Genomic DNA, 57671 nt, shown 5'->3' on the forward strand with positions numbered 1-57671 from the left:
AAAGTTAAAAAAGAAAAATAATTGTGTTCCATCTGTTTCAATTTTATCACGAATGGATACATTTGATGCAATATTGAATGAAGAACAAAAAAAGGCTATAGATATAATCAATTCATTAAAAGAATTTAAGGCTGTACTATTATATGGGATAACAGGTAGTGGCAAGACAGAAGTTTATCTTAGAGCAGCTCGTAATGTATTGCAGAATTCTAGCAAGCAAATACTGTTTTTAATTCCCGAGATAAATTTAACTCCACAATTAGAGAAGGTTGTAAGAAATAATCTTGTTGGTATTGTAAGTGATGAAGATATATTAGTAATGCATAGTAAACTAACTATGAGCTCTAAATTAGATGTTTGGTCTAGAGCTCAGAATTCTAAATTTAGAGTTCTTTTAGGCACAAGAATGTCTGTATTTGTGCCATTTTCTAATATAGGGTTAATAGTTGTAGATGAGGAACATGATACTTCTTATAAGCAACAAAATGGATTGAGATATTCTGCTAGAGATCTAGGTGTTTGGAGAGCTCGTTATTTAAATATTCCAATAATTTTAGGATCAGCGACCCCTGCATTGGAAACATGGAATAATGCAGAAACAGGTCATTATTTGCGTATTTATTTAAAGAGGAAGGCAATGGAGTTTAATGTTCCTGATATAAAATTAATAAATACCAAGAAATTTCGCCCAAAGAATGGTTTAACAGCTCCACTAATAGAGGCTATAGAAGATCGTTTAAAAAAGAAAGAGCAATCCTTGATATTTATTAATAGAAGGGGTTATTCACCGGTATTCTGTTGTTTTTCTTGTGACTGGGTTAGCAAGTGTCCTAGATGCACAGCTTTTACTGTTTTGCATAGTGTTTCTGATAATCAGACAGGAAAGTTGCATTGTCATCATTGTGGCTACTATATGGTAGCTCCATTATCTTGTCCTGAATGTGGAGATCAGGACTTGAGGCCTGTAGGTAGTGGCACTCAGAGAATAGAGGAAGCTTTAATAGAATTGTTTCCTAATGCTAACATTATTAGAATAGATGCTGATAGTACAAAGCGCAAGGGCAGCATAGCTTCTTTGTTGAATGATGTAAATAATGGAGTTGTTGATATATTGATAGGCACTCAGATGCTTGCAAAAGGACATGATTTTTTGAGAGTTAGTTTAGTAGGGGTTATTAATTCTGATGCTATGATTTTCTGTCAAGATTTTCGTGCCCCAGAGCATTTATTTTCTCAATTAATACAGGTTTCTGGAAGGGCTGGACGACATCTAAATGGAGGTGAGGTTCTTATACAAACGTCTTTTCCTGAGCATATGATCTATAAATTTGTTATAGACCAAGATTATGAAAGTTTTGCTAAGTATTTATTAAATCTGAGATCAATAGCCAATCTCCCACCGTATTCATATCAAGCTTTATTGAGTGTTGAGTCTAAAAACTTAAACGCAGCAATGGATTTCTTGTATAAATCTAGAGAAATAATAAAAAAGAAGGTTTCTATTGATTTTGACTATTTATCTTTCATAACTTGTTATGACCCAGTTCCTTCTAGAATAGTGCGTATAGCAGATGTTGAGCGTGCTCAGATTCTAGTAGAGAGTAAACATAGATCATTATTAATAACTTTCCTGAAAGTATGGCTAAGACATATTAGAGCTCTAGTAAGCAAAAAAAATAAAGTTAAGTGGCATATAGATGTTGATCCATTGGAAATATGATTATTATGACTAACTAATTATATGTTATGTTATTACGTATTTTGCGTGCAGAATCTGCTATTTCACTTGCAGTTAGTCCTATAGGGCCTATGTTTTCCATGGATAGTTTATCTGATGCTTTCCCATGTAACCAAACAGCTCCTAATAGGGCCTGTTCTAAACATATTTTTTGTGATATTAGACTACCTATCATTCCTGCTAAAACATCACCAGTTCCAGAGGATGCTAGCCCAGGGTTTCCAGTTTTATTGCTAAATATGACATAATCGTTAGGAGAGCATATTAGAGTATTCTTGCCTTTTAATACTATCCAGGCTTTAAAATTTTTAGATAATAGTTTAACTGCTTCTAGTCTGTTTTCTTGTATGTCTTGTGTTGAACAATTTAATAGCCTAGCAGCTTCTGCTGGATGCGGCGTCAATATTAATGTGTTGTTTTTGTAGTTTGAGCTCAAAAAATTTTTTGAGGATAGAATATTCAATGCATCAGCATCTATCACTATTATTGAGCCTTTTTTTAATATAAACATTTCATTAATTAATTTTTGTGAAAAAACTGATTGTCCTAACCCACAACCTACGACCCATGTATTAACTCTAATTTGAGATTTTAGCCAATATATAGCTGTGTTTATCATTAACTCTGGCTGTATAAAATCAACTGATATTGGGGAGTTTTTGCTAGCAAAACCAATTAGCACCTTACCTGCGCCAATTTTTAGAGCTGCTCTTCCTGCAAGCAGTACAGAGCCTATCATTCCATTGCTTCCACCGATAATTCCAACTGTTCCATGATCACCCTTATTGCTATCTAAGTTTCTTTTTTTGAATAATTCTGGTAAATTCTCGATATTAATATCGATTGGTTTTTGATTCATTATCTTTCGTGTTGTATTAGATTATATTTGTATATGAAATGTAGTATAGTGCTATTTTTCTGTATTTATTGCATCCGTAGTTCAATGGATAGAATGTGAGTTTCCGAAGCTCTTGATACAGGTTCAATTCCTGTCGGATGCGCCATCCATATTTATGGTTCTATAATGTTAGAGTTATTATTAAATTGTTTATCAACATTATCTTGTAGATAATTTACATATTCATTAAAACTCATCTCGTTTTTTTCTTCTAATGCATAACATTCATCATGAGATTTAATAGCATTTTTCTTATAGTAGTTATGGTTTGAGTCTGTCTCTTTTTTTAAGATAAAGGAATGCTGTTTACTTATTTCTAATGAATATTCTGCCAGAGATATTTTTCTATCTTTTAGATTTCTAATAATTTTTGCAGATGGAGTAAGATCTTGATTATTTACTTTTTTTAATTGATTTAATACCGAGTCGTAATGTAAATTTTCATGTGTGCCTCTATCTAGTATAGAGGCAATATCACCTATCTTAGCTATTAGTTCAGTAGCCCATTGTTTTAAAGTGATATTCAAACCAGTTTTTTTAATTGATAAGTTAGGCTCTCTACCTTTGTATGCTACATTGAAAAAATTCTCATAATGTTCCTCATATTCATTTTTTAGAAATAAAGGACTATCTTCGGTTGCACAAAATAATAGAAAAGAATCCAAAAATCTACAAGTTTCAGCATTAATCCCTATAGCAGAATCTAAGTCAATATCTAAACAACGCACCTCAATGTAATTAACCCCGTTATGTTTTAAGTTATTGATTAACCTATCATTATTATTGATAGAACATTTAGGTCTTATCATAGAATAGTATTCATTCTCTATTTGGAGGACATTAGTATTTAATTGAATCCACTCACCTTTTTCATGGGTTCCAATATCTTGATATTCTGGCCATGGTTTATTAATAGCTTCATATAAATTTGAAAGAAATTCTTCTAAACAGTTATAAGATACATTTAATGTTGATTGAACTTTGCTATAGTAGCCAATTTTACTTACTCTGAGACTTGTTGCATAAGGCATATAGACAGTCTTGTCATCCATATTAATAAGACCATTTATATCCTTTCTCATCAGATCTTTAGGCATAGCTGGTGTTGAGCCAAACAAGTATACTATCAACCAAGAGTATCTTATAAAATTACGCATTAGTTTGAAATAATATAAGTTTTTCTGGTTTTTATCTTTGTGCTGTAATTGCTCTAAAATCTCATTATTTAATGAAAAATTATAATGAAGCCCTGCTATGCACTGCATCTTTTTCCCATAACGTTTTGCTAAACCCTTTCTGTATATATATTTATACATACCTATATTAGATTTTCCAAACCATGCTATCGGTATATCATCATCTTCTTTTGAAGATAGTTCTGGTATGGAGTTGTGCCATAGCAATTCATTATTTAATGAATTGCAAACAAAATTATGTATACTAGAAAGTTCTTTTATTAAGGACTCAACAGAATTATTAGTTCCTGTAATTATCTCTAATAATGCCTCTGAGTAATCTGTCGTTATATTCGTATTTGTTAGAGAAGATCCTAATTCATATGGATGAGGTAGATTGGAAATATTTCCTGAATAATTTACCCTTAAAGCTTCTCTTTCTATTCCTCTGAGTATTTTTGAGGATAAATTTTCAATACCTTCAAGTTGATTCAGATTATTACTTATCAGCCAAGGTGTGTTATGTATATTTGAGTTTTTCATTATTGGGATTTCATTTATGTTGATAAATTATGCTGATTAAATTAATTGAGTTATATTTCACAAAAAAATATTCATCAGTTCACAAAAATCACACGTTAACTAATAGTAATAAAATTATTTACTATTTATCATTATAGCTTATATAGATTTTTTTATAGTGGCATTTTATCAAAAGAGTATAGAATACTCACTGTGCATGAATTTTAACTTTTTTAAAAGGATAATCAGTTTTCTGAATATTAGAATGATTTAGTTTATTGATAATAATTATATGAAAGATAATATCAATGAAGGTTTTTTTAAAAATGTAGATTCTACACATTTTGGTTATAAGTCTGTCGAAGTCTCTGAAAAGAAAATGCTAGTGTCAAAAGTTTTCCATTCTGTATCAGATAGATATGATTTGATGAACGATATAATGTCTTTAGGACTGCATCGTTTGTGGAAAAAATTCTTAGTTAGCAAGTCAAATATAAGATCCGGGATGAGAATTCTTGATATAGCTGGAGGTACTGGTGATTTAGCCAGAATGTTTATGGATAAACATAGAAATAATATTGAGGTTTGGCTCACTGATATTAATATTGACATGTTGAAAGTTGGTTGCGATAGATTAGTGAATTGTGGTTATATATTACCTATTATTGTTTGTGATGCAGAATCATTACCTTTTCCTTCTTCCTATTTTGATAGAGTTAGTGTTTCGTTTGGTTTGCGTAACATGACAGATAAAATACAAGCTATGACAGAAATGAGAAGAGTTCTTAAACCTGGTGGCAAGTTATTGATATTAGAGTTCTCTCACATTGTAGAGCCTTTAAAATCTTTGTATGATTATTACTCATTTAAATTTTTGCCTTGGGTTGGTAAAAAGGTAACAGGAGATGAAGATAGTTATAAGTATTTAGTAGAATCTATAAGAATGCATCCTAAGCAGGATGTATTGGCACAGATGATGATTGATTCTGGTTTTAGTAGGGTAAAATTTTCTAATCTAAGTGCTGGGATAGTAGCATTGCATGAAGGCATGAAGATAGCTTAGTAAGAATTAATCTGTTAATAGAAGAGGTGTTCATGTTTGTTTTATTGAAGAGTAAGTTTTTTTTATTATCATTAGCGCCTATAATGCTTACATCTATGTTTCTATCTTGCAATGTTGAGGCTCATCGTATTGGAGGAAGACATAGTATCGGAAAATGTTATAAAGCCCCATACAAGAAAAATTATTCTAGCGTTAATAATAATTTTCGTAAGAATGAAACAAATAAATCTATAAATAACAGCAAGAAAGTTAGTTTGTTTTCTAATATAATAGGCCCAATAATGGCTAGTTTTGGTTTGGCGGCAATATTATCATATTTTGGTCTGAATAGCCTCTTCGTGAATTTTTTCTCTATAATGATATTTTCTCTCTTGATTTTGTCCATAGTATATTTTATTTCCAGTTATCTTTTTATGAAGAGCCGGAGATTTGTGTATTGTAAGGAACAAGGGAATTTTTATTTAAACAATGACAATTCCTTTATTGATAATATAGAAATAAATAACCCTAGTGATATTTGTTTGATTGGGGATTTTAATTCAGAAGAATTCTCAGAGCAAGCGAGAAGATGTTTCATGCATATGCAAGAATTATGGAAAAATGGTGACATGGGCTCATTAAAGATTTACTTAACAGATGAAATGATTAGTGCTATAGAGAATGATCTTAAATATAAAAATTATGATAGAGAAGTTCAGATGTTGTCGTTACATTCTGAATTTTTAAATATTAATAAGGATAAGATAGGGAACTGCTTACTTGCAAATATTCGTTTCTTTGGAGTTATCAAAGATAATAATAATTTAGGAGCTAATAGCTTTGATGAAATATGGATTTTTCAAAAAAAATATTATTCTGGATGGCTTTTAGCTGGGATCCAAAAAAACCTTAATGATTAATTTTGAGCATTATTATGAATTCTTCTAATATGCTTAATGCCTTCATGAATAGGTTGGTTTTTATTGCTAATTACTTGGTTAATAGCAGTGATAATTTATCGAGTCTTCTAAATAGACATGTGGGTAAGATCTTAGAGATTAATTTTAATAATTTTTTATTAAGATTAATAATTAAAAAAAATGGCATATTTGAAGTGATTGATTATAGTCATAATAATTCGGATATTGTTGTAACTTTTAATGAATCTATTTTTGAAGTTTTTAAATCTGTTAATTATTATGGTATTTCTTCGTTGTCTAAATTCATGTATGTATCTGGTGATTTGTATTTTATGAATGATATGTCAATCTTATTACAGGGTATTGAGATGGCTTCAAAAGATAAATTTCATAAAGCTATCGAGAGTTTTATGAGTAATATTTCATGGATTAATAATAATATATGTTGTTTTGGTTTTAGATTATTAAAAAGTCTTAATGGATCGTTCTATAATGAAATAGATTTCTTAGCAAGTAGAACTTTATATCAAGATTTTGAGGATAATATGCAATCCCTATATATGGATATAAAAAAAGCACATATTCGTGTAAATAATTTACTTAATAATATTAATAATCTTATAGATTTTGATCTTTGATAAAATGTATTCAATTGCGCGTTTAATTTACATTATATTTATAGCAATAAGACATGGGCTTCCGCAATTATTAATCAGCAGTGGTAGTTCTAGGATCTCTAATTTTTTTATAAAAATGATATCTAGTTTTTCTAGAGATGAGATTGATAGAGCAAAGTCATTTAGATTGGCTCTAGAAAAACTCGGTCCTTTATTTGTTAAGCTGGGTCAGTCTTTATCAGGTAGGAATGACTTATTGCCAGATGATATTACACTTGAACTCGCTGTTTTATATGATAAGGTATCACCTTTTTCTTCTAATGAAGTTATTAGTTGCATAGAAAATTCATTTGGTAAGCCAATAGATATTCTATTCTTGAGTTTTAATGAAATTCCAGCAGCTGCAGCTTCTGTTGCCCAAGTGCATTTTGCAACGATACACGATGGACGTGAGGTTGCGGTAAAAGTTCTAAGGCCTGGTATTTTAGAATTAATTGATAGGGATCTAGCTTTGCTTAGATTTTTATCTAAGATAATTAATTTTTTTTGGTCAGATTCTAATAGATTAAAACTTAAAGAGGTAATTGATGAGTTTGATAAGTATTTACATAAAGAAATAGATCTAAAATGTGAAGCTGCAAATTGTAGTCAAATCAGGTCAAATTTTAATAGTGACCCTCAGAGAAAAGAAATGTTAATTGTTCCTAATATTATATGGGATCTAACGAATTCTTCAGTATTGACAATGGAAAGAATGTATGGAATTCCTATAAATCAGATAGATAACTTACGAAATGTTGGTTTAAACACATCTGATCTAGCATATAGAGGCATTCATATTTTTCTTCTACAGGTTTTTGAAGATGGTTTTTTTCATGCTGATATGCATCCTGGTAATATATATATATCTTATGACAGGAATACTTTTGGTAGTTACATTGCTTTAGATTTTGGTATAGTTGGTTGTTTGTCAGATTCAGATAAGAATTATCTTGCGCAAAATTTAGTAGCTTTTTTTCATAAAGATTATAAAAGTGTTGCTAAGTTACATATTGAGTCTGGATGGGTATCTAGGGATACTATAGTTGAAGACTTAGAAAGTTCTATTCGTACTGTTTGCGAGCCTTATTTTGGAAAGCCGCTCTCAGAATTATCGATTGGCAAATTGTTATTAAAACTTTTTCAAGTATCTAGATCTTTTAATATGGAGGTTCAGTCACAGTTGGTTCTACTTCAGAAGACTTTATTGAATGTTGAGTCATTAGGAATTCAATTGGATCCAACATTAAATTTATGGGAGACGGCTAAGCCATATCTTGAGAAATGGTTGCGAAGCAAGGTCGGATTCTATGCTTTTTCTAGCTCATTAAAAAATGAAGCGCTAAAATTATCTACTATACTACCAGTCATGCCTCGTTTATTACATGATTCTCTATTATATAAAGGTCTCGATATAAGAATATTGGAAGAGTTAGCAAGAAATGTAAGAAACAATAAATCCATCATTGTATTATCTATAATTACAAACATACTTATAATTAGTTTAATCTTATTATATTTATACTAGATTTTTGGTTATAGTTTAGTTATAGGTATTTATATAATGACACCTCTATTTTGATCAATCTTATTTAGTTAAGACAGTTAATTAATTTAAAGAGTTGTGACTATTTTGATAAGAGTTTCATGTCTCGTGCATGCTTGCTATGGTTTTTTAAACAATTTAATATAATGCTGCTAGGTTTATTTAGTAGCAATAACGACAAATATGTTAAAAATTGGTTTAACTGGTGGTATAGGATCAGGAAAGACTCTCGTTTCTTGTTTGTTAAGAGATTTTGGTGCTTACATAATAGATACTGATGAGATTGCAAAATCACTCACAAATATTGGTGGTGAGGCATTACCAAAGATAGTAAAAGTTTTTGGTAAAAGGGTCATTGGTAGTAATGGGTTGTTAGACAGATCATGGTTACGTGAACAAATTTTTTATGATAACAGTGCACGTGCCAGTTTAGAATCAATAATGCATCCATTGATTAGTTATTATTCTGATATGATGCTTAGACAGTACGTAGGATTATATGTTGTGTTTGTTGTTCCGTTATTAGTTGAGACTACCATATGGTTAGATAAAGTTAATCGAGTATGTGTTGTTGATTGTGATAAGGAGACTCAGATAAGAAGGCTAAGTGAACGCAACTTAAGTTTAGATATGATAAAGAGAATTATATCTATACAATCTGATCGTTATGCACGTTTGAAATTTGCTGACGATATTATAATGAATGATAGTGGTATTTCTAAGCATGAGGTATTTAAACAGGTTAAAATGAAGCATAATTTCTGGTATATGTTATCTAAGAAATTTTTAGTATAGTTTATTTTATTTAATTGAATCCAATAGGTTTTGGAAGATAGTGATTTTTTTTGAATATCCATTTAATGAGAGAGTAAGAACTTACTTGCGATTAGAATATCTTTTCGATAGGTTATTCTTTACTATCCAAAGCAGTGATACTAGGTTGCATCAGATTGCAATCTCAACATTATTTGATATTATTGATGCTATTGATAGGTCTGATATTAAAGGTTCTATGCTACAAGATTTAGAAAAACAACGATTGTTTCTCTTAAATTTGCGCAAATATAAAAACGTTAATCATAGAATGCTAGAATTAGCTATTTCCGAGTTAGGTGATGTTAGCTCTAATCTAGTATCTTCTGGTAGACCTGGTCATGCTCTTAGAGACAATGAATGGCTAAATAGTCTTAGAGGTAAATTATTATTTTCTGGATGTGCAGCACAAGCTGATATGCCTTCTTATTATTTTTGGCAAAATAAAAGTGAATCGAATAGAAGGGAAGATTTAAATAATTGGACATCACATATTAATCCATTATTTGAATCTTTGAAAATGGTATTGAGCTTGCTAAGAGAATCTGGTAATTTTGTGGAGTGCGTATCAAATAATGGTGAGTATCAAAGAATGCTGGGAGGTAAGGAATATCAGTTATTGAGATTATGTTTACATGAAGAACAGGGAATATTCCCTGAAATCAGTGCAAATAAACATATGATATCAATAAGATTTTCAAGCCAAGATAGCAATCTCAAATCTTTAGTTGTTAAATGTGATGTTGCTTTTAAGATTGCCTTCTGCAGATAATTATTTAATCTTATCTAATTGTTATAATTTTTTTGAAACCCAGTAACGAGCGAATTGTTGTGCTATGCGACCAGATCTAGAACCTCTTTCTATTGCCCAACTTATAGCTTCATTTTGAAAATCTTTTTTATCTATGTTCTTGTCAGATCTATCACTAATCTCATTAATCCAGTATTTTACTATATCTAGGTAAAAATCCTGATTAAATGGGTGAAAAGATACCCATAATCCAAATCTTTCAGATAGAGAATTTTTTTCCTCAGTTGTTTCTCCAGGATGTATTTCTCCATCCATGTCTTTTGTTAACTGTAGATTCTCATAAAAATACTCGGGTACTAAATGTCGTCTATTTGAAGTGGCATAGATTAGAATATTATCACTTTTTGCTGAAACAGATCCATCTAAAACAGATTTTAGTGCTTTATAACCTATTTCGCCATCTTCAAAAGATAGATCATCACAGAATAGAATATACTTCTCTGTACGATTGTTAATTATATCTACGATAATTGGTAGGTCTACTAGATCTGATTTGTCTATTTCAATGAGGCGTAGTCCACTATCATAATATTTCCCAAGCATAGATCTAACTAATGAGCTCTTTCCAGTTCCTCTAGCGCCTGTCATTAGCACGTTATTAGCAGGCTTGCCTTCTATGAATTGTTTTGTATTACTGTCGATTATTGTTTTTTGTCTTTCTATATGTTTCAAATCATCTAAATTAATCCTTGAGATGTTATTGACAGATAGTAGATATCCTTGGGATCCTTGTTTCCTCCATCTGTAGGCCAAAGCGCTCCAATCTGTTTCAGAAGGTGCTGGCGGTAGCCAAGCACTAATTTGTTTTAAAACTTTTTTTGCTAATTGATAAAATTCTTTCATCTCTTAATATTTCATCTTGTATTTGAGCTAAACTTATCAGGAACGGTAATCTGCATTTATAGTAATGTAGTCATGAGATAGATCACAGGTGTATACTTTTTCTGAAAAATAACCATTATTTAAAGATATTTTTATTGTAATCTCTTGCTGCTCCATTATTTTTTTTCCAGATTCTTCTGTATAGCTTTCACTAAGCTCCCCATTTTCTACAATTAATAAATCATTTAGCCATATTTTTATTTTATTTATTGGTATATTTGTATTCGAATACCCTATTGCCACTAGAATTCTTCCTATATTTGGATCAGATGCGTAGAATGCTGTTTTTACTAGTGGCGATTTAGCAACAGAGTATGCTATAGATAAGGCTTCTTCTTTGCTTGCGGCTTGTTCTACTTGTAACGTTATGAATTTTGTTGCTCCCTCAGCATCTCTAACTATTTTTTGAGATAAATCTGAAGCTGCTTTTGATAATGCGTCTAATACTGTATTGTAATTACTATCATTTTCTGAGTTTATTTGAATATTTGATTTACCTGTTGCCATTATGATGAAAGAATCATTTGTTGAGGTGTCGCCATCTATTGTAATCCTGTTGAATGATTGGTCTGCTATATCCTTAATTATTTTGTCTAGTAATTGCTGTTTAATACCAAGATCAGTTCCAATAAAACCAAGCATAGTAGCCATATTAGGATGGATCATTCCAGCTCCTTTACTAATTCCAGTAATAGTAAAAGTTCTCTCGCCAATAATAAATTGTTCTGAGAAGATTTTAGGAGTCGTATCAGTAGTCATAATTCCATAAGCAGCATCCATCCAATTATTCTTATCTATTTTTAATATGGCTTTATCTAGATTGTTGACTATTTTTTCAACTGGCAGTGGCTCTAATACAACTCCCGTAGAAAATGGTAGCACCTGGCAATCTTCTATTTTTAATAAACTACCTAAGCAATTACATATTTTTTGAGCATCTTTTAATCCTTTTTGTCCTGTGCCTGCATTAGCATTTCCTGTGTTTATTACTAAGCTTCGTACAGGTTTTCCAGATAGCAAGTGTTTTTTTGCAATTTGAACAGGGGCGGCACAGAATAGATTTTTTGTAAAAACGCCACTCAAAGTAGTTCCTTCATCTAGTTTAAATATCGTCAGATCTTTTCTATTCTCTTTCTTTATTCCTGCTTCTGTTACCCCTATTCCTATACCTTCTATTGCAAACACTTTTTTAGGTATCTTTAGATTGACTGCCATATTAAAATATTCCGATAGTTAACAGATGATGATTATTAGACTAGTAGTTTTTATGGTTTCCATATTATTATTATGACCAAAGATATTAATATGTTTTGATATTTAACATATTAATAAATAATTAATGGAGTTTAATTTTGATTAATTGTTGATAGCGATGATGGTGGCCCGAGGCGGAATTGAACCACCGACACAAGGATTTTCAGTCCTCTGCTCTACCGACTGAGCTATCGGGCCATCACAACTACTAACTATATATAAAAAAAAGACATATAACAATAAGGTAATTGTTGATAGTTATTAATTAATACTGGAGAATGTACTATAATTTATCATTTTGTTAGGTTTAATGTTGTTTTTTTACACTAAAGTGCTCTTATGTCTTATGTTATAAGCGTTATTGGATTGAACCATACATCTGCTCCCTTGATGATTAGAGAGCGCATGTCTATGCCAAATGATACTGTTGGCTTTTTGTTGTCTAGTATTTTGTCTGAATTTAGGAACATTGTATCTGAAGCTGTAATATTGTCTACATGTAATCGTACTGAGTTGTATTGTTATTGTGATGAAAAATATGTACAGGAATTAGTGATATGGTTTTCTGGATATGGAAAAGTAGACCCATCTTATTTTTATAATTATGTTAATGACATAGCCGTTAAACATATTTTTTCTGTTTCTTGTGGATTAGACTCTATAATAATTGGAGAGCCTCAGATTTTGAGTCAAATGAAAAAATCGGTTTTTCTTGCTAATGAAGCCAGATCATTAGGGACATATCTATACAAATTATTTCAGTGTTCTTTTTCAGCTTCGAAAGAAGTGCGTACACACACAGATTTGTGTAGGAATCACATCTCTATTTCTTCAGCATCAATCGATCTAGTAAAAACTGTTTTTCAAGAATTAGAAGACCTAAGTGTGCTATTTATAGGGGCTGGGGAGATTATTGAGCTATCTATTAAGTCGTTTGTTAAACATAAACATAATAAAATCGTAGTGACAAATAGAACTTCGGAGAGGTCAGATAATTTATCAAAAAAATTCTCTATAGAATCAATTCCATTTAATAGTCTTAAAGACAGATTGTATGATTTTGATGTTATTGTTTCTTGCACATCTAGTGATAATCAAATTATTCAATCAAGTGATGTAGCTAATTCTTTTAATGGTAAGAAAATAAAACCTATGGTTATGATTGATCTGGCTGTGCCCAGAGATATAGATATAGAAGTATCAAGTTTTAAAAATATTACCCTGTATTCTATAGATGACCTGCAAAAAGTTATAAAAAAAGGTTTTGCTAGTCGTAGCGCAACTATACCGTACGCAAATGAGATTATTGAAAAGAAGACAAAGAATTTTATGAGATGGATTAAGTCTCGTGATAACATTCCTTCAATATTAGAATTAATAAACAAGGCTAACAATATAAGTTCCAATGAGGTAGAATTGGCGAAGAGGGCACTAATGGTTGGTGGTTCACCTGATATTGTTATTGAGCGTATGGCACGTAGAATTACAAAGAAATTTTTGCATGGTCCTATATCATTTATTAACAGTAATGTAGATCTCAATCAAGATATTTTATCGTGCATTTTAGATATCTTTTCTAAGTGTAATATTAATAAATAGTAATACATAATTTCCTAATAATAAGTTTTTTAGTTTTATGACATCAATTTTAGAAAAAAAATGAAATTATCAATGCGTACGCGTTTAGAGGAGATCTCTAATCGATTATTGGAAATAGATATATTGCTTGCTGATCATGACGTAACATCTGACATTGATTATCTTAGAAAATTATCTTGTGAGCGTTCAGAAATAGAGCCTGTTGTAACTTTATTTAATTCATTTTTACAATACGAATCTGACCTGAAAGCAGCTAATGAAATGATGTCGGATCCTGAGTTAAAGGAAATGGCAGAAGAAGAGATTAAGATCGCTAGAAGCTGTATAGAAAAATTAGAAAACGATTTGCAAGTATCATTATTACCTAAGGATACTAATGATGATCGTGGTTTTTTTGTTGAGATTAGAGCTGGTGCTGGAGGAGATGAAAGTGCGCTCTTCTCTGCGGACTTGTTGAGAATGTATATACGTTATGCAGAAAGAATGGGTTGGTTTGTTGAGATAATATCTGCTAATTCATCTGATTTGGGTGGATATAAAGAGGTTATCATACGTATTGAAGGTAATGGGGCATACGGTAGATTAAAGTTTGAATCAGGTGGACATAGAGTACAGAGAATCCCAGAAACTGAAAATCAGGGTAGGATTCATACCTCTGCTTGCACAGTAGCTGTCATGTTGGAGGCTGATGAAGTTAATGAAATTACTATAGATGCTGTTGATATAAGAGTAGATACTTTTAGAGCAAGTGGAGCTGGCGGTCAGCATATAAATAAAACAGATTCTGCTGTTCGTATAACGCATTTACCAAGTGGGCTCGTGGTAGAGTGTCAGGATGATAGATCTCAGCATCGTAATAAAGAAAAGGCTATGAAGGTGCTATCTGCTCGTCTTAAAGATTTAGAAATCAGAGAGCAACAAAAGAAGGAGGCTTCTGAGCGTAAAAGTCTAATTGGCTCAGGAGACAGGTCTGAGCGTATAAGGACTTATAATTACCCACAGAGTCGTATTACTGATCATCGTATAAATTTGACTTTATATAAATTATCGCAAGTTTTAGATGGAGATTTAGATGATATTGTTGATGCATTGTTAGCTGAGTATAAGGCAGAACAATTAGCTTCTCTAGATTCTGGTTATTAGTTTTTTTAATATGGAATTTAGCATAAGAAACTTGATGCGAGACACAAGTTTACCGAATACTGAAATACTTATTCTTCTGGAGAAGGTTTTACAAAAACCTAAGACTTGGATTATTGCCAATGATCTGAATGTTATTTCTAATGTCTTATTTTATAAGTATATCGATTTAAGAAATAGAAGAATAGATGGAGAGCCTATAGCCTATTTAGTTGGTTATAAAGAATTCATGAATAATAAATTTTTGGTTAATAGGTCTGTCTTGATCCCTAGGCCAGAGACAGAATTATTGGTAGATGTTGCAATTAATAGTTTAAAACCATCTAATGGATGTAGAGTGTTAGATTTAGGTACTGGTTGTGGAGCTATTGCAATATCCATTTATTTAATGAAGTCTAACATTGAAGTTGTAGGTAGTGATATTGACTTGTATGCATTATCTGTAGCTGAGATGAATTCTAGAAAGCTATGTGCCAATATTGATTTAATTCATAGCAATTGGTTTGATTGTTTTGATTCGAAGATGGGCAAGTTTGATATAATAGTATCGAATCCTCCTTATATCCATTCATTGGATAAGCACCTAGAGTCGGGTGATTTGAGGTTTGAGCCAAGAATAGCACTAACAGATGAATTAGATGGATTGTCTCATATTTCTAATATTATTTATAATGCTAGAAATTATATGAATAAAGGGGCCTACTTATGGCTGGAGCATGGTTGGGATCAGTCGTCTATGGTCAAGTATTTATTAAAAATGGCAGGATTTAGCAATGTAAATAGTTTTTTAGATTTATCAGGAATTGTCAGAGTGACTGGTGGCAGTATATAGTCATAAGTTGTGTTAAACAAATAAATTACCATTGTATACTTAGTATTATGAAAGATATAAAAAAATATATAGATTCTGTAATTAGAGAGAATAAAATAGTTTTATTCATGAAAGGATCTCTAAGTTTCCCCATGTGTGGTTTCTCTGGCAAGGTTGTTAGAATCCTTAAAGAATGTAGTTTGAATAATAATAATATTCTATCTGTAAATGTTCTGGAAGATGATAATATTCGCCAAGGAATAAAGGATTATTCAGATTGGCCTACTATTCCTCAGTTATATATTGATGGATGTTTTATCGGAGGAGCGGATATTGTTTCAGAACTATATCTTAACGGAGAGCTGAAAAAGATGCTTGAGCACATTAACTTTTCTTAGTAAATACAGATCATGATACGTAGAATCGTTGTTGGTATAACAGGTGCTACTGGGTCTATATATGCTTTGAGATTATTAAAGATATTAAGTACATTGTCTGATATAGAAGTGCATTTGATTGTGTCATCATCCGGAATTTTGACATTAAATAATGAGTTGAGTATTAAAATTAACGATCTACACTCCTTGGTTAGCATCGTTCATAATGTCAAAAATATTGGTGATGTTCTGGCCAGTGGCTCATTTAGAATAGATGGCATGTTAATTGTCCCTTGCTCGATTAGAACTCTTTCTGCGATAGCAAATGGTTTATCTGATAATTTAATAGTTAGAGCAGCAGATGTCTCTCTGAAGGAAAGAAGGCGTATAGTACTTATGGTCAGGGAGTCGCCTTTTAATTTGATTCATTTGCGAAACATGATTTCTGTTACTGAGATGGGTGGGATTATATTTCCTCCTATGCCAGCATTTTACCATCAGCCATCTTCTATAGAGGAGATGGTAGATCATACTGTTATACATGCAATGAGATTGTTAAATTTAGATGTTTCTGGTCCTGTATGGAAAGGTATCTAGTTATTTTGTTAGTGAAACGAAATCCAGCCCTTTTTTTATAAATAAAGTTCCAGTAGATATTAAGAAATAGGCTCCGTGTATATGCAATTTCCTCTCGTTAACCCTAGTTCTTACTGAAGGAAAACTTAATAAGTTATTTATACTGTGATTTATCACCCCAAACTCTAGTCTTTTTGTATCTTCATGATTGTGATTGCCAACGCTTATATTAAGCTTTTCAGCAACTGGTGTAATTTGTGACATCCATTTCCCTATAAAATCCATTTTACTAAGAGGATGTCTATCCTCTATGAATGATTTAATCCCGCCGCATGAAGCATGTCCTAGTACAACTATATGTTCTATATTAAGACCATTTACTGCAAACTCTATGGCTGCACTTGTTCCATGGTAAGATGTTCCATATTCATCTTCGAAGGGAGGTACTAGATTGGCAACGTTCCTAACTACAAATATTTCACCCGGTCTAGTGTCAAATATAACTTCTGGAGATACCCTTGAATCACAGCAACCTATAACCATTATTTCTGGATTCTGTCCAGATACAGCCAATCTCTCATATTTTTTTTGTTCAGTATGAAATTTGCCAGACAGAAAGCTAAAGTATCCATCGGATAATTTTTCGGGGAATGTATTCATAAAATAATCCAGATAAATTATTATTTATATAGTATCAACCGGAATTTCTAAGTCCAGCAGCAATTCCGTTAATAGTTATATGTATATCTCTTTTTATCATTTCTTTAGAGCTTTGAGATATTGAACTATGACCATAACGATGTCTACGAAGAAGTTCAACCTGGAGGTAATTTAGTGGATCTATGTATGTAAAACGCTCTTTTAAGGCATTTAGTAACGTAGGGTTATCCTCTAGAAGATCTCTTTTAGTTAGTAATCTTAGCATTCCTATGGTTTTACGGTGTTCCAAGCTTATTGCATTAAACACATTATTTCTTAGTGTTTGATTAGGCACTAATTTTGAGTAACAAGAAGCAATACTGAGATCAGATTTTATGAGGACCATTTCCATATTTGATACCAAGGTTTTAAAAGCTGGCCATTCTTTTATCATTATTCTTAATAATTCTAATCTATCATTTTTGGATTTTGAAATTACGCTAGTCCCATTTTCTATAAAATGTTCAATTGCAGATCCCACGCCATACCAACTCGTTAGCATTAACCGGCATTGAGACCAAGAGAAGCTCCAGGGTATAGCTCGCAAATCTTCAATATTTTGGAGGTTTTTGCGTGATGATGGTCTAGATCCTATATTTAATTCCGCTATTTCATTAATTGGTGTAGATGTGAAAAAATATTCTGTGAATCCTGGTTTCTCATAGACTAAATTGCGATATATGTTTTCTGCATAACTAGACATAAATGACATTGCTTCTCCGTACTTATCTAGATAAGTACTATCCACATTTTTCTTATTTGATCTAGGACTTAAACTAGACTCAAGGGTTGCCGCTACTAATAGTTCAAGATGCCACTTACCTACTTCTGCATTGTTATATTTGCCATGAACTATCTCTCCTTGTTCAGTAAGTCTTATTTGTCCTGATACTGCTCCAGGTGGTTGAGATAGTATTGCTTCAAAACTTGGACCTCCGCCCCTACCAACAGAGCCTCCTCTTCCATGGAATAGTCTTAGCCTAATATTTCTAGATCTAAATACGTTTACTAGGTTTCTTTCTGCTTGGTAAAGTTCCCAATTAGAAGTTAAAAAACCGCCATCTTTATTGCTATCGGAATATCCAAGCATAACTTCTTGAGTATTATTATGTGAGTTTCTAATAATAGAATTAACTTCCGGTAGATCCATCCATTTAGACATAATATCTGAACTATTTTGAAGATCAGTTATTGTTTCAAACAAAGGCACTACCATCAGTCCTTCATGCTCCTTATGAGGATAGTATGTTGGCTTTATCAGTCCAGTTTCTTTTTGTAGAACTAGAACTTCCAGAAGATCGCTTAATGTTTCTGTATGTGAAACTATAGATTGTAATATTGCGGCTTCTCCGTAATCTTTTCTAATTTTAGCGGCCGCTCTAAAAATCTTCAGCTCTTTAGTAGTTTCTGCGCTATATTCAAACCATGGCGATACTAGTTGTCGGCCTTGCATTAATTCAAATCTAAGAATTTTCACTTTATCTTCTTCATTCAAATCAGAATACCTATTTTTTTTATCATCTAGAGTTATATTTGCCTGTAGAAAGAGTTCAGTTAGTACTCTTTCATGAACATCTGAGTTTTGCCTTAAATCTAATGTAGTTAGATGGAATCCGAAGACTTTTACAGATTGCTGTAAATTTTTTAATCTTAGTGAGTTTATTAAATCTCCATGATGTTTTTCTAGGGAGCTAGATATTGTATTTAAGTCTTTGTAGAACTCTTCAGATGATTTATAAGGTAGAGCAGGGAGGATTACTCTTCTAGCAAGATTTTTTCCAGCTAGTTTCTCTGATGTCGCCGCTAACCTAGCATATATACCTATCAATGCTTTTCTATAAGGCTCATCTTTCAAATGAGGAGACATGTCATTGCTCTTTTCTGCTAGTGATAACAGATCTTCATCTACTTCTACTAATAGGTTGCTAAGAGATAATTCAGTTTTTAATGCAAATACTTCTTTTAAGTAGTGTTCCAATATAACAGAAGACTGCCTAGCCATAGCTTGTTCTAGAGTTAATTCATCTACATTTGGATTGCCATCACGATCTCCGCCAATCCAGCTACCCATCCTTAGAAAAGGCTTTAACGGCATACTAGTACAATTTTCACTAGTATTTAGTAAATTAGAAAGATCTCTGTATAATTTTGGAATTGTTGGCAAGAATGTACTACGATAATATGATAGAGCATTTTCTATCTCATCGGTTACTGTAAGACTAGAATATCGCAGTATTCTTGTTTGCCATAGTATTGCGATGTGTCCTAATAGCTCTAAGTCAATTTCTTTTAAATCTTCTTTATTAGATCTATTATTTCTTTCTATAAGCTTTCTTGAAATATTTCTGTGGGCATCTAATGTGCTTTTCCTTTGTATTTCTGTTGGATGGGCTGTTAGCACTGGAGACATACAAGACTCATTTAATAATTCACTAATCTCATGTGTGGTAACACCATTATATTGCAGTTTACTAATTACATCTTTTAAGCTGCCTCGTATTGGGTAGTCGAGCTCTGAAAGATGTGCTTTATGTCTACGGTTTTGATCATTATCTTCGGCGATATTAACTAGATGCATGAAATAGCTAAATGCTCTTGCTACTGTGTTAGGATCATTATTTTCTAACTTGCTAATATAGACTTCTAATGATTCATCATCAGGATCTTTACTATTTTGTCGAAGTCTTATAGCAGATCGTCTAATTGATTCTATTATGTCAAATAAACGTTTTCCTTCACAGCTATAGATTGTTTCTCCTAGCATCTTTCCTAATAAACGAATTTCTTGACGTAGAGTTGATATTTGCATTTTGTATATTTAATAGTATTGGCATAAACGCTTATTTTTATGGATATAAATATAAAGTGATTGTATAGTAATTGGTTCTAGCTTCTCAAGCAAATTTTAATTAACATTGGAATGTTTATTAAATAGCTTAGTGAGTCTCATGAGAGTTAAGATCTTGCTTAGTTAGTATATATTTTTACAAGGTTTATAAATAAGATAAATAAGAAAATAAAATGATTAATAGTATTGGTAAAAAAAAAGAAAAAGCTTTGGTCCTTTTCTCTGGTGGGCAAGATTCAACCACATGTTTATTTTGGGCATTAAATAATTATAAAAGAGTAGATACTGTGGGTTTTAAATATGGTCAAAGACATTCCGTAGAGTTAGATTGCAGGTTGTCTATTTTAAAGATTATTAATTCTCGAAAAATGGCTTATTGTAATGGAGATTTAGGTGATGATCATATAATAGATCTAGGATTCATTAATCAGCTCACAGAGAATGCTCTTACAAGTAGTTTAGATATTGAGTATTCTGATGGAGTTCCAAATACATTTGTTCCTGGCCGGAATTTATTATTTCTAACTACAGCCGCAATTTTATGCTATAACATGAATATAGATGCCATAGTAGGGGGCATGAGTGAAGTAGATTTCTCTGGTTATCCTGATTGCCGAGATAGTACTATCAAATCACAACAAGCTACCATCAGTCTTGGATTAGAAAGATTTATAAGTATAGAAACTCCTTTGATGTGGAAGGATAAATCTGAGATATGGCAGATGGCAGTGGATATTGGAGGCCATGATCTTATTAGAATTATTATAGAGCAAACTCATACTTGTTATTTGGGTCATAGAGATCATCTTCATGATTGGGGTTATGGTTGTGGGGTTTGCCCTGCCTGCATATTGCGTAAAGCTGGATGGGATACATGGATTAATGTAGAATCGCAATAATAGCAGTTTAGTTTTTTCTGATATTTATATGTTGTTATGTAATATATCAGTCTTAATATCAATCTATTTTGAGAGTAAAAATAATATCATGCCACATTATCGTTCGCGTACTTCTACTTATGGTCGAAACATGGCTGGAGCTCGTGCTTTATGGCGGGCTACTGGCATGAAAGATGGTGATTTCGGTAAACCGATTATAGCTGTAGTTAATTCATTTTCTCAATTTGTTCCAGGACATGTACATTTACGTAATCTGGGTGCGTTGGTAGCTAAGGAGATTGCATCTAGTGGAGGAGTAGCAAAAGAATTCAATACTATTGCTATTGATGATGGAATTGCAATGGGGCATGATGGAATGCTTTATTCATTGCCATCAAGAGAGCTCATAGCAGATTCTGTAGAATATGTTGTGAATGCACATTGCGCTGATGCTATGGTATGTATTTCAAATTGCGACAAAATTACTCCAGGAATGTTGATGGCAGCAATGCGTCTGAATATTCCAGTGGTATTCGTATCAGGAGGGCCAATGGAAGCTGGGAAGATCATATCAAAAGATAAGGTTTTTAAGATTGATCTAGTTGATGCGATGATAGTTGCTGGTGATCCTAATGTTAGTGATGCTCAGGTTGATTTGACAGAGCACAATGCTTGTCAGACTTGCGGTTCTTGTTCTGGAATGTTTACTGCAAACTCTATGAATTGCTTAACTGAAGCTATAGGGTTAGCCTTGCCAGGTAATGGTACTTTGTTAGCAACACATGCAAATAGGCGTTCTTTGTTTGAGCAAGCAGGGAGGTTAATAGTAGACTTGTGTTATCGTTATTATGATAAAGATGATTCATCTGTATTACCGAGAAGTATAGCAACTAAGGCATCATTCCAAAACGCAATGGTTCTTGATGTAGCAATGGGAGGGTCGACAAATACTGTTCTTCATCTATTGGCAGCAGCACAGGAAGCCAAGGTTAATTTCACAATGGAAGATATAGATAAGATCTCAAGAGGGGTTCCTTGCCTATGTAAGGCAGCGCCTGCAACTGATAAATATCATATAGAGGATGTCCACAGAGCTGGTGGCGTAATGGGTATTCTTGGAGAGCTAGGAAGGGCAAATCTTTTAGATATGTCAGCAGGCAATATATATGGAGGAACTATTGGTAAAACGATTGAGCAATGGGACATCATTGAGAATAGCTCTGAACTAGTAACTAATTTCTATAAATCAGCACCAGGTGGTATTAGTACAACTGAAGCTTTTAGTCAGAATTCATTTTTTGATTCTCTAGATTTAGATAGAGTTTCTGGGTGTATAAGGAATTTCGAAAATTCTTATTCAAAAGATGGAGGATTAGCTGTTTTATATGGAAATATAGCTATTAATGGTTGTATAGTTAAAACAGCAGGGGTAGATGATTCTCAATTGATTTTTAATGGTAAGGCTCGTGTCTTTGAGAGTCAAGATTCTGCAGTAAAAGCTATTTTGGAAGATGAAATATTTCCTGGTGATATAGTAATTATTAGATATGAAGGGCCTAAAGGAGGTCCAGGAATGCAAGAGATGCTATATCCAACATCTTATTTAAAGTCTAAAGGTCTTGGTAAGAGTTGTGCTTTATTTACAGATGGGAGATTTTCAGGAGGTTCTTCAGGACTGGTTATTGGTCATGCTTCCCCTGAGGCAGCAGAGGGTGGAGCAATAGGTCTTATAGAAGATGGGGATAAGGTCTTCATAGATATTCCAAATAGAATAATAAGTCTTGTTATATCTGATAGCGAATTGAATGATAGACGTATTTTAATGGGGCAAAAAGGAGACAAGGCCTGGAAGCCTATCAATAGAGATAGAAAAATTTCTACCGCATTAAAAGCTTATGCATTATTAGCTACTTCAGCCGACCGTGGTGCTGTACGCGATATATCAAAACTTGATAAGTAGAGGTCTTTGTATAATGTATCCAGTATGTTTTTATTCTGGATACATTTTCTTATATTAGATGTTTTTATCATTTTTATTTATATTTGAGAATAAAATGATTGTTTTTATTTTTTTGTAGAGTTCTATTATGAGGCCAGTATTGCCACTTTTTTTAATAGCTCGTTGGTTGTTATTGATTGTTATAGTAATAGGTGTTTATTTTATTAAAGGTTTTTTAGTGCCTTCTCTAACTGCTTTAGTTATAGGGATAGCTAGTTGGCCAATTTTTCACCGTATAAGAATATTATTTTATGATCGCACTATATTGTCAGCTTCTATCTTATTAATATTGGTTATTTTACTACTAGTAATACCAATTACTATTGCGCTCTCTTATGCAATACAAGAGGCAGGTAATTTTATTGCATGGGCTATAGCTGTCAACAAAAATGGTATAGAGGCTCCGAGTTGGATATTATCTATGCCATTATTTGGTGATCGTTTTTCAGAATTTTGGCGTTTATATTTGGGTGAGCCTCATGCATTAGGGAGATTAGTGCAGCTAGTAAGTGGGGAACATTTAGGGAATATATATAGGATGATTTTATCAGCAACTGGAAATGTTTTTCATTTGCTTCTAACTTTGTTATTTATGCTTATTACTCTATTTTTTGTATATAAAGATGGAGAGAGCATGCTTAAACAATTAGATATATTAGGTGAGAGTATTATTCCCAATAAGTGGATGCGTCTATCTAGAGTAGTCCCTGCTATGATCAGTGCTACCGTAACAGGCATGGTACTTATTGCAATGGGAGAAGGAGTTGTCTTAGGTTTTGCTTATTGGATAGCTGATGTGCCTTCTCCTGTATTGCTTGGTGTTTTAACTTGTTTTATGGCATTAGTTCCTGGTGGTGCTCCGGTAGTTTTTACACTGGTATCTTTATATCTTATTGGGTCTGATAAAACAATGTCAGGAGTTTGTCTATTCTTTTGGGGAATAATAGAGTTATTTATTGTGGATAAGACGATTAGGCCAAAACTTATTGGTGGTCCAGTGAAATTACCTTTTTTGCCGACTTTTTTTGGGCTTATAGGTGGTATACAGACTATGGGAATAATAGGTCTATTCATCGGACCTGTTTTCATAGCACTTATGGTTGCTATATGGAGAGAGTGGGTTCACAGCACAAATATACACACTTATAAGTGAATATCAATAATATAAAGCAACTTGGTGCCCGAGGCCGGAATCGAACCGGCACGCCTCTCGGCGGGAGATTTTGAGTCTCCTGCGTCTACCTATTTCACCACCCGGGCCATAAGATAAATAACATGAGCGATTATATATGTTTTAGAGAGAGTTGTATACTACCTTGAAAAATAACATAAAGTCTCCATGCTAATATTACTTGCAGTTTTTTATTATCCATGTGTTCATTAAAAATTTCTATAAATTAATTTATATATCCTATTATGAGTAAAGTTAAGAATCAAGAACCAGAAACAATGAGTTTTCAAGCAGAAGTAAAGCAGTTATTACATCTGATGATACATTCCCTTTATAGCAACAAGGAAATATTTCTTCGAGAATTAATATCTAATGCATCTGATGCTTGTGATAAATTAAGATTTGAAGCTATAGATAAGCCTTATTTATTGGGAGATACTCCTGATTTGTCCATAAAGGTGTTTTATGATAGCGATCTACGTACTATTTCAATTATTGATAATGGCATAGGAATGTCATCTAAAGAAGTAGTAGATAATTTAGGTACTATAGCTAAATCAGGAACTAAAGATTTTATTAAGAATTTAAGTGGAGATCAGCAGAAAGATGCGTGCCTTATTGGTCAATTTGGAGTTGGTTTTTATTCTGCTTTTATAGTTTCAGACAAGGTCAAAGTTATTAGTAGGCGTGCTGATCTTCCTATTGATCAGGCTGTTTGTTGGACCTCAGATGGCCTAGGAGAATTTACTGTAGTTAACTTAGAGAGAGAAGATAGAGGAACTGAAATAATATTACATATAAGGAATGATTTTAGTGATCTTTTAAGCGGCTGGAAACTAAGAGAAATTATAAGAAAGTATTCTGATCACATTTCCTTACCGATTCTTATGTGTAAGGAAGAATGGGATGAAAAGGTTGGAAAGCAAATCAAAACGAATGATCTTGAATCTGTTAATCAATCTAATGCTTTATGGACTCGTCAAAAGTCAGAAATTACTGAAGAGCAGTACAAGGAATTTTATAAACTGGTTTTTCATGATTTTGAAGATCCTTTAATATGGACTCATAATAAGATAGAAGGTTCTAACGAATATACTCAACTTTTTTATATCCCAAAACATTCACAATTTGATATTTGGGATCGTGAAAAATCTAACAGCATAAAATTGTATGTTCGTAGAGTTTTCATAATGGATGATTCTGATCAGCTTCTACCAAGATATTTGAGATTTATTCGTGGAATTATAGATTCTGCTGATATTGATCTAAATGTTTCTCGTGAGATTTTACAAGAAAGTCGTGAAGTTAATAGTATCCGTGATTCCTCAGTAAAGCGGATACTAAATCTCTTAGATGATATATCAAGTAAAGATAATGATAAATATTTAATATTCTGGAATCAGTTTGGTCAGATTCTAAAGGAGGGTATTGGTGAGGATTTTTCAAACCAGGAACGTATAGCAAAATTGTTAAGATTTTCATCTACTCATAACAATGATAAAGATCAAAAGATTTCGCTTAATGATTACATTTCTAGATTAAAACCCAACCAAAATAATATTTATTATATAACATCTGATTCTTTTGAGAATGCTATAAGTAGTCCTCATTTGGAGATTTTCAGAAAAAAAGGAATAGAGGTTTTATTATTATCAGATAGAATAGATGAATGGATGTTGTCTAGTCTTAGATCCTTTGAAAACAAATCACTGGTATCTATAGCAAAAGATAATTTAAATTCTGAAGACATAACAGATGTAGAGGAAAGGAAAGATTTAACTAGCTCTTCAGAGTCATTAAAACCTATGATTGATAGACTTTATAAGAGCCTCTCAAAAAGAGTTAAGGAGGTTAGAGTTTCTTCAAGATTAGTTGATTCTCCTGCTTGTCTAGTAGTAAATCAGAATGAGTTGAGCCCTCACTTGGTTCGTATGCTGCGGGCAGCAGGGCAGAATTCACCTGATTCAAAACCAATTCTTGAAGTTAATGCTAATCACAAATTTCTAAAAAAACTGGAAGATATGGGAGATAATGATTTTGATAGCTGGGCGAATTTATTGTTAGATCAAGCAATCCTAACCAGTGGTGGCCAGTTACCAGAACCAAATATATTTGTTAATAGATTGAATAATATATTGTTAGACAATTAATAATATGTTTTGGAATAGTTATATAATTAGCTATTCCACTAGTATTTTGTTGTTTTTAATATAGGGTTTTTATGTTTGATAGCTTAACAAGTAAAATGTCTCATGTGCTAAAAAGAATACGTGGGGAGGCTCGTTTAACTGAATCTAATACTAAGGAAATGTTTAGGGAGATTAGGATTGCTCTTCTGGAGGCCGATGTTCCCTTACAGTTAGTAAAAATTTTTATAGATAATCTTAAATCTAAATCATTTGGTAGTGATGTGCTGGACAGCTTGAATCCAGGACAAACCTTGGTTGGTATTGTTCATAAAGAGTTAACTTCTATTATGGGCGGTGATCTTGGTGAATATTCTAATGAACTATCATTATCGACAACGCCACCAGCTGTTATTATGTTTGTAGGGTTACAAGGTGTTGGTAAAACTACAACTGTTGGTAAGATGGCATACTGGTTGTCTAAAGACAATCATACTAGATTTGGGAAAAAGACTGGTAAAAAGAAGATTTTAACTGTTAGTGTAGATACATGCCGCCCTTCTGCTATTGATCAATTGAGAATATTATCAGAGCAGATAGACATTGATTTTTTTCATAGTAATGTGAATAACAGTTCAATAGATATTACTAAGGATGTTTTGTCTTATGCTAAAAAGCATTACTATGACATTGTACTGATTGATACTGCTGGTAGATTAGCTGTTGACGAAGTAATGATGAACGAAATAGAAGCATTGAGTGCGATTGCTAAACCTATAGAAACATTATTTGTAGTTGATGCTATGCAAGGGCAAGATTCAATAAATACGGCTAAATCTTTTTCTAACAAATTGCCGTTAACGGGTGTTGTTCTAACAAAACTAGATGGCGATGTTCGCGGTGGAGCTGCTCTATCAGCAAGACAAATTACAAATGTGCCATTAAAATTTATAGGTATTTCTGAGAAACTAGATGGTTTAGAGGTTTTCTCACCAGATAGAATGGCTAGAAGAATACTTGGCATGGGTGATATATTGTCCTTAGTTGAGAAGGCAAAAAATAGTGACCTATCTGATATTAGCGGAATGATAGGTAAAATTAAGGCCAGTGATAAATTTAACCTAAATGATTTTCGTCTACAGATACTGCAAATGAAAAAGTTAGGTGGAATAGAAGGTATATTAGAAAGTATACCTAGTAGTTTTCGTTCTAATAGAATGCTTAGTTTCGATCAATCTGATGATTTTGTTAGAAAAGCAGAAGCTATAATAAATTCCATGACAGTTGAAGAAAGAGTTAAATCTGACATAATAAAATCATCTAGAAAGCGAAGAATAGCTAATGGAGCTGGTGTCTCTATTCAAGATATAAATAGACTTCTGAGTCAATTTGATAAGACTAACATTATGATGAAGAAAATTAAGAAAGGAGGGCTAGCTAAGATGATTAGATCAATTAAGAGTATGAGCAGCTTATTTTAATTTATATCTGATATAATATCTAACTATCTAATCTTGATTAGAAGATGCATTTGTTAAGTAACAGAATCTTTCCATATCGATATTGCTTCCTGTCAATATCACTCCGATATTTTTATTGTTAAGAGCTCCATGATTATTTATAGCAGCAGCTAATCCTAAACATCCAGTTGGCTCAACTATTAATTTTAAATAATTAGCAGCTATCTTCATTCCTTCTATTATCTGATCATCAGTGACTGTTACTATGTCATCAACATACTTTTTTATTATATTAAAAGTTTTTTTGCCCAGACATTGTGTTTGAGCTCCGTCAGCAATAGTTTTTGGTGTTTCTATTTTTACCAGCTTCCCTGAATTGAATGATTGTTGACCATCATTTGCAAACTGTGGCTCTACTCCATAGATCTTGCAATTACTAGCTAATTTGCGTCCGATTAAAGATGATCCGGCTAGTAATCCCCCTCCTCCCAAACCTATAAATATAGCATCTAAATTTTTTATTTCCTCGAAAAACTCTTTGCAAACTGTTCCGGCTCCTAATATGACATTATAATCATCGTAAGATGAAATAGGAATTGCACCATATGTTTCCACGATATTTTTAAGCAGTTTTTCTCTCTTATCAACATATCTATCGTATAAAATTACTTTGTTAGCATATTTGCGTGTAGATTCTAATTTCGCTAATGGGGCATCAAGTGGCATTAATATTATAGACTTTACATTAAGTATCTTTGATGACATAGCCATAGCTTTAGCATGATTTCCAGAAGAAAATGTAGCTACTACAGTACTGCAATGATCACTATTTAGTTGTTTTAGTGCATTAATTGCTCCTCGAAATTTGAATGATCCTGTTCTTTGTAAATTTTCGCATTTAAAAAAGAAATTTGCTCCAAATTTTTCATTAATTTCATGTGATACTAGGATAGGAGTTTTGTATATATAATTAGATATACGTTCAGCTGATTTTGCAATATCTTCAAAATTTGCGGCTAAAAGATCATTCATTTTTCATCTTAATGACAATTACTATATTTTATTTATCGAGTATTTTTTAACTTATTCGTGTCCCAGGTTTAGCAGAGTTAGGAGGTTCTATTAAGTAAATTTTACTTGACGATCCATCTGTACTGCTGGCGGCTAATACCATTCCTTCTGATATGCCGAACCTCATCTTGCGAGGTTTTAGATTAGAAACTAGAATCACTAATTTTCCGATAATATCATTTGGTTTGTAGTGTCCTTTAATTCCAGAAAAAACGTTCCTATAATTTTTTTCTCCGCAATCCAATGTCAATCTTAGCAACTTATCAGATTGATCTACATTTTCACAATCTATAATCTTAGCTACTATAAGTTCTAGTTTGATAAAATCTTCTATGTTTATGAATTCCTTGTTAGTTGCAATCGGCATATTTTCTTTTTTTTCGGGATTTTGATCAAACAATTTAGAAAATATATCTTCATCAACCCTGCTCATCATGTGTTTAAATGACTCTATTTTTTCAGGCAATATTAGTGCATCTTGCCATTTTGCTGGGTATTCGATCTTAAAAAAATCTAGAAATATTGATCTTGCTGTTTTCGGTAATATAGGAGATAGCATTACAGATAGTGCTTTAAATCTAGCTATTGTAGCTGAGCAAATTTCATGGAGGTTTTTTGTAGCTAAAGGATCAATATTTTTTGCTTTCTTTAAAATATCCCAAGGTCTTGAGTTGTCAAATATTTGGTTTGTATAATTAGCATAGCCCATGATCTCTCTTATAGCTTTATTATATTCACGTTCCTCAAATAAATTACTTACTAAGTCCACCTTAAGTTCTATTTCATTTATAAGCTCTTCGGTATTCTCATCAAATTTTAGTTTGCCATCAAAAAATTTAGTAATAAATGGAGCTGCTCGGCTGGCAATATTTATATATTTCCCAACGAGATCGCTATTTACCTTAACTATAAAATCATTTTTATTTATATCTATATCTTCTACTTTAGAATTAAGTTTTGATGCAAAATAATACCTTAGCCACTCTGGATTTAATCCAAGATCTAGGTAGCGCAATGGAGATATCCCAGTCCCACGGCTTTTTGACATTTTTTCTCCATCTATAGTTACAAAGCCATGCACATACACAGAGTCTGGTGTTTTTCTTTCTGAGAAATTTAGCATTACAGGCCAGAACAATGTGTGAAAATAAATGATATCTTTACCTATAAAATGGACTTGTTCTATGGAATTATTTTTATTTAGTAATTTTTCGAAGTCTATTCCTTGTAAGGCACAGTAAGATTTTAAAGATGATAAATAACCTATAGGAGCATCAAGCCAGACATAAAAATACTTTCCTTTAAAATCTGGTATTTCTATACCAAAGTACGGTTCGTCTCTAGATATATCCCAATCTTCTAATTTAGAATTTTCTTCATCTTTTCCTAGCCATTCCCTTATTTTTGCTACAACCTCATCCTGTAGTTTATTTTTATTGTTAATGTTTTTAGTTCTGATCCATTCTCTTAAGAAATTCACACATCTACTGTCAGATAATTTAAAGAATAAATGTTCAGAAGATCTTAATAATGGAGTCGCTCCCGTTAATGTAGAATATGGATTAATAAGCTCATTAGGGTTATAAGTGCTACCGCATTCTTCGCAGGAGTCACCGTACTGGTTGTCAGATTTGCACCTTGGGCATGTCCCTTTTATATAGCGATCAGCAAGGAACATATTCTTTATTGGATCATATAATTGTTGAATTGTTCTTCTTTCTATAAGGTTTTTTTCTTTAAGTTTTTTATATATCTCATGTGATAGTGATATGTTTTCTTTTGAATCAGTTGAATGCCAGTGATCAAATTTTATATTAAAACCATTTAGATATGTAGGTCTTTCTTTGTTGTATAGGTCAGTTAGTTCTTTGGGGGTTATTCCCATTGCTTCAGCTTTAAGCATTATGGGAGCTCCGTGAGCATCATCAGCACTAACAAAATACACTTTATGGCCATGCATTCTCATTGACCTAACCCAAATATCAGCCTGTATATACTCCATAATATGTCCAATATGAAATGATCCATTAGAGTACGGGAGTGCTGTAGTGACAAATATAGTTCGCTGCATAATAGAAATTTTAATCCTGATAAATATTTATATTATATTTTATATCTATTTGGATGTTTATTGAAATATATAATTCAATATGTATATATGAGAATTAATTAGAATATTTTAACTATATAGAAACATATATTTGTTATTCTGTATAAGTTTCTCATAATACTTAGAATGCGTAAGATTTTGTATTTTTGTGTATCATGATTATTATCTATTGTTTAAGGTAAATATGAGTACATATATGAGTATAGTTTTAGAAAAGATCAAATTTTTATTAGACAAGATAAAAGAACAAAAAAGTTGCGATATCAGCTATGATAGTTATATTATAAGAATGGAAAACTCAAGAGTTTTTGTGTTATTAGAGTTGAGTTATCCGGTTAATAATGAGTTGATTTATAAGATTAAATCTAACTTAAAATCTCGAATCTTATCTTCTATTAACTGTAATCATTTAGAGATACTTATTGATATTAATTTTAATATCCCTACACACATTCCTTGTGGTGATATTAAACCCATATCTGGTGTTAAGAATATTATCACAGTTTCCTCTGGCAAAGGAGGAGTAGGTAAAAGCACTTTGTCTGTCAATATAGCGCTATCTTTAAGTAACTTAGGTGCAAATGTAGGCATTTTAGATGCGGATATATATGGGCCAAGTATTCCTATTATGCTAGGAATATTTGATAAGCCAGTTATATTAGAGAATGGTAATATAGCTCCTTTAGTTGGTCATGGTTTGCAAGCTAATTCTATAGGTTTCATGTTCGATTATAATTCTCCTGCTATTTGGCGAGGACCAATCATGTCCAAATTTATTGAACAACTAGTGAATAAAACAGAATGGCACAACTTGGATTATCTTATAATAGATATGCCCCCAGGTACTGGTGATGTAGCTATTACCATGGCAAGCAAAGTTCCTATTGTTGGTTCTATAGTTGTCACAACCCCACAGGATGTATCTTTGATTGATGTAAGAAGATGTTTAAGCATGTTAAAAAAGCTTAATATTACTGTATTAGGTATTATAGAAAATATGTCCTTCCATATTTGTTCAAAATGCAACCATAAGGAATATATATTCGGATTAGATGGTGGACATCGTTTAGCTAAACAAAATGACATGCCATTGCTTGGGAAGGTTCCTATTGATTATAGAATAAGTAAGCAATCTGATGTTGGACTACCTATAGTTGCACATGATCCTTATGGTGATATTGCTAAGTATTATTTAGATATAGCATTAAATGTATCTATTTCATTGGCATCATTACCAAAAAAGAGCAGTGTAAGATTCCCTAAAATAATGTTAAAAAAAATTTAGTATCTATAAAATGAATCGTTTTAATGCTTTCTTAATGATTTTGATCCTCAATATTTTTTTTGCCGCATCTTTAGCGATAGCATCTTCTCAAAAGATCTTAATTAAAAGCGATGATATACAATCAGACTTATTAATACCTATAACAAAATCAATTGAATCAGTGCTTAAGAGCGCAGATGAGAATGATACTATTGAAATTGATAGATATCACAGGAGAGTAATTGATTCTGTAGTATCTTTGCTGTCTGCTGATGGATATTTTTCCCCACATGTTGAGGTAAATGTAGAATATGGGTTACATGAGCAAAAAATATGGAATGTTTTTATAATAGCTGGCAGAAGGACTACTGTTGCTAAATTAGACATATCATTTGCGGGTAGCATTACAGATAAAGAGTTTGATGAAAGAGTTCAATTCCTAATCAAGAATTGTTTGCTTCAGAATGGTATGGGTTTTACTAATCGAGAATGGAATAATACAAAAAGTAAACTCTTGAATGCTCTTTTGTCACATGACTTTTTTTTTGCAAAGATTGTTAAATCTGAAGCAACAATAGACCAGGAAAATGCTCTGGCTTATTTATCTATTGTTATAGATAGTGGCCCTAGGATTCTTATGGGCGCTCTTAATGTTAGTGGCCTAAATAAAGTTCCTGAGAGTTTGCTAAAAAGATATATTAGATACAATGAGGGTGACGCATTTGACCAAGATAAATTGAATGATTGGCAGCAACATTTATATTCAACAACATTTTTTCATGGAGTGTTTGTGACTATTGATCCAGCTATAACTGACAATTTTATAAAAAGAATGACAAAAGAAAATATTTCATCACTTCCATCTTCTAGCGATAATCATAAATATATTCTTCCAGTAAATATTGTTGTAGCTGAGGCGCCATCAAAAAAGATAGCTTCTTCTATTGGGATAGATGATAATGCAGGCATTAAAATAGAAGGTCTTTATAATAAAAATGTTCCATTTAGCCTTCCTATCATTTTTTCTACAGGAATAGGAGTAGATAGGGTTAGACAAAAGATTTTTGCAGATGTTAATTTGCCACATGATGTTTATGGAAAACAAAATTCTATAGGCGCTTCATTAGACAATTCTGATTTGCATGGTTTAAACATAACTCGTTTCGCTATAGGTTTTGCTCGCTCTAGTAATGGGTACAGTAGTGCTGCACAGAATATAAATATAACAGGGGCTAGGTATGAGGCTAATTACGGAGCTTTATTAGCGTATGACCATATAAAGATAAGAGAATATTCTGATTTTATATTGCCTTCTGCTACTGGGACAGTAGAGATAGTTAGAAGAGACTTAAATAATAACGTAGATCCACATGATGGGAATTTATTAATAATAGGTTTAGGAGCCGGCATATCATTAGATAATATTAGCCCATATGCTCGTACTAGAATAAAATTCCAGAAGTGGTTGCCTGTTAGATCTAAAGATGTATTTACATTTCGTAGCGAATTAGGAAAAGTTTGGTCTAGTGAAAATTTAAAAATACCAGATGATTTTGGTTTTCGTGCCGGAGGAGCAAATTCTATTCGAGGATATAATTATCAAAGTATTGGAGTACATAGAGGTTCAGCCGTAGTTGGAGCCTCATCAGTGGTTATATTCAGTTTTGAATATAACCACTATATTGATGATAGACTTGGTGTTAGTGCTTTCGTAGATGTAGGAGATGCATTTAATCTATTTAAAGATATAAGTTTCGCTATTGGTTATGGTATCGGTTTGCGAATTAAAACCCCAGCTGGCCCTTTATCTTTTGATATTGCTTATGGGCAAAAATATGAAAATCTACGGTTACATCTTTCTTTAGGAATTGCGTTTTGATTAAGTTAAAGAATAATTTTAGATATATATTAGGGGTGCTATTACCAGCCATATCTATTTTAATAGCTATAATTTGTGGATTGACATTTTGGTGTGCTGCATCTCAACAAGGAACATGCTTTGTAATAAAATTAGTAGCTGGTAGGTTTGGTAGTAGTGCAACAAGTGTTCAAGGAACAATAATTAATGGATTAAAAATTGGTAATTTGAATATCAGTAATAAAGGAATGGATTGCAATCTTACTGATTTATATTTACATATAAAATGGGAATCGTTGCTTAGAGGTTTTTTTCGTGCTAGCGAATTATCTATTAAATCAGCTATCTTTAACCTTAAGGCTAGCGAAAAAAATACAAGCAGTAATGATATAGGTTTTAATTTTCCATCATGTGTAAAGGCTGATTTGTTTAGTATTGATTCTATTGCTATATATAATAAAAATGATGAGCTTGTTATTGAAGCATGTAATTTATTAGCTAGTATTAACCCTGATAAAAATTTATCAGGGTTTGTCTTAGAGAAATTGAATATACAATCTAATTCTGTTAATGCAAGTATAAATGGAATATTTAAGGTTACATCATCAAATGATAATATGTTTTCTGCATGTGCTGATGTTATTGTTAGAAATAATTCTTCCATGAGCAAAATATTGAGAACAGATTCAATGAACTTTTTGTTAAATGTAAGAGCTAATGGTAATTTAGATAGAGTTGATATTGATTTTAATGCTGCTAATGAAGATTTTATTATAGAAGGTTCTTCAATCCTCGCTATATGTGGCAAGCCGTCTGTTGTATCATGCACCTTAGATATTAACAGCAGAAATAATGGTGGACGGGCTTATTTTTCCATTTCAAGACAAAATAAATCATCTTGTAAGTTTTTTTCTTTAGATTGTCATGTAGATAGTTTAGATTCTAGCTTGATATTTAATAATAAAGTTCCTTCATTGTTTTTAAATTTAGTATCAAATGCTAATTTCGAGATTTTAGATAACGATGGCTGTAATATAAATGTAGATGCTAAAATTTTAGACGATAGCAAGTGGAATAATAATAAATTGTCTGGCTCGCTTAAAACTGACCTGAGTTTTATTAGTAAAGATAGTTATCTAGATGATCTACAATATATAGATTATTTATCAAATATTTTTATTAGATTCTTGGAATTTGATATAAGTATAAATAATAACAAAGTTCTTATAAGCAATATTTTTAATGAATTACAACATTATTTATCGATTAATGCTGAACTTCCAAATCTTTCTGATATCTGGCCTAATATATCTGGCTCTGTTAACTTAGATATTGGATCTAAGGGCTTGTTAAAAAATCACTCTGTCGGACTTAATGCTTCATTGGATAAAGTAAAAGTTGGTAATTTTGCCAGATGGAAACATGTTGCATTATCGTCATGTTTTTCTGTCGCGCTCAATCAAAATCCTGATAGATTATGGCTTTTTAGACTATGTGAAATTAGTGCTAATTTCGATGATCTTCTAATTTATTTAAACAAATCCTCAGATGTTAATTTAAGCTTAGGAGTTGATTTATCAAATTTGACATGGACTTTGGGGAAGTTTTGTATCGTTTTTAAATCATATAAGCATGGGGAATTGGTATTAGAGCACTTCTTATCTAGTGGCTGTCGAAATACTTTAGAGACAAAAGGAAAGTTTAAAAATTTATTGTCAGATAGTTTGATTTTCTCGGACATCTCCAAGTTATTAGGGGTAAAGTTTGATATCCCTTGTATTAACGATGATTTACTGGGAATGTCAAGCCCATTTCCAATGCTTGGTGAATGGGATGTGTCTTTCTCTGAAAATCTACAAGGATATATTGAAATAAAAGCTTATGATAAATTTATCGGGGATTCTATTATATCTAGATCTACTCCAATATTTACTATGTTACTGGAAGCAAAGGCTAAGTCTAGTAGATTCAGCGATCTAAATGTATATATAAAACTAAAAGATCCTTATATCGGTTTTGTAGATACAAATGCGGCGTTGATCTTATGTTTTGATGATAATTTTATCGGTCTCGTAATAAATAAGAATTGCTTCATGGATATCAACATGAAGATAAATGATCTTTCTATAGTTAATAGATTTCTAAGAGATGATCTAGAGATTGGTGGATCACTACATTCTATAATAAATTTTATTGGTTCCGATGATGGAAGATGGAATATAAATGGATCTATTTCTATAGAAGAATTGAGATTATTTATGCTGGATAAAGGTATTTATTTAGCTAATGGTTGTTTATTATCGCATTTAGAAGGAAGAAAGTTTATTGTTGACAAATTGAATTTTCCATCGACAAGCAGCATAAAGCATAAGGAAATTCATGGCAACAATCCTACTTTGTCCAATAAAAATCTTGGGGATGGTTATATACTTTGTAATGGTTATTTTAATCTAGAAGACCTAAATGGTAAATTTTTTTCCAGAATACAAAAATTTCCAATTTTGCAGAGTTCAGATTGCTATGCATTAGTTTCTGGAAATGTCGATATGGATATCTCATTTCCTACTTTTTCCCTTACTGGAAAATTAATAGCAGATGATGGTTTAGTCAACTTAGATCACATGTTTCGTGCTTCTACTTTAGATGATGATGTTATAGTGCAGCATTTTGGAGCATTAAAAAACAAGTCAGGTAATTTCTTTCTGCTTCCAAATATTGATCTTTTATTTGATTTGGGTGATAAGTTTCGTATATCAGTATTTGGATTAAATACAGGATTATTTGGCTCTATCAGAACTTCTTTGAAAGATAATGGTCGTTTAGTTGGCATAGGAACTTTAAAAGCTAATGATGGAATTATTGATGCATATGGAAAAAGACTAAAAATAAAACATGGGAGCTTGACTTTTCAGGGGCAATTTAATAATCCTTTAATAGATATCGAGGCTCTAAAATCGGGAGAATTGATTGAATCTGGCATAAGAGTTTCTGGTACTTTACAGAAACCTGTTGTTACACTTATTTCTTATCCTGATGTTAGTGATGTGGAGAAACTTTCATGGTTAATTTTAGGTAGAGGTCCTGAAGACAATGCCAGTGATATTTCTTTATTATATTCTGTTGGAACAGCATTACTAGGAAGAGGACAGTCACTTTATCGTCAATTGGGTCTAAGTGATGTGAGCATAAAGAACGGTTCCGTAGGGAGTTTTGATAGTCTCTTCCCTGGCCAAACAGTCGTTGGTAGTTTAATCCATGATGAATATGATAGTATGTCTACACAATTTGTTGTTGCTAGTAAAAGGTTCTCGAACGGTGTAGATTTGAGTATAGAGCAATCTTTAGCTAGAACTGAGACGGTTGGAAGAATCAGTTATAGATTATCTCATTCTTGGTCGTTTGATATAAAAGTTGGATCTGTTAATGGGGCTGCTTTTATTTGTCGTGCATTTTTCGAATAATTGGATATGCAGATAATTTTTATGATAGTCTTTTAACATGAAGATATAACAAAATTTTACTGTGAAATTATTATGAGTATTAAAAGTGATAGTTGGATTCGTTCTGCCGCAAGTAGTGGAATGATTGAGCCATTCGAGCCTTACCAAGTTAATGTGGTAAATAATAATCGCATTGTAAGCTATGGCACTAGTAGTTATGGGTATGATGTTCGTTGTGCGAAGGAATTTAAGATTTTTACTAATATTAATCATGCCATTGTAGATCCTAAGAATTTTGATGAAAAATCATTTGTTGATTTCTATGGTGACATTTGTATTATTCCTCCTAATTCTTTTGCTTTGGCTCGCACAGTAGAATATTTTAGAATACCTCGCAATATACTTACAATATGTTTAGGAAAGAGCACTTATGCTAGATGCGGAATCATAGTCAATGTTACTCCGTTAGAGCCAGAATGGGAGGGACATGTTACACTGGAATTTTCTAATACTACACCGTTGCCAGCTAGGATATATGCTGGAGAGGGTTGTGCGCAGATGGTTTTTTTGGAATCTTCTGAGATATGTGAGATGTCTTATGCGGACAGGGATGGCAAATATCAGTTCCAGAAGGGTATTACAGTTCCTTGTATTTAGTTTGTTTTTTATAGTGATTTTGTTATTGGATGGCTAGACATGAGATTTTTATTTCCTATTTTTATAATTGATGAAGATTATCGTTCTGAAAATGTTTCTGGTCTTGGTATTAGGGCGCTGGCCGATGCTATAGAAGCCCAGGGAGTGAAAGTTATAGGCGTTACAGGCTACGGAGACATAAGTTCATTTGCTCAACAGCAAAGTCGCGCTAGTGCATTTATTTTATCTATCGATGATGAGGAGTTCGATGTTGATTCCCCTGAAGATGTGGCAAGTATTATAAAAAAACTACGTGCTTTTATTGGAGAATTAAGATTTCGTAATGCTGATATTCCGATATATCTATATGGGGAAACTAGAACATCTGAACATATTCCAAATGATATTCTTAGAGAATTGCATGGTTTTATACATATGTTTGAAGACACTCCAGAGTTTGTTGCTAGACATATAATAAGAGAAGCTAATAGCTATGTGGCTTCTTTAGCGCCACCTTTCTTTAGGGAATTAGTTAAATATGCCCAAGATGGGTCGTATTCTTGGCATTGCCCAGGTCATTCTGGTGGAGTTGCATTTCTAAAGAGCCCAGTTGGACAAATGTTTCATCAATTTTTTGGCGAAAACATGCTTCGTGCAGACGTATGTAATGCTGTTGATGAATTGGGGCAATTATTGGATCATACAGGTCCTGTTGCTGAATCTGAGCTTAATGCGGCACGTATCTTTCATGCTGATCGTTGTTATTTCGTTACTAACGGAACATCAACATCTAATAAAATTGTTTGGCATGCAAATGTTGCTAATGACGATATAGTATTAGTTGATCGTAATTGTCATAAGTCTATTTTACATGCTATAACTATGACAGGAGCGATTCCTGTTTTTCTAAGACCTACACGCAATAATTTTGGAATAATAGGTCCAATTCCTTTGGATGAATTTGATCCTGAAAATATTAATAAGAAGATATTGTCAAATCCATTAGCAAAAAAAATAACAAATAAAAAACCAAGAATATTAACACTTACTCAAAGCACATATGATGGTGTTATTTATAATGTTGAAATGATAAAAAATCATCTAGATGGTTATGTTGATACTCTTCATTTTGATGAGGCTTGGTTACCGCATGCATCATTCCATGATTTCTATAAAGATATGCATGCCATTGGAGAAAATAGACCTAGAGGTAGTACCTCTATGATTTTTGCTACTCACTCTACACATAAGTTATTAGCTGGAATATCCCAAGCATCTCAAATAATTGTTCAGGAGCCGACCAATAGAAAGTTTGATCACTCAGCTTTTAATGAGGCTTATTTAATGCATACTTCCACATCGCCGCAGTATGCCATTATAGCTTCTTGTGATGTTGCTGCTGCGATGATGGAGCCTCCAGGTGGTACAGCATTAGTTGAGGAAAGTATAAGAGAGGCAATGGATTTTAGACGAGCTATGCGCAAGGTGGAGTCTGAATTTGGTAAAAATGATTGGTGGTTTAAGGTTTGGGGACCTAACCGTATGGCTCATGAAGGCATAGGTAATCGTGAGGATTGGATGTTAGATTCTGATGATCAATGGCATGGCTTTGGAGATCTAGCATGTAGTTTTAATATGTTAGATCCTATAAAGACTACAATCGTAACTCCAGGACTTAGTATTTCTGGTAGTTTTGGGGAATCAGGTATTCCAGCTTCATTAGTATCTAAGTATTTAGCAGAACATGGAGTTGTTGTAGAAAAAACAGGTCTTTATTCTTTTTTCATTCTATTTACAATTGGTATTACTAAGGGACGATGGAATAGTTTATTGACTGCTTTACAGCAGTTTAAAGATGATTATGATCGCAATCAGCCGATGTGGCGCATATTACCAGACTTCTGTAAGTTACATAGGAAATATGAGCGGTTAGGCATTAGAGATTTATGTTATAAAATTCATAATACATATCGAGAATACGATATAGCTCGTCTTACAACTGAGATGTATTTAAGTGAAATGATTCCGGCAATGAAGCCATCAGAAGCTTTTGCTAAGATGGCTCATCGCGAAGTGGAGAGAGTTAAGATATCCGATCTAGAAGGGCGCATTACAGGAGTGTTGCTAACACCATATCCGCCTGGAATACCATTGCTAATCCCAGGAGAACGTTTCAACAAGATAATTGTTAATTATTTGGAGTTTGTTCGGGATTTCAATGATGAGTATCCAGGATTTGAGAATTATATGCATGGATTAACTATAGATATTAATGAGGAAGGCCATAAAAATTATTATGTTGATTGCTTAGCTTAATTATAGTCGCATAAGGTTTTTGGGTTTTTTTATATAGGTAACAAAATCATAGTTATAATTATTCTCAGAAAATTGAGGTTTGCGATCAATTTCTAACCAAATTTCTGATTGTATTTTTGGAAAAAACGAATCTCCTTCCAATAATGAGTGTATTTCTGTTGCTAATATGCGTGATGATATTGGTAGAAATTGTTCGTATATTGATGATCCGCCTATGATAAAAATTTTTTTATTTGGCTTACATAAGCTGATAGCCTCACTAGGAGATTTTGCTAGGACAGCTCCGTTAGTCAATATATTGTTTCGTGTTATAACTATGTTCTCTCTGTTAGGCAATGGTTTTATGGGCAATGAATCCCAAGTTTTTCTGCCCATAATAACTGTATTGTTTACAGTATGTTCCTTGAATGATTTTAAATCAGAAGATATTCTCCACGGTAGTGTATTTTTATTTCCTATGACTCTGTTGTCAGAGTAGGCTACTATAATTGTTATTTCCATGACTTTATTAATGATTATTATATAGCTACATCGCCTTTTATATGGGGATGACTATTATAGTTATTTATAGTGAAATCTTCATATCTATAATCGAATATGGATTTCGGTTTCCTGTTTATAATTAGAGAAGGCAAAGGTAGCACATCTCGTGAAAGTTGTAAGTTTACTTGCGCTAGATGATTTTTATATACATGACAATCTCCTCCTGTCCATATTAATTCACCTATATCTAATCCACATTGTTGAGCTATCATGTTTGTAAGTAATGCATAGCTTGCAATATTAAAAGGAACACCTAAAAATATATCGGCACTTCTTTGATATACTTGACAAGATAGTTTATTGTTAGCTATATAGAATTGGAATAATATATGGCAAGGTGGTAACGCCATTCTATTTATTTCTGATACATTCCACGCTGAAACTATTAATCGGCGAGAATTCTGGTCTTTCTTTATTTCGCTTATGATATTAGCTATTTGATCTATAGGTTTATTCCCATCTGTAGATGGCCATGATCGCCATTGAGCACCATATATTGGACCTAAATCACCTTGGCTGTTGGCCCATTCATTCCAAATATTTACCCCGTTTTCTTTAAGCCACTTTATATTGCTTTCCCCTCTTAGGAACCATAACAATTCCACAATAATGCTCTTAATATGTAATTTTTTGGTTGTTATCAATGGGAATCCATCAGAAAGATTGAATCTCATTTGATATCCAAATACTGATATAGTTCCAGTATTTGTACGATCTGTTCTATCTATGCCATTACTAATAACATGTTTTAGAAATTCTTTGTATTGTTGCATTTATATGCTCTAAATTGATTAATGTCTGGTTTATTTTTTGATTATAAACTCATTATATTAATTTTTTATTATAGAGTTGTAATTGTTTTTTGTTCATTAATTAATATTATTTTTTTATCATTTTACTAATACATGTTACAAAATATGATAAAAATGCTTATTCTAAATAATTAGAAATGTTTACTAAAAAAGGATTCATATGCAAACTTTTTCTAATAACTATGGCGATAATATAAATTTTCGTAAAATTAGCATTTTTGACAGAATTATTTCTGAAATAGAGTCTTCTTTAAGTATATTGTCTGGAAAAGTCGAGTCCAATAGAAGTAATCCTTCAATAAATATTAGCGATAAATATTTATTGTCTGATGAGGAGAAGCTATTTATTTCTAAGCTTATGAGAATAAATCATGTTGGTGAGATATGTGCTCAGGCTTTATACAGAGGACAGGCTTTTGCATGCAAGGACAAAGTTATTAGAGATTTATTTATAGAGGCTTCTATAGAAGAAATTGACCATTTAGTATGGTGCTCACAGAGAATAATGGAATTAGACGGCCGTACTAGTGTACTAAGTCCATTTTGGTATGTGGGATCTTTCTTCTTAGGTCTTATGGCTAATTTCCAGGGGCCTTCTATAAATTTGGGTTTTATGTCGGAGACAGAGAAACAGGTAGAGATTCATCTTGAAGAACATTTAAATTTAATCCCGTACACTGATTCTAAGTCTAGGGCTATTATCATGCAAATGCAAAAAGATGAGATGCATCACAAGGAAGTAGCTGATAGAGCTGGAGCAGATGAGTTATCAAATGTTTCCAAGGCTATCATGAGAATAATGGCTAGATTTATGAAGGAGATAACTTATTGGTTATGAATATTATATTCACTCAAAGATATAAATGCTTGTAGTCATTTATATAAATGTGTAGTTTGTTTCGATGCCTATTTAAGATGAATAAATTTCTTATAGTTTTGATGCGACAATGATCCTTAGAATCATTCATATCTATAGTAATTTTTCAACATTAGAGCTATGATAAACCTACATTTTCCTATTTTATATTTATTTTTATTCACTCAAAAAAAGTATTAATTGATTTATGAAATTCTTAAAAGATATTGAATCATTACTAGGTAATGAATATGTTCTTACTGGTGATTCAATGCAAAAATTTTTGACAGATTGGCGTAAGCGATATATAGGGAATGCTCTGGCGGTAATATTGCCTAGGACATCTAGCGATGTGGCTGCAATAGTTAATTTATGTATATCATATAATGTATCAATTGTACCTCAGGGTGGGAATACTGGATTATGTGGGGGAGCAACACCAGATACTTCTGGCAAGTCTATAGTTATATCAACTATAAGAATGAATTCTATTACAAATATTGATATTATTAATAACTCTATAACGGTTGAAGCTGGTTGTATTTTAAAAAATGTTCAGAATGCTGCTCTAGATTGCAATAGATTATTTCCTTTAAGTCTTGCCTCTGAAGGTAGCTGTACTATAGGAGGCAATCTAGCTACTAATGCTGGTGGTACTCAGGTTTTGAGGTACGGGAATATTAGAGAACTCACGTTAGGAATTGAGTTTGTTAATGCAGAAGGAAACATAGTTAATGCATTGAGAGGTTTACGGAAAGATAATTCAGGGTATAGCTTACGTGATCTTTATATTGGAAGCGAAGGAACATTGGGGATAATAACAGCAGCCTCTCTAAAATTATTTCCTAAGCCTTTAGATAGAAAGGTCATTTTAGTATCAATAGGTTCTTTAGAGCAAGCAGTTAGTTTTTTTTCATATTCCCGTAGTTTTTTTTATGAAAAAATAACAGCTTTCGAGTTGATGAGTGGTTTATGTATAGATATGGTTAAGAAATTACTTGATTTGCCGAAGAATTTCATCAATAAGTCTTCATGGTTTGTGCTGATAGAGATATCTTATAGTGATAATCATGATGAAACTGCTGATGTGATAAGTAGTTTTTTAGAAAATTCTATAAATAAAGATCTAATTTTCGATGCCATGGTTTCTAATAATGTAAAACAAAATGAAGAAATTTGGTTGATGAGGGAGAGTATTCCTATTGCAGAGAGAGACTTTGGAAAAGCAATTAAACATGATATATCTGTTCCTATATCTAGCATTGCTTCTTTTGTTAAGGAAACAAATAGTTTAATACAAGCTTCATTTCCAGGGGTGCAGCATATAATTTTTGGTCATATTGGGGATGGAAATTTACACTATAATATAGCAAGGGCTAGCTGGCAAAGTGAATGTCAGTTGCTATCTTTGCAAGATGATATTTATAGGATAGTGCACAGCATGGTAGTTGATTTTGGAGGTTCTATTAGTGCAGAGCATGGAGTAGGGATGCTTAAAGTAGGTGAATTATCTAAATATAAGAGTGTTTCAGAACTGCACATGATGAAACTTATAAAATTAGCTATAGATCCATATAATATAATGAATCCAGGCAAGATTTTAATGATTTGATTTATGTGATTTTTTTATCTACATTCTGACAATTAGGACAATAATAAGTAGAACGTCCGCTCTGTTTTATTTTTATTATTTTAAATCCGCATACATTGCAAGGAAGTTCGTTTCTTCCGTAAACAGAAGCATGATTTTTGATATAATTACCGCTTTGCCCACTAGTGCTTACATAATTTCTTATAGTGCTTCCTCCAGATTTAATAGAATTGCATAGTGTTTCACGTATACATAATATTAGTTTAGCGCAGTCACTTATGGAAAGTTTTGATGCTGATATTAATGGGTTTATTTTTGATTTAAATAGGCTCTCTGAGGAATATATATTACCAATTCCTACTACGATATTTCCATCCAAAAGAATTTGCTTTATAGATTTTTTTTTATTGGAAAGCTTATTATAGAGGTATTGTTCTGTTAGTTTTCTTGAAAATGGTTCTAAGCCAAGGTTTTTAAAAATTTTATTATCGTACAATGTGCCATCATTTTTTATATCATGCCATAGTATTGCCCCAAATCTTCTTGGATCATTCATTCTTAGTATTGTTGAATCATTAAAAGTCCACTCTATGTGATCATGTTTTCCAGGCGGCTCATTAGTTATAAACTGCAGTGATCCAGACATTCCCAAGTGTATTATTTGCACACCATGTTCAAAATGAAACAATAAATATTTCCCTCTACGAGAGCAGTTTATAACATTCTTATCTGTTATAATTTTTGGAAGGGAAGCTAGTATAGGCCATCTTAGCTTATGATTTCTAATTTTGAATTTTAAAATAGTTTTATTTTGTATCCTTGGTCCTATCTCTCTTTTAAGTAATTCTATTTCCGGTAGTTCTGGCATTTAAATTCCTAATAGCTATGTTATTTTCAATTATACTGTTCTTATTAAATAACATAGTATTTCATGTGTATCTTAAATTCAAATGTAAATAAATCTAATTTAACGTTTTATAATGTTATTATGATTGTGCGTTTAATTGCTATATGCCAAATAGTTTAAAATGAGATTATTATGTTATCCAGATTATTTTATGCTTCAAATTTTGTTTTTCTTATTGCTTTATGTTTATTATCAAATTCTTGTATTCACAAGAATTTGATAAATGATAGGATCTTTGAAAGAACAGGTAGTTTTTATATAGTGGAGAAGGATGATTCGAGAATATTAAGAGCATTCCAAGGTACATTTTTTTGGAATGATTACGGTGAATATTATGAGCTTGGTCTATCAAATTTCTTTGGCAAGAGAGAAGTTTATCTAAAGGTATCACCTGATAATGCTTTGCTTAGAACTGCAGATGGTTTCTATTTGCAATCTCTAGATGCCGATGATCTTGCATCCCAATTCTTGGGTTATAAAATTCCTATGAATAGTTTGAGGATATGGTTGAAAGGTTCATTTATTTGCAATGATATTCCTGAGAAATTATTAACTGATAAGTTTAATAAACCAAGTTCTTTTATCTTATCTGACTGGGATGTTAAATTATCTAGTTACGATATATTTGGCCCTAGAAAAATAATTATGCAAAAAACACAAGAAAATAACTCTATTACTATAAAATTAATAGTTAAAAATTAATTTATTGCCGGCAATTAATGTGGATCATTTATATGATGTGAAGGCTCCAGCAAAAATAAATATATTTTTGCATGTAAATGAACGCCGTACTGATGGTTATCATTTATTACAAACTGTTTTTAGATTAATAGATTTGCAAGATAGTCTAAATTTTAGCTTACGTAATGATGGAATCATAAGTTTTGAGATGCCTAATAATAATATCCCTAATGAAACAAATTTGGTTATTAAGGCAGCAAAATTACTCAAAATGTACACAAGAGGTAGCAAAGGAGCACATATTTTCCTGGAGAAAAATATTCCAATAGGGGGGGGTCTTGGCGGAGGATCTAGTGATGCAGCAAGCACTTTAATTGCATTGAATAAATTATGGTCATCTAGTCTTAATAGATATGATTTAATGAAGTTAGCTAATTATTTAGGTGCAGATGTACCATTTTTTATATTTGGATGCAATGCTTTTGCTAGTGGAATAGGAAATGTATTAGTTGAGATTGATCTGCCTGTAAGATCATATCTCATTATTCAGCCTGATATTAGTATAAGTACTGCAGATATATTTTCAGATTCTATTTTGAAAAGAGATACTAAGCATGTTACAATACAGCAGTTTATGTCTAGTCCCAGCTATTTGTTTGGAAAAAACGATTTGGAAGATGTTGTTTTTGATAGATATCCTGATGTTTGTGGCACCGTTGTTTTTTTAAAACAACATGGATTTGCATTTAAAATGTCTGGCTCTGGTTCTTGTTTTTTCGTAGAGTATGATAATATTTCAGAATCTATTTTGGCATTGAGTAAAATAGGTAATATAATAAAAAAAGTATATGGAAGCTTTAAGTCTATCAGGTTCCGTTTTGCTGGAGCTTACATGGGTCTTATAGATCATCCATTGAAGTATTGGGTCACGAAGTAAAAATTGGGAAGTCGCCAAGTTGGTTAAGGCACCGGATTTTGATTCCGGCATTCGAAGGTTCGAATCCTTCCTTCCCAGCCATCTTTTGTTGGTGTTTATTTTGTTACATTGTTAAAACGATTACTGTATACTTATCATGACAAAACGTAACTTTATGGTTTTTACTGGCACTGCCAATGACAAATTAGCTTTAGACGTAGTTAGCCATTTAGGTTGTTCCTTAGGAAAGATGACAATAGGTCGTTTTTCAGATGGGGAGGTTATGGTTGAGATTAATGAAAATGTTAGAGGTAGAGATATTTTTCTTATTCAATCAACTTGTGCTCCAACTAATGACAATCTTATGGAGCTAATGGTAATAGTAGATGCATTGAGACGATCTTCTGCCTCTCGTATTAGTGCAGTTCTTCCATATTTTGGATATGCTAGGCAAGATCGAAGATCTCGACTATCAAGAGTTTCTATATCAGCTAAGGTGGTTGCTGACATGATACAGGTAGTCGGCGTAGATCATGTTCTAACTATGGATTTGCATTCAGAGCAAATTCAAGGTTTTTTTGATATTCCAGTTGATAATATACATGCTAGTCCTATCCTGATTAATGACATTAGAAGCAAGAATTTAATGGATTTAGTAATTGTTTCTCCAGATATAGGAGGAGTCGTTAGAGCTAGAGCCTTAGCAAAACATCTAGATGTAGAGCTAGCTATAATAGATAAGCGCCGTCCTTTTCCTAATGTATCTGAAGTGATGAATATAATAGGAGAGGTGAAAGGTAGATCCTGTATATTGGTTGATGATATAGTTGATACAGCAGGGACATTATGCAAAGCAGCTCAGGCGCTAAAAGAACATGATGCAAAGTCTGTATATGCTTATTGTACTCATCCAGTTCTATCGGGTAATGCTATTCAATCTATAGATAATTCATTATTAGATGAGATAGTGGTTACAGATACTATACCTTTATCTGCAGATGACTTATCCTCGAAGAAGATACGACAGTTATCATGTGCCTCTCTCTTAGGAGATACTATTTCTAGAATTTCTAAGGCAGAGTCTTTAGCTTCTTTATTTTTAATTTAGTTTTACATTTTTCTTAAATATGCCAAGTATTGTGTTGGTCGCGGCATGATGCTTTATTTTATTGATAATAATCTTATTGGAGTTTTTTGTGGAAATTAATGCTGTATTGCGAGACAAGCATGGTACGAGCGCGAGCCGCCGCCTGCGTCATGAAGGTAGAGTCCCTGCTATAATTTATGGTGGAAATTCTTTGCCAATGACTATGGAATTAGATCATAACGAGGTATATCATGCTTTGAGGAAGGAAAAATTTCATTCTTCGATATTAAAAATTATTATAAATGGTAAAGGTACTGAGCAGGTAATTTTGAGATCTGTCCAATGGCACCCATATAAACAGCAAGTTTTGCATATTGATTTTCAACGTATTGATTCCAACCAAGAAATAAGCACAAGAGTCCCATTACATTTTTTAAATGAAGAGATCTCTCCAGCGGTTAAGGTTGGAGGAGCTATTATTAGACATGTTATAACAGAGCTTGATATTACTTGTATGCCTGATCTTCTACCTCAATTTATAGATGTAGATTTATCTTATGTTAATTTAGGAGATTCTGTTCACTTATTGGATATTAAGCTACCTAGTGGAATTAGCTATAATTCTCATGGAATGGATATTAATCCATTACTTGCTTCTGCTTCAAGTAGTGATGATGCTTTATCAGAGTTAGAGACTTCATCTGAGGATAATATTTCTGATGAGTGATGATATTTTTTATTTATATCAGTTATAAATGATTAATAGCAAGGTGTTTTTGCTAGTTGGTTTGGGTAATCCTGGAGAAAGGTATATTGGCACTCGTCACAACATCGGATTTCACACTATTGATTATGTAGCAGAAGTTTTTCAAGTTGGTTTTAGATATAAGGATTCTTTCTCCGGGGCAATAGCCCAAGTAAAAACATCATCTTGTGATTTGTTCCTATTAAAGCCTACTACTTATATGAATAACTCTGGAATTTCAGTGGCATCTGTACTAAATTTTTATAAATTAGCGCCAGAACAACTAATAGTTATTCACGATGAACTAGATATTTTACCTGGTGATATTCGTCTTAAACAAGGTGGAGGGTTTGCTGGACATAATGGGTTGAGGTCTATACAGCATTCAATAACAACCAGTAGTTTTTGGAGAATACGCGTTGGTATTGGTCATCCTAGATTATTGAATTCAAGACAAAATGTTTCTGATTTTGTGCTTAATAAGCCAACTTGTGACGAATTTTGTTCTATTAGCTCTGCTATAGAACGGTTTAGAAGTTCAATTGATAGCCTGGTAAAAGGTGATTTTGAGTTTTTGCAAAAATCTTTAAAAATATAGTTAAGAAACAATAATGAATATTATTTGTAATTCAGAGTTGCGTAGCTTATTTTATTTCATAAGAAATCCTAGTATAGTCTTACTTGAATGTACTAATTGCTCATATAGAGCAAATTTCTCTATAAGTAGTCTCTTGAAATGGGCATGTTTATTATGGCTTTTAAATATAATTATACTAGGCCCAATAGCCTGTGGCGTTGCTAGTGTTGTAGGAGCCAAGCATAAAGTGGAGTTTAATGTTCCATTATTTTCTGTTGCTATCTGGGCTCCCATAGTCGAGGAAATGTTATTTAGATACTGGATGGTCGCTTCTGTTCATTTTTTATTGATAATGCCACTGTTTATTTTAATATTTATCACAGGTCCTAGTTTCGTTACAGTATTATTATTGATGGGTTTATTAGCAACTTGTTTTTTAATAAACAATATTTCTTTATTGTATAAATACCCAGTTATGTATAGATACTCTTATTTCCTATTTTTGTTTCATGCTGCTAATTTAACATTTGCTGGTTTGCATATACATAATTTTAATTTTGATACATTTAATAATTTTTATTTAGTTCCTTTGTTAGTGTTGCCTCAATGGTGTACTGGTCTTATATTGGGTTGGATTAGATTGACTAAGGGGATAATATCTTCCATAGCATTACATTCTATATTTAATGCTGTTCCATATATCGCTATACTTCTGGTTTTAAAAAACCACAATTAAAAGTTTATTCGTTAAAAACATTTGAATTTGTTATTTTAATAATCTCATAGGAGTTTAAATGGCCTTGCAATGCGGTATTGTCGGTTTGCCAAATGTCGGTAAATCTACTTTGTTTAATGCTTTAACGAGAGCAGGAATAGCTGCTGAAAATTATCCTTTTTGTACAATTGAACCAAATGTTGGCATTGTTGAAGTGCCAGATGTCCGTTTGATTAATTTGGCCAGTATAGCAAAACCAGAAAAAATAATACATGCAACTGCAGAATTTGTTGATATAGCTGGATTAGTGTCAGGTGCTAGTAAGGGCGAGGGTCTTGGAAATCAATTTTTGTCTCATATTAGAGAGACTGATGCTATATTAAATGTAGTTCGTTGTTTTGATGATTCAAATATTATTAATTGTAACGGAAAAATTGATCCAGTAAATGAAGTAGAGGTAATAGAAACAGAATTAATTCTTGCTGATTTAACTACTATAGAAAGAATTTTATCTAAGAATCAAAAAAAATCTTCTAATATATCAATAGATCTTTTGAATAGATGCTTGAATCATTTGAATGAGAATAAATCACTTAGAGATTTAGATTTATCAATCGATGATTCTTCGTTGCTAAAAAATTATTCTTTTCTGAGTATTAAGCCTATTATGTATATAGGAAATGTTAGTGAAGATGGTTTTATTAATAATCCGTTACTAGAAAAACTAAAAAACTTCTCTTTAAAACGTAATATTCCTATGGTTACGATATGCGCATCAGTAGAGCAAGATATAGCTGATATGTTTGATGAAGATCGAAAGATTTTTTTAGAGGATATGGGTCTTAAAGAACCAGGACTGGATAGATTAATCAGAGCTGCTTTTTCTCTACTTGGTCTTCAAACTTATTTTACAGTTGGGGTCAAAGAGGTTCGTGCATGGACTATACCGGTAGGTTCTACTGCTAGCAAAGCAGCTGGCGTTATACATACTGATTTCGAGAAAGGATTTATAAGAGCGCAAACCATCTCTTACGAGGATTTTATAAAATATGCTGGAGAATCAAGAGCCAGAGAGGCCGGTAAAGTTCGGTCTGAGGGCAAGGATTATATTGTAAAAGATGGAGATATAATGAATTTTCTATTTAATGTTTAGTAGATTTATTTGATTTTCCGTGTCTGAAAACAATTCTCAACGTAAGGACAAACGAATTTGCTGATATCTCCACCAAGTTTGGCTATTTCTCTTACTATGCTTCCGGAAATATATTGATATTCAGGAGAGGTGATCATAAAAAATGTTTCTATATCAGGCATTAATTGACGGTTCATGCCAGCCATTTGAAATTCGTATTCAAAGTCTGAAGTAGTTCTTAACCCTCTTAAGATTAATTTTGCATTTTTTTTGTGTACAAAGTCTTTTAATAATCCATCAAAACTTTCAACCTCAACATTTGAGTATTTTTTCAAAATAATACTAGCAATATTTACTCGTTCCTCTATTTTAAAAAAAGGATACTTTTTTTTGCTATGGGCTATGCCTACTATTATTTTATCAAACAATTTAGAGGCTCTAAGAATTATATTCTCATGGCCTAGTGTTAAAGGATCGAAGGTTCCAGGATATATTGCAGTAATCATTTTTCTAATTTAATTATGACAGAGCCATGAAAAATGATGCAGTCCTTTAAAAATAAAAGACTGCATCATAAAAAGCATGTTTAAATTAAGATAGTATTATCTAGTAATTAGAAATCCATACCACCCATACCACCCATGCCGCCCATGCCACCCATGCCACCTGGCATAGAAGGTGCTGCTACTGGTTTGTCCTCAACTAATTCAGCAACGGCAGCTTCTGCAGTTAATAATAAGCTGGCAACTGAGGCTGCATTTTGTAAAGCTGTTCTGGTTACTTTAGTTGGATCTAAGACCCCTTGTGCAACCAAGTCAGTGTATTCTCCAGTAGCGGCATTATAACCATAATTACCTTTACCATTTAATACATTATTTACTACAACACTTGCTTCTTCTCCTGCATTATTAACTATAGTACGCAAAGGTTCCTCTACAGCTCTTAGAATGAGTTTAATTCCTGCATTTTGATCAGGAGTATCTCCTTTTAGATTAGCAATAGCTTGTTTTGCTCTGAGTAAGGCTACACCACCGCCTGCAACAACTCCTTCTTCTACGGCAGCACGCGTAGCATGTAGAGCATCATCTACTCTTGCTTTCTTTTCTTTCATCTCTACTTCAGTAGCAGCCCCTACTCTTATAACGGCAACTCCGCCAGCTAGCTTGGCCACTCTTTCTTGTAGTTTTTCACGGTCATAGTCAGATGTAGATTCTTCTATCTGTACTCTTATTTGCTTAACTCTATTTTCTATTGATTTGCTATCCCCAGCTCCATCTATTATTATGGTGTTTTCTTTGCCGATTTCTATACGTTTTGCTTGCCCTAGATCGTCTAAAGATGCTTTTTCTAAGGTCATGCCAGTTTCTTCTGAAATAACTACACCGCCGGTAAGTATAGCAATATCTTCTAGCATAGCTTTTCTTCTGTCACCAAAGCCAGGAGCTTTAACAGCAGTAGTTTTTAATATTCCACGAATATTATTTACTACTAAAGTAGCTAAAGCTTCACCTTCTACATCTTCAGCTATGATTAATAGTGGTCTGCTAGATTTCGCAACATGTTCCAATATTGGCAAAAGATCACGAATATTGCTGATTTTTTTGTCATATATCAAAACATAAGGGTTTTCTAAGGCTGCAACTTGCTTGTCAGCATTATTAATGAAGTAAGGAGAGAGGTAGCCACGATCAAATTGCATTCCTTCCACTACGTCAAGTTCATTTTCTAAAGACTTACCATCTTCGACAGTTATAACGCCTTCTTTCCCAACTTTATCCATTGCTTTTGCAATTATCTCGCCTATTGACGCATCGCTATTTGCAGAGATGGAACCCACTTGAGCTATTTCTTTGCTTGTGGTTATTTGTTTAGATTGTTTTTTAAGCTCTTCAACAGCTGCTATAACCGCTTTATCTATGCCTCTTTTTAAGTCTATAGGATTATATCCAGAAGCAACATACTTTAATCCTTCTTGTACTATTGATTGAGCTAGTACTGTTGCTGTTGTTGTGCCATCACCAGCGCTATCAGATGTTTTAGAGGCTACATCTTTAACTAATTGCGCTCCAATATTTTCAAACTTATCTTTTAACTCTATTTCTTTTGCAACTGATACTCCATCTTTTGTAACAATGGGAGCACCAAAAGACCTTTCAATAACTACGTTTCTACCCTTTGGTCCTAGGGTTGTTTTTACAGCATTAGCCAGTGTGTTCACACCACGCACTATGCGAACACGTGCGTCATCTCCAAATAAAACTTGTTTGGCAGCCATGTTAGCTTCCTCGGAAATAAATTTATTAAACAAATATGGTTTAGTTGATTACAGCAAGAATCTCATCTTCTTTTATTACTAGCAACTCTTCACCATCTACCTTAACTGATTGTCCAGAATATTTACCGAACAATACTTTGTCTCCAACCCTTAAGTCTACTGGTAAAATTTTGCCATCCTCAGTTTTTTTACCTGGGCCGACAGCAAGTACCTCTCCTTGATCAGGTTTTTCTGCTGCGCTTTCTGGGATAACTATACCAGAAGCAGTTTTTCTTTCATTATCTAAACGTTTGACGATCACTCGATCGTGTAGAGGACGTAGAGCCATAAGAAACTCCTGTTTAAAATTTTATATTAATTAAAAATTACTGGTTATTTGTTATATACCAGCTATATGGACTATGTATGGCCTATATTTTTTTATTCAAGAGGTGAAAATTATTTTTTTTTATAAGATTTAATTTTCCTATTTCAATGATTCCATTTAAAAATTATTGAAACTATTTTATTAATTAGGTAAAATAAAGAGCTTAGTTTAAGATTGGGCTGTTAGCTCAGCTGGTAGAGCAGCGGACTCTTAATCCGTAGGTCGAGTGTTCGAGCCACTCACAGCCCACCATATAGTTTTTGCATTTAGTAAAGTGCATGATGCATTGACTATCCATTGTTATTATTTAAATTGTCCATATTTTTAATATACTCAGCCACGTGCGTTTTTTTACAAGTCTAGCTTCTATTGTTTTGTGTTTGCTAACTTTTTTTAGTTCAGCTCATTCATCCGATATTTTATCAAAAGATTCGCAACAAACTAGTCAATTATATATTGATGAGATCGATAGATTACAAACTTCCTCGACCATTAGCAAATTTGATTTGCCATCTGAAGACTTGCCATTATTTTTAATTTCCGATCAGATTAATAATAATGATGATGGCTCATTTAGTTTTATTGGTAATGCTCAATTTCGTAGAATGGATTCTGTTATAAAGGGAAATCATATTAAATTTTATCGTGACAACGGTAATATATACGTTGATGGTGATGTCTACATTAGATTGGGTAATAGCGTATTGATTGGATCAAATGCATTTTTAAATTTAGATAATGTTAATGGGTACGTAAAGGATGTTAAATTTTGGCCAGGTTATAAAGAAGTTTATGGTGAGGCAGAAAGAGCTGACATAATTAGCCAATCAACTATTAAATTAGTTAATGTTATCTATTCAGGATCTGAAATCTACGATGAATCATGGCATACAAAGTCTAGTTCTGTAATACTAGATTTTGACAGAAATATAGGAAAACTTATTAATAGTCGTCTGTACTTATGTAATATACCAATTCTGTATATTCCATATATGAGCTTTCCTATAAAAGATGAGCCTAAATCTGGATTTTTAATGCCAGCTTATAGCCTGTCATATGGAAATGGTTATGATGTAGTTCTTCCATATTACGTGAATATTTCTAGTTATTGTGATGCTACAATCTATAGTAGGTTTTTAAGTCAAAGAGGACTAATACTTTCCAGTGATTTCAGATATGTTAATGATAGTTGCTACGGCATAATTAATGGTAGTTATATGCATAAAGACAAAATAACTAATTGTGATCGTTGGCACTATAAGTTTAGAAATTGCTTTTATATAAGAGATAACCTATTGCTAGATTTTGATATTTCAAGAGCATCGGATAACTATTATTTTAGGGACTTATTTTATAGGTATACAGACGTTGATGAGAAGAAGTATTTGCCTAAAATTGGTAAATTGAGTTGGACAGGAAAATATTTTGATGGACATATAACGTTATCTGCCTACCAAGTATTAGCAGATGATATAGAAACTAGTTTCTATTACCATAGGCTTCCTGAGATTCATATTAGATATCGCGATTGCTTTTGGAGTAAACTAGGTCTTGATTTAGATTTTAATATGGTAAAGTTTGTAAGATCTCGTTATCATAGGAATTTATTGTATGATGGTGGAGATCGTCTAAGTTTTTATCCAAGCATCAATTATAAGATGGTGAGTGATTATTTTTATATGACGCCAAAGCTTGGAATTCATCTGTCAGAATATCACATAAAAAATAATAATAGTACCTATTACAAGTCAAGATTTACTCCAATATGTTCTTTAGACGGTAGTGTCTCTCGCAGCGATAGTGTTGATATATTTAAAAAATCTTTTAAACAGACTTTAGAGTCAAAGTTTTTCTATTTGTATATTCCTTACTCTAATCAGGAAGATTTGCCTTGTTATGATACAAATTTAGTTGATTTTAATTATCAAAGTCTTTTTGATGAGAATGCTTATTCAGGTGGATGGGACAGGATTGCTGATGCTAATCATATAACACTTCTTTTGAGAGCTAAATATAACGATGTTAATTCGGAGTTTGAGAGAGTATCTATTTCTGCTGCAAATAGAATATACTTAGACAACAGGAAAGTATGTATGCCTGGTGAAACATTATGTAATAATAACAGCTCTATTTTATTGCTATCTGTTAAAGCTTCTACGGAGAGTGATAAGGTGTTTGAGATGTCTTTTGATTACGATTTTTATAAGAAAAATCTATGTAAATATTCTACAAGTATTAAATGGAATCCTCAAGGGTTAACAAGCATTTATATAGCATATAAATATCAAAATGATATACAAGATCTATTGAATACAATCAGTATATCTTTTCAGTGGCCATTATCAGAAAAATTGTATGGAGTAGGTAGATTGGATTTTTTGCATAGTTGCAATATAGAAGGCAATAAAAAAATTAGCATTCCAAAATTTCTTATGGGTTTTGAATATAAGAGAGATAAGTCATGGACTAATAGATTAGTCTTTCACCGTTATAGCTCATTTAATGGGAATATTAATAATGCGCTATTATTTCAGTTAGAGCTTAGAGGTTTAGGTTCTATAGGTACAGATATGGCAAATTTGTTAGAAAATAATATACAGAGTTATCGTCAGTTAGATGATGTTAATTTTTCAAATTCAATTTTTGATACTTATGAATGATGCAATTTAATAAAATTATATTAATAGTTAGTTACGTTCTAATCATAATGATATCTCCGTTTATAGCCTTTGCAGATGAATTGATATATGAGGATAAAATAATAGCTATAGTAAATAAAGATATAATAAAACTAAGCGATTTAGTTAAAGTTGAGAATTGTTTTATTAATAACTTATTAAAAAGTAGCGTCCATATACCAGATAAGTTTGTCTTACGAGCGCAATTGCTAAATCAAATGATTGATTGTGAATTGATACGACAGGAATCTAATAAGATAGGAATTTTTGTTGATGATAATAAATTAAATACCGTTATATCAGATATGGCCTCTGATTGTAAATTGTCTCTGGATTTATTTAGGTCAAAAATTGAAAAAGATGATTCTATACCATGGGATGTATATTTATATAATATTAGAAATGCAATCTATTTTAATACTATAAAACAGCATCTTGTTGAAGAAAAGATGAAAATTACAGATCTGGACGTAGAAAATTTCTTATCTGATTTGAATAAAGGAAATAAATGCCATGAAAGTTTCCTGCAAAACAGAAAAAGCTATAAGAATTTATATTCTTTATCACAGGTTTTATTAAAGCCACCACAAAATTTCTCAGGTGAGATGATTGATGACTCATGTGAGATATTGAAAGAGATTCAGGCCAAATTAAGAGCTGGAGAAAAATTTGATGATTTGCGTGATAAGTTGTATAACAATCCTTATTTATCATTTACAGATTTTTTGGGAACTAAGCCTTTAAATTGTTGGCCTGAAGTGTTTATTAATGCTATAGAGAATTTATCTGTAGGAGAGGTCAGTGAGATATTTAGAAGCCCTAGTGGTTTTCATATTATAAAAGTACTAGATATAATCCACTGTAATAATGAAGATGATGATGTGTTATCTAAGAAGTTTCATGAAATATTAATTAGGAAAAAAGGTGATTCAGTAATTCAAAGAGAAATACAGCATATCTTGATTAAACCTCATCAAATTATTAATGAAGAGGAGATCATTAATAATTTGGAGAAGATTCGATTAGATATGCTCTCCGGCAATATAAGTTTTGAAGATATGGCACGTAAGTATTCTGAAGATATAACAGCTTCTCAAGGTGGTAGCATGGGATGGGTGGCCCCAGGACATCTTGTTAGAGAGCTAGATAATGT

Annotated in this window: 47 protein-coding genes and 5 tRNA genes (2 of these 52 running past the window's edge); 36 read left to right on the top strand and 16 right to left on the bottom strand. The window is 32.4% G+C overall.

Annotation, left to right across the window (positions count from 1 at the left end):
* Positions 1-1720, top strand: the 3' portion of a protein-coding gene (gene priA, locus CKBE_RS01180; RefSeq protein ID WP_015237783.1) for a replication restart helicase PriA. 383 nt of this gene lie to the left of the window's left edge; only the last 1720 of its 2103 coding nucleotides appear in the window; its start codon lies off the left edge, out of view; its stop codon occupies positions 1718-1720.
* 13 nt (positions 1721-1733) lie between these two features.
* Here the strand turns inward: priA and CKBE_RS01185 are convergent, their stop codons facing one another.
* Positions 1734-2597, bottom strand: a complete 864-nt coding sequence (locus CKBE_RS01185) for an NAD(P)H-hydrate dehydratase (protein WP_015237784.1) — start codon at positions 2595-2597, stop codon at positions 1734-1736.
* A 70-nt stretch (positions 2598-2667) separates the two neighbouring features.
* Here CKBE_RS01185 and CKBE_RS01190 point away from each other — a divergent pair.
* Positions 2668-2742, top strand: a tRNA-Arg gene (locus tag CKBE_RS01190).
* Between the two features lie 7 nt (positions 2743-2749).
* Here CKBE_RS01190 and gshA read toward each other — a convergent pair.
* Positions 2750-4354 carry a glutamate--cysteine ligase gene (gene gshA, locus CKBE_RS01195; protein ID WP_015237785.1) on the bottom strand — a complete coding sequence of 535 codons (1605 nt, stop codon included), beginning with the start codon at positions 4352-4354 and terminating at the stop codon, positions 2750-2752.
* Positions 4355-4625: 271 nt separating this feature from the next.
* On the opposite strand from gshA, the gene CKBE_RS01200 reads away from it, so the two are divergent.
* From CKBE_RS01200 to zapD, 6 genes are all read left to right on the top strand, one after another.
* Positions 4626-5396, top strand: a complete 771-nt coding sequence (locus CKBE_RS01200) for a class I SAM-dependent methyltransferase (protein ID WP_015237786.1) — start codon at positions 4626-4628, stop codon at positions 5394-5396.
* Between the two features lie 32 nt (positions 5397-5428).
* The gene (locus tag CKBE_RS01205) at positions 5429-6295 is read left to right on the top strand and encodes a Tim44 domain-containing protein (protein ID WP_015237787.1); all 867 of its coding nucleotides are present in this window, start codon (positions 5429-5431) and stop codon (positions 6293-6295) included.
* A gap of 14 nt (positions 6296-6309) precedes the next feature.
* On the top strand, positions 6310-6933 hold the full coding sequence (locus CKBE_RS01210; protein WP_015237788.1) for a hypothetical protein: 624 nt from the start codon (positions 6310-6312) through the stop codon (positions 6931-6933).
* A gap of 4 nt (positions 6934-6937) precedes the next feature.
* Positions 6938-8479, top strand: coding sequence for a 2-polyprenylphenol 6-hydroxylase (gene ubiB / locus CKBE_RS01215; RefSeq protein WP_015389952.1), 1542 nt, complete (start codon positions 6938-6940; stop codon positions 8477-8479).
* Positions 8480-8680: 201 nt separating this feature from the next.
* Positions 8681-9292 (top strand): dephospho-CoA kinase, encoded by a 612-nt coding sequence (coaE, locus tag CKBE_RS01220; protein ID WP_015237790.1) that lies wholly within the window; start codon positions 8681-8683, stop codon positions 9290-9292.
* A gap of 40 nt (positions 9293-9332) precedes the next feature.
* Positions 9333-10082, top strand: a complete 750-nt coding sequence (zapD, locus tag CKBE_RS01225; protein WP_015389953.1) for a cell division protein ZapD — start codon at positions 9333-9335, stop codon at positions 10080-10082.
* A gap of 21 nt (positions 10083-10103) precedes the next feature.
* Here the strand turns inward: zapD and CKBE_RS01230 are convergent, their stop codons facing one another.
* The 3 genes from CKBE_RS01230 to CKBE_RS01240 all read right to left on the bottom strand — a co-directional run bounded on the left by CKBE_RS01230 (position 10104) and on the right by CKBE_RS01240 (position 12455).
* A complete protein-coding gene (locus CKBE_RS01230) occupies positions 10104-10964 on the bottom strand; it encodes an ATP-binding protein (RefSeq protein WP_015237792.1) in 861 nt (286 codons plus the stop codon).
* A gap of 36 nt (positions 10965-11000) precedes the next feature.
* Positions 11001-12218: a bifunctional glutamate N-acetyltransferase/amino-acid acetyltransferase ArgJ gene (gene argJ / locus CKBE_RS01235; RefSeq protein ID WP_015237793.1), complete on the bottom strand. Its 1218-nt coding sequence runs from the start codon at positions 12216-12218 to the stop codon at positions 11001-11003.
* Between the two features lie 161 nt (positions 12219-12379).
* Positions 12380-12455: transfer RNA gene (locus tag CKBE_RS01240), tRNA-Phe, on the bottom strand.
* Between the two features lie 141 nt (positions 12456-12596).
* Between CKBE_RS01240 and hemA the strand changes: the two genes are divergently transcribed.
* From hemA to CKBE_RS01265, 5 genes are read left to right on the top strand one after another with little or no spacing between them, the layout of a single operon-like run.
* On the top strand, positions 12597-13856 hold the full coding sequence (gene hemA / locus CKBE_RS01245) for a glutamyl-tRNA reductase (RefSeq protein WP_015237794.1): 1260 nt from the start codon (positions 12597-12599) through the stop codon (positions 13854-13856).
* 60 nt (positions 13857-13916) lie between these two features.
* Entirely contained in the window at positions 13917-14999 is a 1083-nt protein-coding gene (gene prfA / locus CKBE_RS01250) for a peptide chain release factor 1 (protein ID WP_015389954.1), read from the top strand.
* A gap of 10 nt (positions 15000-15009) precedes the next feature.
* Positions 15010-15828 carry a peptide chain release factor N(5)-glutamine methyltransferase gene (gene prmC / locus CKBE_RS01255; protein ID WP_015237796.1) on the top strand — a complete coding sequence of 273 codons (819 nt, stop codon included), beginning with the start codon at positions 15010-15012 and terminating at the stop codon, positions 15826-15828.
* A 47-nt stretch (positions 15829-15875) separates the two neighbouring features.
* Positions 15876-16205: a Grx4 family monothiol glutaredoxin gene (gene grxD, locus CKBE_RS01260; protein WP_015237797.1), complete on the top strand. Its 330-nt coding sequence runs from the start codon at positions 15876-15878 to the stop codon at positions 16203-16205.
* A 15-nt stretch (positions 16206-16220) separates the two neighbouring features.
* Positions 16221-16781 carry a UbiX family flavin prenyltransferase gene (locus CKBE_RS01265; protein WP_192811410.1) on the top strand — a complete coding sequence of 187 codons (561 nt, stop codon included), beginning with the start codon at positions 16221-16223 and terminating at the stop codon, positions 16779-16781.
* Here CKBE_RS01265 and CKBE_RS01270 read toward each other — a convergent pair whose 3' ends face one another.
* A complete protein-coding gene (locus CKBE_RS01270) occupies positions 16782-17420 on the bottom strand; it encodes a carbonic anhydrase (RefSeq protein ID WP_015237799.1) in 639 nt (212 codons plus the stop codon). It abuts the gene before it with no gap.
* Between the two features lie 34 nt (positions 17421-17454).
* Entirely contained in the window at positions 17455-20268 is a 2814-nt protein-coding gene (ppc, locus tag CKBE_RS01275; RefSeq protein ID WP_015237800.1) for a phosphoenolpyruvate carboxylase, read from the bottom strand.
* A gap of 212 nt (positions 20269-20480) precedes the next feature.
* Between ppc and queC the strand changes: the two genes are divergently transcribed.
* From queC to CKBE_RS01290, 3 genes are all read left to right on the top strand, one after another.
* A complete protein-coding gene (gene queC, locus CKBE_RS01280) occupies positions 20481-21206 on the top strand; it encodes a 7-cyano-7-deazaguanine synthase QueC (protein ID WP_015237801.1) in 726 nt (241 codons plus the stop codon).
* An 88-nt stretch (positions 21207-21294) separates the two neighbouring features.
* Positions 21295-23145 (top strand): dihydroxy-acid dehydratase, encoded by a 1851-nt coding sequence (gene ilvD, locus CKBE_RS01285; protein ID WP_041571761.1) that lies wholly within the window; start codon positions 21295-21297, stop codon positions 23143-23145.
* Between the two features lie 127 nt (positions 23146-23272).
* A complete protein-coding gene (locus CKBE_RS01290) occupies positions 23273-24337 on the top strand; it encodes an AI-2E family transporter (RefSeq protein WP_015237803.1) in 1065 nt (354 codons plus the stop codon).
* Between the two features lie 22 nt (positions 24338-24359).
* Here CKBE_RS01290 and CKBE_RS01295 read toward each other — a convergent pair.
* Positions 24360-24444: transfer RNA gene (locus CKBE_RS01295), tRNA-Leu, on the bottom strand.
* A 156-nt stretch (positions 24445-24600) separates the two neighbouring features.
* Between CKBE_RS01295 and htpG the strand changes: the two genes are divergently transcribed.
* Together htpG and ffh are read left to right on the top strand one after the other, a co-directional pair.
* Positions 24601-26505 carry a molecular chaperone HtpG gene (gene htpG, locus CKBE_RS01300; protein ID WP_015237804.1) on the top strand — a complete coding sequence of 635 codons (1905 nt, stop codon included), beginning with the start codon at positions 24601-24603 and terminating at the stop codon, positions 26503-26505.
* A gap of 71 nt (positions 26506-26576) precedes the next feature.
* Entirely contained in the window at positions 26577-27962 is a 1386-nt protein-coding gene (ffh, locus tag CKBE_RS01305; protein ID WP_015389956.1) for a signal recognition particle protein, read from the top strand.
* 27 nt (positions 27963-27989) lie between these two features.
* Here ffh and CKBE_RS01310 read toward each other — a convergent pair whose 3' ends face one another.
* The gene (locus CKBE_RS01310; protein ID WP_015237806.1) at positions 27990-28973 is read right to left on the bottom strand and encodes a pyridoxal-phosphate dependent enzyme; all 984 of its coding nucleotides are present in this window, start codon (positions 28971-28973) and stop codon (positions 27990-27992) included.
* Positions 28974-29019: 46 nt separating this feature from the next.
* A complete protein-coding gene (gene metG / locus CKBE_RS01315; RefSeq protein WP_015237807.1) occupies positions 29020-31083 on the bottom strand; it encodes a methionine--tRNA ligase in 2064 nt (687 codons plus the stop codon).
* A 223-nt stretch (positions 31084-31306) separates the two neighbouring features.
* Between metG and CKBE_RS01320 the strand changes: the two genes are divergently transcribed.
* The 5 genes from CKBE_RS01320 to CKBE_RS01340 all read left to right on the top strand — a co-directional run bounded on the left by CKBE_RS01320 (position 31307) and on the right by CKBE_RS01340 (position 40636).
* Complete coding sequence (locus tag CKBE_RS01320) at positions 31307-32407, top strand: Mrp/NBP35 family ATP-binding protein (protein WP_225968685.1); 1101 nt, start codon at positions 31307-31309, stop codon at positions 32405-32407.
* Positions 32408-32417: 10 nt separating this feature from the next.
* Positions 32418-34265, top strand: a complete 1848-nt coding sequence (locus CKBE_RS01325; protein ID WP_015237809.1) for an autotransporter assembly complex protein TamA — start codon at positions 32418-32420, stop codon at positions 34263-34265.
* The gene (locus CKBE_RS01330; protein WP_015389958.1) at positions 34262-37705 is read left to right on the top strand and encodes a translocation/assembly module TamB domain-containing protein; all 3444 of its coding nucleotides are present in this window, start codon (positions 34262-34264) and stop codon (positions 37703-37705) included. Before CKBE_RS01325 ends, CKBE_RS01330 begins: the two co-directional genes overlap by 4 nt.
* Before the next feature lie 72 nt (positions 37706-37777).
* Complete coding sequence (dcd, locus tag CKBE_RS01335) at positions 37778-38341, top strand: dCTP deaminase (RefSeq protein WP_015237811.1); 564 nt, start codon at positions 37778-37780, stop codon at positions 38339-38341.
* A gap of 39 nt (positions 38342-38380) precedes the next feature.
* Complete coding sequence (locus CKBE_RS01340; RefSeq protein WP_015237812.1) at positions 38381-40636, top strand: arginine/lysine/ornithine decarboxylase; 2256 nt, start codon at positions 38381-38383, stop codon at positions 40634-40636.
* Here the strand turns inward: CKBE_RS01340 and CKBE_RS01345 are convergent, their stop codons facing one another.
* Positions 40637-41137: a dihydrofolate reductase gene (locus tag CKBE_RS01345; protein WP_015237813.1), complete on the bottom strand. Its 501-nt coding sequence runs from the start codon at positions 41135-41137 to the stop codon at positions 40637-40639.
* A 17-nt stretch (positions 41138-41154) separates the two neighbouring features.
* A complete protein-coding gene (locus tag CKBE_RS01350) occupies positions 41155-41952 on the bottom strand; it encodes a thymidylate synthase (RefSeq protein WP_015237814.1) in 798 nt (265 codons plus the stop codon).
* Positions 41953-42151: 199 nt separating this feature from the next.
* Between CKBE_RS01350 and coq7 the strand changes: the two genes are divergently transcribed.
* Both coq7 and CKBE_RS01360 read left to right on the top strand, forming a co-directional pair.
* Entirely contained in the window at positions 42152-42829 is a 678-nt protein-coding gene (coq7, locus tag CKBE_RS01355) for a 2-polyprenyl-3-methyl-6-methoxy-1,4-benzoquinone monooxygenase (protein WP_015237815.1), read from the top strand.
* A 226-nt stretch (positions 42830-43055) separates the two neighbouring features.
* A complete protein-coding gene (locus CKBE_RS01360) occupies positions 43056-44459 on the top strand; it encodes an FAD-binding oxidoreductase (RefSeq protein WP_015237816.1) in 1404 nt (467 codons plus the stop codon).
* 1 nt (position 44460) lies between these two features.
* On the opposite strand, the gene mutM is transcribed toward CKBE_RS01360, so the two are convergent.
* Positions 44461-45306 carry a bifunctional DNA-formamidopyrimidine glycosylase/DNA-(apurinic or apyrimidinic site) lyase gene (gene mutM / locus CKBE_RS01365; RefSeq protein ID WP_015237817.1) on the bottom strand — a complete coding sequence of 282 codons (846 nt, stop codon included), beginning with the start codon at positions 45304-45306 and terminating at the stop codon, positions 44461-44463.
* A 171-nt stretch (positions 45307-45477) separates the two neighbouring features.
* Between mutM and CKBE_RS01370 the strand changes: the two genes are divergently transcribed.
* The 8 genes from CKBE_RS01370 (at position 45478) to ychF (ending at position 51219) form a co-directional block, all read left to right on the top strand.
* On the top strand, positions 45478-46047 hold the full coding sequence (locus tag CKBE_RS01370; protein ID WP_015237818.1) for an outer membrane lipoprotein LolB: 570 nt from the start codon (positions 45478-45480) through the stop codon (positions 46045-46047).
* A gap of 19 nt (positions 46048-46066) precedes the next feature.
* A complete protein-coding gene (gene ispE / locus CKBE_RS01375) occupies positions 46067-46963 on the top strand; it encodes a 4-(cytidine 5'-diphospho)-2-C-methyl-D-erythritol kinase (RefSeq protein WP_015237819.1) in 897 nt (298 codons plus the stop codon).
* 4 nt (positions 46964-46967) lie between these two features.
* Positions 46968-47044, top strand: a tRNA-Gln gene (locus CKBE_RS01380).
* 55 nt (positions 47045-47099) lie between these two features.
* Positions 47100-48050, top strand: a complete 951-nt coding sequence (locus tag CKBE_RS01385; RefSeq protein WP_015389961.1) for a ribose-phosphate pyrophosphokinase — start codon at positions 47100-47102, stop codon at positions 48048-48050.
* 88 nt (positions 48051-48138) lie between these two features.
* Positions 48139-48756 carry a 50S ribosomal protein L25/general stress protein Ctc gene (locus CKBE_RS01390; protein WP_015237821.1) on the top strand — a complete coding sequence of 206 codons (618 nt, stop codon included), beginning with the start codon at positions 48139-48141 and terminating at the stop codon, positions 48754-48756.
* A 28-nt stretch (positions 48757-48784) separates the two neighbouring features.
* Positions 48785-49372 carry an aminoacyl-tRNA hydrolase gene (gene pth / locus CKBE_RS01395; protein ID WP_015237822.1) on the top strand — a complete coding sequence of 196 codons (588 nt, stop codon included), beginning with the start codon at positions 48785-48787 and terminating at the stop codon, positions 49370-49372.
* 13 nt (positions 49373-49385) lie between these two features.
* Positions 49386-50087, top strand: a complete 702-nt coding sequence (locus tag CKBE_RS01400) for a hypothetical protein (RefSeq protein ID WP_015237823.1) — start codon at positions 49386-49388, stop codon at positions 50085-50087.
* A gap of 58 nt (positions 50088-50145) precedes the next feature.
* On the top strand, positions 50146-51219 hold the full coding sequence (gene ychF, locus CKBE_RS01405; RefSeq protein WP_015237824.1) for a redox-regulated ATPase YchF: 1074 nt from the start codon (positions 50146-50148) through the stop codon (positions 51217-51219).
* 5 nt (positions 51220-51224) lie between these two features.
* Here the strand turns inward: ychF and coaD are convergent, their stop codons facing one another.
* From coaD to CKBE_RS01420, 3 genes are all read right to left on the bottom strand, one after another.
* Entirely contained in the window at positions 51225-51704 is a 480-nt protein-coding gene (gene coaD / locus CKBE_RS01410; protein ID WP_015237825.1) for a pantetheine-phosphate adenylyltransferase, read from the bottom strand.
* A 107-nt stretch (positions 51705-51811) separates the two neighbouring features.
* Entirely contained in the window at positions 51812-53473 is a 1662-nt protein-coding gene (gene groL, locus CKBE_RS01415) for a chaperonin GroEL (protein WP_015237826.1), read from the bottom strand.
* Positions 53474-53513: 40 nt separating this feature from the next.
* Complete coding sequence (locus tag CKBE_RS01420) at positions 53514-53801, bottom strand: co-chaperone GroES (protein ID WP_015389963.1); 288 nt, start codon at positions 53799-53801, stop codon at positions 53514-53516.
* 215 nt (positions 53802-54016) lie between these two features.
* On the opposite strand from CKBE_RS01420, the gene CKBE_RS01425 reads away from it, so the two are divergent.
* From CKBE_RS01425 to CKBE_RS01435, 3 genes are all read left to right on the top strand, one after another.
* A tRNA-Lys gene (locus CKBE_RS01425) sits at positions 54017-54092 on the top strand.
* 89 nt (positions 54093-54181) lie between these two features.
* A complete protein-coding gene (locus CKBE_RS01430; RefSeq protein ID WP_015237828.1) occupies positions 54182-56500 on the top strand; it encodes an LPS-assembly protein LptD in 2319 nt (772 codons plus the stop codon).
* Between the two features lie 47 nt (positions 56501-56547).
* A protein-coding gene (locus CKBE_RS01435) for a peptidylprolyl isomerase (RefSeq protein ID WP_338026481.1) crosses the window boundary here: on the top strand, positions 56548-57671 show its 5' portion. The gene runs 223 nt beyond the window's last position; only the first 1124 of its 1347 coding nucleotides appear in the window; the start codon lies at positions 56548-56550; its stop codon lies beyond the right edge, outside the window.

This window comes from Candidatus Kinetoplastibacterium blastocrithidii (ex Strigomonas culicis) (assembly GCF_000319245.1).
Taxonomy (GTDB): domain Bacteria; phylum Pseudomonadota; class Gammaproteobacteria; order Burkholderiales; family Burkholderiaceae_B; genus Kinetoplastidibacterium; species Kinetoplastidibacterium blastocrithidiae.

Bases quoted from the DNA above. Each gene is read 5' to 3' on its own strand.
- htpG (WP_015237804.1), top strand. From the start codon at position 24,601: ATGAGTAAAGTTAAGAATCAAGAACCAGAAACAATGAGTTTTCAAGCA.
- CKBE_RS01340 (WP_015237812.1), top strand. From the start codon at position 38,381: ATGAGATTTTTATTTCCTATTTTTATAATTGATGAAGATTATCGTTCT.
- ilvD (WP_041571761.1), top strand. From the start codon at position 21,295: ATGCCACATTATCGTTCGCGTACTTCTACTTATGGTCGAAACATGGCT.
- coaE (WP_015237790.1), top strand. From the start codon at position 8,681: ATGTTAAAAATTGGTTTAACTGGTGGTATAGGATCAGGAAAGACTCTC.
- prfA (WP_015389954.1), top strand. From the start codon at position 13,917: ATGAAATTATCAATGCGTACGCGTTTAGAGGAGATCTCTAATCGATTA.
- coq7 (WP_015237815.1), top strand. From the start codon at position 42,152: ATGCAAACTTTTTCTAATAACTATGGCGATAATATAAATTTTCGTAAA.
- ychF (WP_015237824.1), top strand. From the start codon at position 50,146: ATGGCCTTGCAATGCGGTATTGTCGGTTTGCCAAATGTCGGTAAATCT.
- dcd (WP_015237811.1), top strand. From the start codon at position 37,778: ATGAGTATTAAAAGTGATAGTTGGATTCGTTCTGCCGCAAGTAGTGGA.
- CKBE_RS01350 (WP_015237814.1), bottom strand. From the start codon at position 41,952: ATGCAACAATACAAAGAATTTCTAAAACATGTTATTAGTAATGGCATA.
- CKBE_RS01400 (WP_015237823.1), top strand. From the start codon at position 49,386: ATGAATATTATTTGTAATTCAGAGTTGCGTAGCTTATTTTATTTCATA.
- argJ (WP_015237793.1), bottom strand. From the start codon at position 12,218: ATGGCAGTCAATCTAAAGATACCTAAAAAAGTGTTTGCAATAGAAGGT.
- ubiB (WP_015389952.1), top strand. From the start codon at position 6,938: ATGTATTCAATTGCGCGTTTAATTTACATTATATTTATAGCAATAAGA.
- groL (WP_015237826.1), bottom strand. From the start codon at position 53,473: ATGGCTGCCAAACAAGTTTTATTTGGAGATGACGCACGTGTTCGCATA.
- hemA (WP_015237794.1), top strand. From the start codon at position 12,597: ATGTCTTATGTTATAAGCGTTATTGGATTGAACCATACATCTGCTCCC.
- CKBE_RS01210 (WP_015237788.1), top strand. From the start codon at position 6,310: ATGAATTCTTCTAATATGCTTAATGCCTTCATGAATAGGTTGGTTTTT.
- CKBE_RS01370 (WP_015237818.1), top strand. From the start codon at position 45,478: ATGTTATCCAGATTATTTTATGCTTCAAATTTTGTTTTTCTTATTGCT.
- metG (WP_015237807.1), bottom strand. From the start codon at position 31,083: ATGCAGCGAACTATATTTGTCACTACAGCACTCCCGTACTCTAATGGA.
- grxD (WP_015237797.1), top strand. From the start codon at position 15,876: ATGAAAGATATAAAAAAATATATAGATTCTGTAATTAGAGAGAATAAA.
- CKBE_RS01360 (WP_015237816.1), top strand. From the start codon at position 43,056: ATGAAATTCTTAAAAGATATTGAATCATTACTAGGTAATGAATATGTT.
- CKBE_RS01270 (WP_015237799.1), bottom strand. From the start codon at position 17,420: ATGAATACATTCCCCGAAAAATTATCCGATGGATACTTTAGCTTTCTG.
- ppc (WP_015237800.1), bottom strand. From the start codon at position 20,268: ATGCAAATATCAACTCTACGTCAAGAAATTCGTTTATTAGGAAAGATG.
- CKBE_RS01185 (WP_015237784.1), bottom strand. From the start codon at position 2,597: ATGAATCAAAAACCAATCGATATTAATATCGAGAATTTACCAGAATTA.
- prmC (WP_015237796.1), top strand. From the start codon at position 15,010: ATGGAATTTAGCATAAGAAACTTGATGCGAGACACAAGTTTACCGAAT.
- CKBE_RS01325 (WP_015237809.1), top strand. From the start codon at position 32,418: ATGAATCGTTTTAATGCTTTCTTAATGATTTTGATCCTCAATATTTTT.
- CKBE_RS01205 (WP_015237787.1), top strand. From the start codon at position 5,429: ATGTTTGTTTTATTGAAGAGTAAGTTTTTTTTATTATCATTAGCGCCT.
- CKBE_RS01230 (WP_015237792.1), bottom strand. From the start codon at position 10,964: ATGAAAGAATTTTATCAATTAGCAAAAAAAGTTTTAAAACAAATTAGT.
- CKBE_RS01320 (WP_225968685.1), top strand. From the start codon at position 31,307: ATGAGTACATATATGAGTATAGTTTTAGAAAAGATCAAATTTTTATTA.
- CKBE_RS01420 (WP_015389963.1), bottom strand. From the start codon at position 53,801: ATGGCTCTACGTCCTCTACACGATCGAGTGATCGTCAAACGTTTAGAT.
- ffh (WP_015389956.1), top strand. From the start codon at position 26,577: ATGTTTGATAGCTTAACAAGTAAAATGTCTCATGTGCTAAAAAGAATA.
- pth (WP_015237822.1), top strand. From the start codon at position 48,785: ATGATTAATAGCAAGGTGTTTTTGCTAGTTGGTTTGGGTAATCCTGGA.
- CKBE_RS01385 (WP_015389961.1), top strand. From the start codon at position 47,100: ATGACAAAACGTAACTTTATGGTTTTTACTGGCACTGCCAATGACAAA.
- CKBE_RS01310 (WP_015237806.1), bottom strand. From the start codon at position 28,973: ATGAATGATCTTTTAGCCGCAAATTTTGAAGATATTGCAAAATCAGCT.
- queC (WP_015237801.1), top strand. From the start codon at position 20,481: ATGATTAATAGTATTGGTAAAAAAAAAGAAAAAGCTTTGGTCCTTTTC.
- CKBE_RS01345 (WP_015237813.1), bottom strand. From the start codon at position 41,137: ATGGAAATAACAATTATAGTAGCCTACTCTGACAACAGAGTCATAGGA.
- coaD (WP_015237825.1), bottom strand. From the start codon at position 51,704: ATGATTACTGCAATATATCCTGGAACCTTCGATCCTTTAACACTAGGC.
- CKBE_RS01200 (WP_015237786.1), top strand. From the start codon at position 4,626: ATGAAAGATAATATCAATGAAGGTTTTTTTAAAAATGTAGATTCTACA.
- CKBE_RS01290 (WP_015237803.1), top strand. From the start codon at position 23,273: ATGAGGCCAGTATTGCCACTTTTTTTAATAGCTCGTTGGTTGTTATTG.
- mutM (WP_015237817.1), bottom strand. From the start codon at position 45,306: ATGCCAGAACTACCGGAAATAGAATTACTTAAAAGAGAGATAGGACCA.
- gshA (WP_015237785.1), bottom strand. From the start codon at position 4,354: ATGAAAAACTCAAATATACATAACACACCTTGGCTGATAAGTAATAAT.